At 69.0% G+C, this 55,522-nt stretch carries 56 protein-coding genes (1 of these 56 cut by a window edge); 28 read left to right on the top strand and 28 right to left on the bottom strand.

Annotated elements, in window-relative coordinates; all coding sequences use genetic code 11:
* On the bottom strand, positions 1 to 963 hold the 5' portion of the coding sequence (locus tag ABZX37_RS33310) for an acyl-CoA dehydrogenase family protein (protein WP_354746339.1). Its footprint begins 216 nt before the window's first position; only the first 963 of its 1,179 coding nucleotides appear in the window; it begins with the start codon at positions 961 to 963; the stop codon falls past the left edge of the window.
* A gap of 96 nt (positions 964 to 1,059) precedes the next feature.
* On the opposite strand from ABZX37_RS33310, the gene ABZX37_RS33305 reads away from it, so the two are divergent.
* From ABZX37_RS33305 to ABZX37_RS33275, 7 genes are read left to right on the top strand one after another with little or no spacing between them, the layout of a single operon-like run.
* Positions 1,060 to 1,938: an enoyl-CoA hydratase gene (locus ABZX37_RS33305; RefSeq protein WP_037812239.1), complete on the top strand. Its 879-nt coding sequence runs from the start codon at positions 1,060 to 1,062 to the stop codon at positions 1,936 to 1,938.
* Positions 1,935 to 3,110, top strand: a complete 1,176-nt coding sequence (locus tag ABZX37_RS33300) for an acyl-CoA dehydrogenase family protein (RefSeq protein ID WP_354746338.1) — start codon at positions 1,935 to 1,937, stop codon at positions 3,108 to 3,110. The genes ABZX37_RS33305 and ABZX37_RS33300 overlap by 4 nt, the downstream gene beginning before the upstream one ends.
* On the top strand, positions 3,107 to 4,060 hold the full coding sequence (locus ABZX37_RS33295) for an acyl-CoA dehydrogenase family protein (protein ID WP_354746336.1): 954 nt from the start codon (positions 3,107 to 3,109) through the stop codon (positions 4,058 to 4,060). Before ABZX37_RS33300 ends, ABZX37_RS33295 begins: the two co-directional genes overlap by 4 nt.
* Positions 4,060 to 5,118 (top strand): acyl-CoA dehydrogenase family protein, encoded by a 1,059-nt coding sequence (locus tag ABZX37_RS33290; RefSeq protein WP_354746334.1) that lies wholly within the window; start codon positions 4,060 to 4,062, stop codon positions 5,116 to 5,118. The genes ABZX37_RS33295 and ABZX37_RS33290 overlap by 1 nt, the downstream gene beginning before the upstream one ends.
* Positions 5,115 to 5,546, top strand: coding sequence for a VOC family protein (locus ABZX37_RS33285; protein ID WP_354746332.1), 432 nt, complete (start codon positions 5,115 to 5,117; stop codon positions 5,544 to 5,546). The genes ABZX37_RS33290 and ABZX37_RS33285 overlap by 4 nt, the downstream gene beginning before the upstream one ends.
* Before the next feature lie 23 nt (positions 5,547 to 5,569).
* The gene (locus ABZX37_RS33280) at positions 5,570 to 6,442 is read left to right on the top strand and encodes a CoA-transferase (protein WP_116202410.1); all 873 of its coding nucleotides are present in this window, start codon (positions 5,570 to 5,572) and stop codon (positions 6,440 to 6,442) included.
* Positions 6,439 to 7,209, top strand: coding sequence for a CoA-transferase (locus tag ABZX37_RS33275; protein WP_354746329.1), 771 nt, complete (start codon positions 6,439 to 6,441; stop codon positions 7,207 to 7,209). Before ABZX37_RS33280 ends, ABZX37_RS33275 begins: the two co-directional genes overlap by 4 nt.
* Before the next feature lie 5 nt (positions 7,210 to 7,214).
* Here the strand turns inward: ABZX37_RS33275 and ABZX37_RS33270 are convergent, their stop codons facing one another.
* Positions 7,215 to 7,826 carry a TetR/AcrR family transcriptional regulator gene (locus ABZX37_RS33270; protein ID WP_354746328.1) on the bottom strand — a complete coding sequence of 204 codons (612 nt, stop codon included), beginning with the start codon at positions 7,824 to 7,826 and terminating at the stop codon, positions 7,215 to 7,217.
* Positions 7,827 to 7,899: 73 nt separating this feature from the next.
* Here ABZX37_RS33270 and ABZX37_RS33265 point away from each other — a divergent pair, with 73 nt between their 5' ends.
* A complete protein-coding gene (locus ABZX37_RS33265; protein ID WP_354746326.1) occupies positions 7,900 to 9,468 on the top strand; it encodes an AMP-binding protein in 1,569 nt (522 codons plus the stop codon).
* Positions 9,469 to 9,539: 71 nt separating this feature from the next.
* Here the strand turns inward: ABZX37_RS33265 and ABZX37_RS33260 are convergent, their stop codons facing one another.
* Both ABZX37_RS33260 and ABZX37_RS33255 read right to left on the bottom strand, forming a co-directional pair.
* Positions 9,540 to 10,745 carry an acetyl-CoA C-acetyltransferase gene (locus ABZX37_RS33260; RefSeq protein ID WP_354746324.1) on the bottom strand — a complete coding sequence of 402 codons (1,206 nt, stop codon included), beginning with the start codon at positions 10,743 to 10,745 and terminating at the stop codon, positions 9,540 to 9,542.
* 13 nt (positions 10,746 to 10,758) lie between these two features.
* Complete coding sequence (locus ABZX37_RS33255) at positions 10,759 to 11,529, bottom strand: SDR family oxidoreductase (RefSeq protein ID WP_354746322.1); 771 nt, start codon at positions 11,527 to 11,529, stop codon at positions 10,759 to 10,761.
* Between the two features lie 69 nt (positions 11,530 to 11,598).
* On the opposite strand from ABZX37_RS33255, the gene ABZX37_RS33250 reads away from it, so the two are divergent.
* Positions 11,599 to 12,423, top strand: a complete 825-nt coding sequence (locus ABZX37_RS33250; protein WP_354746320.1) for an SDR family NAD(P)-dependent oxidoreductase — start codon at positions 11,599 to 11,601, stop codon at positions 12,421 to 12,423.
* Positions 12,424 to 12,441: 18 nt separating this feature from the next.
* Here ABZX37_RS33250 and ABZX37_RS33245 read toward each other — a convergent pair whose 3' ends face one another.
* Entirely contained in the window at positions 12,442 to 13,029 is a 588-nt protein-coding gene (locus tag ABZX37_RS33245) for a TetR family transcriptional regulator (protein WP_354746318.1), read from the bottom strand.
* 98 nt (positions 13,030 to 13,127) lie between these two features.
* Here ABZX37_RS33245 and ABZX37_RS33240 point away from each other — a divergent pair, with 98 nt between their 5' ends.
* On the top strand, positions 13,128 to 14,168 hold the full coding sequence (locus ABZX37_RS33240; RefSeq protein ID WP_354746316.1) for an NAD(P)-dependent alcohol dehydrogenase: 1,041 nt from the start codon (positions 13,128 to 13,130) through the stop codon (positions 14,166 to 14,168).
* 4 nt (positions 14,169 to 14,172) lie between these two features.
* Here ABZX37_RS33240 and ABZX37_RS33235 read toward each other — a convergent pair whose 3' ends face one another.
* Entirely contained in the window at positions 14,173 to 15,405 is a 1,233-nt protein-coding gene (locus ABZX37_RS33235) for an NADH:flavin oxidoreductase (protein ID WP_354746314.1), read from the bottom strand.
* Positions 15,406 to 15,562: 157 nt separating this feature from the next.
* Here ABZX37_RS33235 and ABZX37_RS33230 point away from each other — a divergent pair, with 157 nt between their 5' ends.
* Positions 15,563 to 15,838 (top strand): hypothetical protein, encoded by a 276-nt coding sequence (locus ABZX37_RS33230; protein ID WP_354746312.1) that lies wholly within the window; start codon positions 15,563 to 15,565, stop codon positions 15,836 to 15,838.
* Between the two features lie 7 nt (positions 15,839 to 15,845).
* Here ABZX37_RS33230 and ABZX37_RS33225 read toward each other — a convergent pair whose 3' ends face one another.
* From ABZX37_RS33225 to ABZX37_RS33205, 5 genes are all read right to left on the bottom strand, one after another.
* Positions 15,846 to 17,234, bottom strand: coding sequence for an amidase family protein (locus ABZX37_RS33225; RefSeq protein ID WP_354746310.1), 1,389 nt, complete (start codon positions 17,232 to 17,234; stop codon positions 15,846 to 15,848).
* Positions 17,235 to 17,255: 21 nt separating this feature from the next.
* Positions 17,256 to 18,017, bottom strand: a complete 762-nt coding sequence (locus ABZX37_RS33220; protein ID WP_354746308.1) for an SDR family oxidoreductase — start codon at positions 18,015 to 18,017, stop codon at positions 17,256 to 17,258.
* Positions 18,014 to 18,658, bottom strand: coding sequence for a PaaI family thioesterase (locus ABZX37_RS33215; RefSeq protein ID WP_354746306.1), 645 nt, complete (start codon positions 18,656 to 18,658; stop codon positions 18,014 to 18,016). Before ABZX37_RS33215 ends, ABZX37_RS33220 begins: the two co-directional genes overlap by 4 nt.
* A complete protein-coding gene (locus tag ABZX37_RS33210; RefSeq protein WP_354746304.1) occupies positions 18,658 to 19,431 on the bottom strand; it encodes an SDR family oxidoreductase in 774 nt (257 codons plus the stop codon). The genes ABZX37_RS33215 and ABZX37_RS33210 overlap by 1 nt, the downstream gene beginning before the upstream one ends.
* A 95-nt stretch (positions 19,432 to 19,526) precedes the next feature.
* Positions 19,527 to 20,129: a TetR family transcriptional regulator gene (locus ABZX37_RS33205; protein ID WP_354746302.1), complete on the bottom strand. Its 603-nt coding sequence runs from the start codon at positions 20,127 to 20,129 to the stop codon at positions 19,527 to 19,529.
* Positions 20,130 to 20,271: 142 nt separating this feature from the next.
* On the opposite strand from ABZX37_RS33205, the gene ABZX37_RS33200 reads away from it, so the two are divergent.
* Both ABZX37_RS33200 and ABZX37_RS33195 read left to right on the top strand, forming a co-directional pair.
* Entirely contained in the window at positions 20,272 to 21,777 is a 1,506-nt protein-coding gene (locus ABZX37_RS33200) for an FAD-binding protein (RefSeq protein ID WP_354746300.1), read from the top strand.
* Positions 21,778 to 21,814: 37 nt separating this feature from the next.
* A complete protein-coding gene (locus tag ABZX37_RS33195) occupies positions 21,815 to 22,543 on the top strand; it encodes a class I SAM-dependent methyltransferase (protein ID WP_354746298.1) in 729 nt (242 codons plus the stop codon).
* A 154-nt stretch (positions 22,544 to 22,697) separates the two neighbouring features.
* Here ABZX37_RS33195 and ABZX37_RS33190 read toward each other — a convergent pair whose 3' ends face one another.
* From ABZX37_RS33190 to ABZX37_RS33170, 5 genes are all read right to left on the bottom strand, one after another.
* On the bottom strand, positions 22,698 to 23,621 hold the full coding sequence (locus tag ABZX37_RS33190; protein ID WP_354746296.1) for a VOC family protein: 924 nt from the start codon (positions 23,619 to 23,621) through the stop codon (positions 22,698 to 22,700).
* Positions 23,622 to 23,649: 28 nt separating this feature from the next.
* Positions 23,650 to 24,834: an acyl-CoA dehydrogenase family protein gene (locus ABZX37_RS33185; RefSeq protein ID WP_354746294.1), complete on the bottom strand. Its 1,185-nt coding sequence runs from the start codon at positions 24,832 to 24,834 to the stop codon at positions 23,650 to 23,652.
* Between the two features lie 100 nt (positions 24,835 to 24,934).
* On the bottom strand, positions 24,935 to 26,545 hold the full coding sequence (locus tag ABZX37_RS33180; RefSeq protein ID WP_354746292.1) for an AMP-binding protein: 1,611 nt from the start codon (positions 26,543 to 26,545) through the stop codon (positions 24,935 to 24,937).
* A gap of 90 nt (positions 26,546 to 26,635) precedes the next feature.
* The gene (locus tag ABZX37_RS33175; protein WP_354746290.1) at positions 26,636 to 27,121 is read right to left on the bottom strand and encodes a nuclear transport factor 2 family protein; all 486 of its coding nucleotides are present in this window, start codon (positions 27,119 to 27,121) and stop codon (positions 26,636 to 26,638) included.
* Between the two features lies 1 nt (position 27,122).
* Complete coding sequence (locus ABZX37_RS33170) at positions 27,123 to 27,971, bottom strand: LLM class F420-dependent oxidoreductase (RefSeq protein WP_354746288.1); 849 nt, start codon at positions 27,969 to 27,971, stop codon at positions 27,123 to 27,125.
* Positions 27,972 to 28,130: 159 nt separating this feature from the next.
* Here ABZX37_RS33170 and ABZX37_RS33165 point away from each other — a divergent pair, with 159 nt between their 5' ends.
* The 4 genes from ABZX37_RS33165 (at position 28,131) to ABZX37_RS33150 (ending at position 31,248) form a co-directional block, all read left to right on the top strand.
* Entirely contained in the window at positions 28,131 to 28,955 is an 825-nt protein-coding gene (locus ABZX37_RS33165; protein WP_354746286.1) for an IclR family transcriptional regulator, read from the top strand.
* Positions 28,956 to 29,060: 105 nt separating this feature from the next.
* Positions 29,061 to 30,209 carry a Rieske 2Fe-2S domain-containing protein gene (locus tag ABZX37_RS33160; RefSeq protein WP_354746284.1) on the top strand — a complete coding sequence of 383 codons (1,149 nt, stop codon included), beginning with the start codon at positions 29,061 to 29,063 and terminating at the stop codon, positions 30,207 to 30,209.
* Entirely contained in the window at positions 30,209 to 30,460 is a 252-nt protein-coding gene (locus ABZX37_RS33155; RefSeq protein WP_354746282.1) for a ferredoxin, read from the top strand. Before ABZX37_RS33160 ends, ABZX37_RS33155 begins: the two co-directional genes overlap by 1 nt.
* A gap of 2 nt (positions 30,461 to 30,462) precedes the next feature.
* Complete coding sequence (locus tag ABZX37_RS33150) at positions 30,463 to 31,248, top strand: SDR family NAD(P)-dependent oxidoreductase (protein ID WP_354746280.1); 786 nt, start codon at positions 30,463 to 30,465, stop codon at positions 31,246 to 31,248.
* A gap of 53 nt (positions 31,249 to 31,301) precedes the next feature.
* Here the strand turns inward: ABZX37_RS33150 and ABZX37_RS33145 are convergent, their stop codons facing one another.
* The 6 genes from ABZX37_RS33145 to ABZX37_RS33120 form a co-directional block, all read right to left on the bottom strand.
* On the bottom strand, positions 31,302 to 32,114 hold the full coding sequence (locus tag ABZX37_RS33145; RefSeq protein WP_354746278.1) for an alpha/beta hydrolase: 813 nt from the start codon (positions 32,112 to 32,114) through the stop codon (positions 31,302 to 31,304).
* A 20-nt stretch (positions 32,115 to 32,134) separates the two neighbouring features.
* The gene (locus ABZX37_RS33140) at positions 32,135 to 33,619 is read right to left on the bottom strand and encodes an MFS transporter (RefSeq protein WP_354746276.1); all 1,485 of its coding nucleotides are present in this window, start codon (positions 33,617 to 33,619) and stop codon (positions 32,135 to 32,137) included.
* A 136-nt stretch (positions 33,620 to 33,755) separates the two neighbouring features.
* The gene (locus ABZX37_RS33135) at positions 33,756 to 34,475 is read right to left on the bottom strand and encodes an SDR family oxidoreductase (protein WP_354746274.1); all 720 of its coding nucleotides are present in this window, start codon (positions 34,473 to 34,475) and stop codon (positions 33,756 to 33,758) included.
* A gap of 62 nt (positions 34,476 to 34,537) precedes the next feature.
* Complete coding sequence (locus ABZX37_RS33130; RefSeq protein ID WP_354746272.1) at positions 34,538 to 35,539, bottom strand: ferredoxin--NADP reductase; 1,002 nt, start codon at positions 35,537 to 35,539, stop codon at positions 34,538 to 34,540.
* Positions 35,536 to 37,179: an FAD-binding protein gene (locus ABZX37_RS33125; RefSeq protein WP_354746380.1), complete on the bottom strand. Its 1,644-nt coding sequence runs from the start codon at positions 37,177 to 37,179 to the stop codon at positions 35,536 to 35,538. Before ABZX37_RS33125 ends, ABZX37_RS33130 begins: the two co-directional genes overlap by 4 nt.
* Entirely contained in the window at positions 37,179 to 38,039 is an 861-nt protein-coding gene (locus ABZX37_RS33120) for an alpha/beta fold hydrolase (protein ID WP_354746270.1), read from the bottom strand. The genes ABZX37_RS33125 and ABZX37_RS33120 overlap by 1 nt, the downstream gene beginning before the upstream one ends.
* A gap of 130 nt (positions 38,040 to 38,169) precedes the next feature.
* On the opposite strand from ABZX37_RS33120, the gene ABZX37_RS33115 reads away from it, so the two are divergent.
* Positions 38,170 to 38,700 carry a flavin reductase family protein gene (locus ABZX37_RS33115; RefSeq protein ID WP_354746268.1) on the top strand — a complete coding sequence of 177 codons (531 nt, stop codon included), beginning with the start codon at positions 38,170 to 38,172 and terminating at the stop codon, positions 38,698 to 38,700.
* Here ABZX37_RS33115 and ABZX37_RS33110 read toward each other — a convergent pair.
* A complete protein-coding gene (locus ABZX37_RS33110) occupies positions 38,673 to 39,584 on the bottom strand; it encodes a LysR family transcriptional regulator (protein ID WP_354746266.1) in 912 nt (303 codons plus the stop codon). The two genes, ABZX37_RS33115 and ABZX37_RS33110, sit on opposite strands and share 28 nt — an antisense overlap.
* Before the next feature lie 465 nt (positions 39,585 to 40,049).
* Between ABZX37_RS33110 and ABZX37_RS33105 the strand changes: the two genes are divergently transcribed.
* From ABZX37_RS33105 to ABZX37_RS33095, 3 genes are all read left to right on the top strand, one after another.
* Entirely contained in the window at positions 40,050 to 40,448 is a 399-nt protein-coding gene (locus ABZX37_RS33105) for a DUF1508 domain-containing protein (protein ID WP_354746264.1), read from the top strand.
* Positions 40,449 to 40,584: 136 nt separating this feature from the next.
* Positions 40,585 to 41,664 (top strand): substrate-binding domain-containing protein, encoded by a 1,080-nt coding sequence (locus ABZX37_RS33100; protein ID WP_354746262.1) that lies wholly within the window; start codon positions 40,585 to 40,587, stop codon positions 41,662 to 41,664.
* 94 nt (positions 41,665 to 41,758) lie between these two features.
* On the top strand, positions 41,759 to 42,844 hold the full coding sequence (locus tag ABZX37_RS33095) for a substrate-binding domain-containing protein (RefSeq protein WP_354746260.1): 1,086 nt from the start codon (positions 41,759 to 41,761) through the stop codon (positions 42,842 to 42,844).
* 55 nt (positions 42,845 to 42,899) lie between these two features.
* Here the strand turns inward: ABZX37_RS33095 and ABZX37_RS33090 are convergent, their stop codons facing one another.
* Complete coding sequence (locus tag ABZX37_RS33090) at positions 42,900 to 43,778, bottom strand: sortase (RefSeq protein WP_354746258.1); 879 nt, start codon at positions 43,776 to 43,778, stop codon at positions 42,900 to 42,902.
* Positions 43,775 to 46,039 carry a hypothetical protein gene (locus ABZX37_RS33085; RefSeq protein ID WP_354746256.1) on the bottom strand — a complete coding sequence of 755 codons (2,265 nt, stop codon included), beginning with the start codon at positions 46,037 to 46,039 and terminating at the stop codon, positions 43,775 to 43,777. The genes ABZX37_RS33090 and ABZX37_RS33085 overlap by 4 nt, the downstream gene beginning before the upstream one ends.
* 134 nt (positions 46,040 to 46,173) lie before the next feature.
* Here ABZX37_RS33085 and pstC point away from each other — a divergent pair, with 134 nt between their 5' ends.
* From pstC to ABZX37_RS33065, 4 genes are all read left to right on the top strand, one after another.
* Positions 46,174 to 47,154 (top strand): phosphate ABC transporter permease subunit PstC, encoded by a 981-nt coding sequence (gene pstC, locus ABZX37_RS33080; RefSeq protein ID WP_354746254.1) that lies wholly within the window; start codon positions 46,174 to 46,176, stop codon positions 47,152 to 47,154.
* The gene (pstA, locus tag ABZX37_RS33075) at positions 47,151 to 48,257 is read left to right on the top strand and encodes a phosphate ABC transporter permease PstA (RefSeq protein ID WP_354746252.1); all 1,107 of its coding nucleotides are present in this window, start codon (positions 47,151 to 47,153) and stop codon (positions 48,255 to 48,257) included. The genes pstC and pstA overlap by 4 nt, the downstream gene beginning before the upstream one ends.
* Positions 48,258 to 48,322: 65 nt before the next feature.
* The gene (locus ABZX37_RS33070; RefSeq protein ID WP_244223620.1) at positions 48,323 to 49,081 is read left to right on the top strand and encodes a phosphate ABC transporter ATP-binding protein; all 759 of its coding nucleotides are present in this window, start codon (positions 48,323 to 48,325) and stop codon (positions 49,079 to 49,081) included.
* 15 nt (positions 49,082 to 49,096) lie between these two features.
* Entirely contained in the window at positions 49,097 to 50,656 is a 1,560-nt protein-coding gene (locus ABZX37_RS33065) for a substrate-binding domain-containing protein (RefSeq protein ID WP_354746250.1), read from the top strand.
* A 7-nt stretch (positions 50,657 to 50,663) separates the two neighbouring features.
* On the opposite strand, the gene ABZX37_RS33060 is transcribed toward ABZX37_RS33065, so the two are convergent.
* Positions 50,664 to 51,428, bottom strand: a complete 765-nt coding sequence (locus ABZX37_RS33060; protein WP_354746248.1) for an antibiotic biosynthesis monooxygenase — start codon at positions 51,426 to 51,428, stop codon at positions 50,664 to 50,666.
* 80 nt (positions 51,429 to 51,508) lie between these two features.
* Here ABZX37_RS33060 and ABZX37_RS33055 point away from each other — a divergent pair, with 80 nt between their 5' ends.
* Positions 51,509 to 51,844, top strand: a complete 336-nt coding sequence (locus tag ABZX37_RS33055; protein ID WP_354746246.1) for a helix-turn-helix domain-containing protein — start codon at positions 51,509 to 51,511, stop codon at positions 51,842 to 51,844.
* On the opposite strand, the gene ABZX37_RS33050 is transcribed toward ABZX37_RS33055, so the two are convergent.
* Complete coding sequence (locus ABZX37_RS33050) at positions 51,845 to 52,204, bottom strand: DUF488 family protein (protein WP_354746244.1); 360 nt, start codon at positions 52,202 to 52,204, stop codon at positions 51,845 to 51,847. It abuts the gene before it with no gap.
* A 98-nt stretch (positions 52,205 to 52,302) separates the two neighbouring features.
* Here ABZX37_RS33050 and ABZX37_RS33045 point away from each other — a divergent pair, with 98 nt between their 5' ends.
* The gene (locus tag ABZX37_RS33045) at positions 52,303 to 53,169 is read left to right on the top strand and encodes a LysR family transcriptional regulator (RefSeq protein ID WP_354746242.1); all 867 of its coding nucleotides are present in this window, start codon (positions 52,303 to 52,305) and stop codon (positions 53,167 to 53,169) included.
* A gap of 44 nt (positions 53,170 to 53,213) precedes the next feature.
* Here the strand turns inward: ABZX37_RS33045 and ABZX37_RS33040 are convergent, their stop codons facing one another.
* Complete coding sequence (locus ABZX37_RS33040) at positions 53,214 to 54,053, bottom strand: GH25 family lysozyme (protein ID WP_354746240.1); 840 nt, start codon at positions 54,051 to 54,053, stop codon at positions 53,214 to 53,216.
* Positions 54,054 to 54,264: 211 nt separating this feature from the next.
* Between ABZX37_RS33040 and ABZX37_RS33035 the strand changes: the two genes are divergently transcribed.
* Positions 54,265 to 55,200 (top strand): DUF5829 family protein, encoded by a 936-nt coding sequence (locus tag ABZX37_RS33035; protein WP_354746238.1) that lies wholly within the window; start codon positions 54,265 to 54,267, stop codon positions 55,198 to 55,200.
* Positions 55,201 to 55,522: the final 322 nt, after the last annotated feature.

Genomic DNA, 55,522 nt, shown 5'->3' with positions numbered 1-55,522 from the left:
CTTCGACACCGAAGCCTCCGACCCCTGTGACCCAGCCTCATACGCGCTCAACGTCCGCAACGCATGCACCCGCAACACCTCAAGGCCCACAGACGCCTGCGCCAACCGATCTCGCACAACCGGATCGTCATAACGCCCGTTCGACCTGGCGGTGGCGACAATCCCCGCCAATTCCCGGGCGAACCCGACCTGCTGCCCGATAGTCGACACCCCGCGCTCGAACCCGAGCGTCGCCATCGCGACCCGCCACCCGTCCCCGGGCGCGCCCACCACCAGGGACTCCGAGGTCCGAGCCCCGTCGAAGAAGACCTCGTTGAACTCACTGGTCCCGGTCAGCTGCCGGATCGGCCGCACCTCGACCCCGGGCTGATCCATCGGCACCAGCAGATACGACAGTCCAGCGTGCCGCCGAGACCCGGCCTCAGTCCGCACCACCGCGAAGCACCACTGCGCGTGCTGAGCGAGCGACGTCCAGATCTTCTGCCCGTCGATTACCCACTCGCCGCCGTCCAGCCGCGCCCGCGTGCGCACCCCAGCCAGGTCAGACCCGGCACCAGGCTCGGAATAGCCCTGACACCACAGCTCAGTGACGCCGACGATCCCCGGCAAGAACCGTCGCCGCTGCTCGTCAGTGCCGTGCGCGATCAAGGTCGGCCCGAGCAGCTCCTCGCCAAGGTGATTGACCCGAGCAGGCGCATCCGACCGGGCGTACTCCTCGTGGAAGATCACCTGCTGCAGCAAGCTCAGCCCGCGCCCGCCGTACTCGACCGGCCAGCCAAGGCACGTCCAGCCGTGCGCCGCCAGGTGCTGGTTCCACGCCTGGCGCTCCTCCGGTGCCTCATGCTCGCGCCCGGATCCGCCGAGGCCCTTCAACGCGGCGAATTCGCCGGCGAGGTGGTCGCCGAGCCACGCGCGCACGTCGGCGCGGAACTGCTCGTCCTCGGGGGTGTAGCGAAGATCCACCCGTCCTCCTGGTCCGCCGGTGCCGGTCCCGCCACGCTACCAAACCAAGCACTTGTTTGGTAGCATCGCCGCCGAACCGAGAAGGAGTGATGCGCGTTGAGCGGAACCGAAGAAAGCACCGACGAGCAGGTCGTGACGTACGAGGTGCGCGGTCCGGTCGCGGTCGTCACGCTGAACCGGCCGCAGTACCGCAACGCCCAGAACTCGAAGATGACCTACGCCCTGGACGCCGCCTTCACGAAGGCGGTGGACGACCCGGACGTCAAGGCGATCGTGCTGGCGGGCAACGGCAAGCACTTCTGCGCCGGGCACGACATCGGCACCCCCGGGCGCGACATCGACCAGAGTTTCGAGCGCAAAGCGGTCATCTGGTGGGACCACACCGACCGGGCGGGCGTCGATTCCCGCTTCGCCCGCGAGTCCGAGGTCTACCTCGGCATGTGCCGGCGCTGGCGGGAGATCCCGAAGCCGGTGATCGCGATGGTGCAGGGCGCGTGCATCGCGGGCGGACTGATGCTCGCGTGGTCGTGCGACTTCATCGTGGCCTCCGACGACGCGTTCTTCTCCGACCCGGTCGTGCGGATGGGCATCCCGGGCGTCGAGTACTTCGCGCATCCGTGGGTGATGAACCCGCGCGCGGCGAAGGAGTTCCTCTACACCGGCGACCGGTTCGGCGCGGACCGCGCGCAGGCGCTCGGCATGGTCAACCACGTCGTGCCGCGCGCCGAGCTCGAAGAGGCGACGTTCGCGATCGCCGAGCGGATCGCGCAGATGCCGCAGCTGGGCCTGGCGCTCACGAAGAAGGCAGTCAATCAGGCAGAAGACCTGATGGGCATGCGGTCCGGAATGGACTCGGTGTTCGGCCTGCACCACGCCGCGCACGCGCACAACGCCGAGCTGGACACCGATTCGCTCGCCGGGCTCGACGCGCGGTCGATGGCGAAGGCCAACAAGAAGGCTGCGGGAGAGTCATGAGCCCGGAATTCACCGCCGCGGAGGAAGAGTTCCGCGCGGAGGCCCGTGCCTGGCTGAAGGAGAACAGCCCCGGCCCGCTGCCGTCGATGGACACCGAAGACGGCGCCCGCGCGCACCGCGAGTGGGAAGCGAAGCTCGCCGAGGGCCGGTGGTCCGTGGTCACCTGGCCCGCCGAATACGGCGGCCGCGACGCGACGCTGACCGAGTGGGTGCTGTTCGAGGAGGAGTACTACCTCAGCGGCGCGCCGACCCGGATCGCGCAGAACGGCATTTCGCTGCTGGCCCCGATCATCTTCGAGCACGGCACCGACGATCAGCGCCAGCGACACCTGCCGCTGACCGCCAACGGCACCCGGATCTGGGCGCAAGCCTGGTCCGAGCCGGAGGCGGGCAGCGACCTCGCCGGGATCCGCAGCACCGCCGTCCGCGACGACGAGCGCGGCGGCTGGGTCCTGGGCGGGCAGAAGATCTGGAGCTCCCGCGCCCCGTTCGCCGACTGGGGTTTCGGCCTGTTCCGCTCCGACCCGGAAGCCGAACGGCACCGCGGCCTCACGTACTTCCTGTTCCCGCTCGACTCCGACGGCGTCACCGTCCGGCCGATCGCGCAGCTCGACGGCGACAGCGGGTTCGCCGAGATCTTCTTCGACGACGTCTTCGTGCCTGATCAGGACGTCCTCGGCGGCGTCGGCGACGGCTGGCGCGTCGCGATGAGCACGGCGGGCAACGAACGCGGCCTGTCGCTGCGTTCGCCGGGCCGGTTCCTCGCGGCGGCGGACCGGCTGCTCGACCTCTGGGCCGAGCGCGGCGCCGAAGCCCCGCACCTGCGCGACCGCGTAGCCGACGCCTGGATCAAGGCCGAGTCCTACCGGCTCTACACCTGGGACACCGTCGACCACGTCCAGAACGGCGGCGACGTCGGCGCGGCGGGCAGCGTCAACAAGCTCTTCTGGACCGGGCTCGACCTCGGCATCCAGGAAACGGCGCTGGACCTGCTCGGCCCGGACCAGGAGCTGCTCGGCCCCGGCGCGACGGCCGGCGGGCGCTGGATGGAGGACTACCTGTTCGCCCTCGGCGGCCCGATCTACGCCGGCACCAACGAAATCCAGCGCAACATCGTCGCGGAACGCCTGCTCGGCCTCCCCCGCGGCGAACGCAGGAAGGCACAAGCATGAAGTTCCGGCTGTCCGCCGAACAGCGCGCGTTCGCCGAAGCGCTGGACGCCCTGCTGGGCGCGGCCGACGTCCCCGGCGTCAACCGGTCCTGGGCGACCAAGCGGCCGGAACCCGGGCTGAAGCTGTGGAAGCAACTGGCCGAACTGGGCGTCACCGCGCTCGGCGTGGACGAGGAATACGGCGGCGTCGGCGGGACCCCGGTCGATCTGATCGTGGCCTTCGAGCGTCTCGGGTATCACGGCGTTCCGGGTCCGGTGATCGAGTCCATCGCCGCCGCGCCCGCGCTGCTCACGGACGCTTCGTTGCTGTCCTCGCTGGCTTCCGGGGACGCGATGGTGACCTTCGCGAGCGCGCCGCACACTCCGTACGCGCTGGATGCGGATGTCGCGACGGACGTCTTCGTGGTCGGAGATTCGCTGGCACGGGCGGAAATCGGCTGCCCGCTGCAGTCGGTCGATCCTTCCCGGCATCTGTTCGAGGTCACCGCCGGTGCCGACACTCAGCCGCTCGCCCCGGAGAAGCGCGCAGAGGCGCTCGACCTCGCCAGCCTCGCTTGCGCGGCGGAACTGCTGGGCTGCGGCGAGCGGATGCTGGCCGACACCGTCGCGTACCTCGGCCAACGACGCCAGTTCGGGCGCGTGATCGGCGAGTACCAAGCGCTCAAGCACGCTGCCGCAGACGTCCGAGTGGCGCTCGATTTCGCCCGTCCCCTGCTGCTCGGCGCGGCCCGCGAGCCCAGCGCCCGGGCGATCTCGGCGGCGAAGGTCGCGACGTCGGACGCGGCCCAGCTCGCCGCGCGCACCGGACTGCAGCTGCACGGCGCGATCGGCTACACGCTCGAATGCGACCTGAGCCTGTGGCTGCTGCGCGTCCGAGCGCTCGTGGGCTGCTGGGGCACGCCGTCCGTGCACCGCGCGCGGGTGCTGGAGAGCCTGATGAGGGGCCGCTGATGCACTTCGCGCTGACCGATGAGCAGCGGGAACTCGCCGCCGCCGTCCGCGGGCTGGTCCAGCGACGAGCCGCGAAGACCGATCTGCGAGCGGCGATCGACTCGCCGACCGGATACGACACCGAATTGTGGTCCGCGCTGTGCGAGCAGATCGGCGTCGCGGCGCTGGCCATTCCCGAGGAGCACGGCGGGGCCGGGTTCAGCCTGTTCGAAACGCACGTGGTGCTGGAAGAGCTGGGCGCGAGTCTGACGCCGTCGCCGCTGCTGGGGTCTGGAGTGCTTGCCGCGCAGGCATTACTGGCCGCTGACGCACCGGCGCTGCTCCCCGAGATCGCTGCGGGCGAGGTCGTCGCGCTGGCCTGGGCGGATCGCGCCGGACGGCATCGAACCGACGGTTCGGACGTGGTCGCTACGGACGGAACCCTGAACGGCACCGCGACATTGGTGCTGGACGGTGCGCAGGCGGCACACCTGCTGGTGGTCGCGATGGCTGACGGACGCCCCGCGCTGTTCCAGACTTCCGCGACGGCTGAGGCGACACCAGCGGTCGACCAGACGCTCAGGTTCGCCCAGGTCGAATTCCGCGACACGCCAGCGACATTGCTCGCGGACGACTTCACCGAAGCGCTCCCCCGGCTGCACGCCATCGCCGCAATCGCTTGCACCGCCTTGCAAGTCGGCGGCGCACAGTCCTGTTTGGACCGAACTGTCGCGCACCTCAAGGAACGCGAGCAGTTCGGCCGTCCGCTCGGCTCGTTCCAAGCGTTGAAACACCGGGTCGCGGACATGCTGGTGCAGGTGGAAACCGCGCGCTCGATCTCGTGGGCGGCCGGGTTCGCGGCCAGCAACGGCGACGATCTCGTCCAGCACGCGGCGTACGCGAAATCCTGGTGCAGCGAGGCTTTCACCGCGGTAGCGGCCGAAACAGTCCAGCTGCACGGCGGAATCGCGATCACCTGGGAGCACGACGCGCAGCTGTACTTCAAACGAGCGCACGCGCTGGCGCACCTCTTCGGCGACGCCCGCGAACACCGGGCACGGCTTCGGAGCGACGCATGATCCACCACGTCGGAATCACCGTGCACGACCTCGCCGCGTCGACCGAGTTCTACCGCGATCTGCTCGGCGGCAGCGTCGAAGGACCGTTCGAGCGCAGCGGTCCGCGGATCGACGAGGTCACCGGATATCCGGGGGTGATCGTGCGCCAGAGCTTCGTGTCGGCCGGCGACGGCGACACGGTGGTCGAGCTGCTGCAGTACGAAAACGGGTCGCCGACGCGGATCGACCCGGACCACGGGCAAGCGGGAGCGGCGCACGTCGCGATCACCGTCGACGACCTGGACGCGACGCTGGAGCGGCTGCGCGGACGCGGGGTCGCGGCGGTGTCCGAGCCGATCGTCACCAGCCATCCGATGGCGGGCTGCCGCGCGGTGTACGTGCTCGATCCGGACCGGGTCCGCGTCGAACTGGTCCAACTGCCCGCCTGAGCAAGCAAAAGATGGAGGAACGAATGGGCGGCAAGTCCATGACCCTGGACGGCGTCACCGAGTACGTCCGGTCCGGGATGACCGTCGGGATCGGCGGATGGGGGTCGCGGCGCAAGCCGATGGCGATGGTGCGCGAACTGCTGCGCAGCGACGTCGAAGACCTCACGCTGGTCACCTTCGGCGGGCCCGAGGTCGGGCTGCTGTGCGCGGCGGGCAAGGTGCGCCGGGTGATCTACGGGTTCGTCTCGCTCGACACGATCCCGCTCGACCCGCATTTCCGCGCCGCGCGCGAGGGAGGCCGAGTCGAGACAACGGAGTATGACGAAGGCATGTTCGTCGCCGCGCTGCGGGCGGGTGCCAACCGGCTGTCGTTCCTGCCGACGCGGTCCGGGCTGGAGAGCGACGTGCTGCTGATGAACCCGGAGCTGAAGACCGTCGCGTCGCCGTATGACGACGACGTCTACATCGCGGTGCCCGCGGTGCGCCCGGACGTCTCGCTGCTGCACCTCAACCGCAGCGACACCCTCGGCAACGGCCAGTTCCTCGGCCCGGACCCGTACTTCGACGACCTGTTCGCGATGGCGTCGGACAAAACGCTGCTGAGCGTCGAGAAGATCGTGGACACCGAGGACCTCACCGCGACCGAGCGGTCGACGTCGCTGCTGATCAGCCGGATGTTCGTGAACGGCGTGATCGAGGCTCCGAACGGCGCGCACTTCACCTCGTGCGACCCGGATTACGGCCGCGACGAGGCGTTCCAGCGGCATTACGCGCAGTCCGCGCAGGACGAGGTCTCGTGGAAGCAGTTCCGCGAGACGTTCCTGACCGGCGACGAGGCCAGCTACCACGAAGCAGTGCGCGCCTTCCACCGCGCGACCGAGAAGGAGTCCGCATGACTGCCCCCGCAACCCGCGCCGAGATCTGCATCGCCGCGTGCTCCGACGCGTGGCGCGGCTCCGGCGAGGTGCTGGCCCACGCGGTCGGCACGGTCCCGGCGATCAGCGCGCGGCTGGCGCGGCTCACCCACTCCCCCGAACTGGTGCTGTCCGACGGCGAATGCCACTTCATGGCCGACCCGCCGCCGCTGGGCAAAACCGCCGCGGCGGGCGGCACCGTCGAGGCCTGGGCCCCGTTCGGCCGGATCTTCGACATCCTCAACACCGGGCGGCGGCATTCGATGATGGGCGCGAGCCAGATCGACCGGTTCGGCAACCAGAACATCTCGCTGATCGGCGACTGGCGGAAGCCGAAACGCCAGCTCATCGGCATGCGCGGCGCGCCGGGCAACACGGTCAACCACCGCACCGACTACTGGGTGAGCCGGCATTCGAGCCGGGTGTTCGTGGACCGGGTCGACATCGTGTCCGGCGTCGGCAACGACCGGGCCCGCGCGCACACCTCGACGGCGCTGCGGTTCCACGACCTCGGCGTGGTGGTGACCGACCTGGCGGTGCTCGACTACGACGAGGACGGACGGCTGAAGGTGCGGTCGCTGCACCCGGGCGTCACCGAGGACGAGGTGCGCGAGAACACCGGCTTCGAGCTGGACTTCAGCGGAGCCGGGGTGTCCCGGGAGCCGAACGAGCACGAATTGGACCTGATCCGCACCGTGCTCGATCCGAAGGCCGCCCGGGACCGGGAGGTCAAGGTGTCCCGGTCCTGAACCGCTCAGCCGGCGAGCAACCCGCCGTACAGCATCGCGAGGTACTGCTCCGCCACGACGTCGTGGCGGAGCTTTCCGCGCGGGTTGTACCAGCGGACCGACGACCAGACGGTGTCCCGGATGAACCGGTACACCAGGCTCACCTCGAGGTCGGCGCGGAGTTCGCCGGTCTCGCGGCCCGCCTGGAGCACGCTGAGCCACAGTTTTTCGATCTTCAGCGACGTCTTCCCGACGAATTCGAAATCGGCGAGACTGCCGACGACGGCCGATTCGTTCTGGTAGAGCGCCACCGCGAACGGCCGGTCGTGAATGGTCGCGAAGGCGGTGTACACCAGCGCGTCGAACTGCTCGCGCGGCGTGCCGTCCTTCCCGGCGATCTCGGTGAACGCGGCCAGCAGGTCGTCCATGAACTCCTTGAGGATTTCGCGGAGCATGTCCTCTTTGGACGCGAAATGGTGGTACAGGCTCCCCGAAAGGATGCCCGCCTCGTCGGCGATGTCGCGGACGGTGGTCTGGGAGTAGCCCCGGGTCGCGAACAGCTGCGCGGCGATGCCCAGCAGCTCTCCGCGCCGGGTGCCGCCGTTTTTCGCCGGAGCCCGGCCGGTTCGCGGAGTCATCGCATGGATCCCTTCCTGCCCGCTGCTTTCCCCTATGCTACCGAACAAGCACTTGTTCAGTGAGGAGACCCGCGTGTCGACGCCTCGCACGATTCCCGCTCTGCTCGACGAAGCCGCCCGCCGCCACGGCGACGCACCGGCTGTGGTCGACGGTACGACACAGCTGTCCTGGACCGGGTTGCGGGAGCGGGTACGCACCGTTTCCCGCGCGCTGGCCGCGGTCGGCGTCCGCTCCGGCGACCGGGTCGCGGTGTGGTCGCCGAACCGGGTCGAGTTCATTCTGACGTTCCTGGGCGCGCAGTGCCTCGGCGCGGCGCTGGTGCCGATCAACACCCGGTACCGCGGCGAGGAGGCCCGGGTGGTGCTGGAGCGGTCCGGCGCTTCGGTGCTGGTGCTGTGCAACGGGTTTCTCGGTAATGACTACCTCGGGATGCTGACTGAGGCCGCGTCCCGGTCTGGTTCCGGCGGTTCCGTTGTGCCCGGGCTTCCGCGGCTGCACACCGTGATCGACCTCGGTTCGGACGGCGTCGCGTTGCCGTGGAACGAATTCCTCGCTGGCGCGGAGTCGGTTTCGGCCGTCGATGAATCGTCGGTGACGCCTTCCACGGTGGCGGACATCCTGTACACCTCGGGCACCACCGGCGTGCCCAAGGGCGTGATGAGCACGCACGCGCAGACGATCGGCGTCGCGGACGTATGGGCGAAAGGCGCGTCGCTCACGCCCGCGGACAACTACGCGATCGTGAACCCGTTCTTTCACTCCTTCGGCTACAAGGCCGGGGTGGTCGCGGCGATCACCGCGGGCACGACGATCTACCCGGTGCTGACCTTCGACCCGGTCGCGTTGATGGAACTGGTCCAGCGAGTCGGGATCTCAGTGCTGCCCGGGGCGCCGACCATCTTCACCACGCTGATCAACCACCCTCGACGCGGCGAATTCGACCTGTCGTCGCTGCGCTTCGCGATCGCCGGCGCGGCTTCGGTGCCGGAGAACCTGTTCTCGGACATGCTGGAAATCCTCGGCTTCGAGCAGGTCGCGCAGGCGTACGGGCTCACCGAATGCGTCGTCGCGACCCAATCGCGGCCGAACGAGGACCCGCTGCACGTCGCGCACACGACCGGACCGGCGGTGCCCGGGCTGGAGATCCGGGCGGTCGACGGCGAGGGCAAGGACGTGCCGGTCGACGCCGACGGCGAAATCCTCATCCGGGGCGAGTTCGTGATGCTCGGCTACTTCGACGACCCGGACGCGACCGCGGCGGCGATCGACGCCGAGGGATGGCTGCACACCGGCGACGTCGGACAGTTGGACGAGCACGGCTGCGTCAAGATCACCGGGCGGCTGAAGGACATGTTCACCGTCGGCGGGTTCAACGTGTACCCGGCCGAGGTGGAGAACGTGCTGAGCACGCACCCGGACGTCGTCGAGGCCGCGGTGATCGGCGTGGACGACGAGCGGATGGGCTCGGTGGGCCGCGCTTACGTGACGCTGTGGGCGGGGGTCGAGCTGGATCCGGCGGCGCTGCGGGAGTACTGCCGGGAGCGGCTGGCGAATTTCAAGGTGCCGCGCGAGTTCGTGGCGATCGAGGAGCTGCCGAGGAATGCCAGCGGGAAGATCGTGAAGCGAGAGCTGGGCGGGTGAGGTGAGCCGGACGGGGTCGTGCGCGGCGTTGCCGGTTCTCACCGGCAACGCCACACACGCTCCGCCGGTGGTCAGGCGAGCCGCTCCAGCACCATCGCCATGCCCTGTCCGCCCGCCGCGCACATCGTCTCCAGGCCGAAGGTCGCGTCCCGCTCCTGGAGGCCGTGCAGCAGCGTCGTCGCCATCCGCGCGCCCGTTGAGCCGAACGGGTGGCCCAGCGCGATCGCCCCGCCGTGCACGTTGACGCGGTCGAGGTCCAGGCCCAGCTGGTCGACGCACGGCAGCACCTGCGCGGCGAAGGCTTCGTTCATCTCGACCAGGTCGATGTCCTTGACGGACAGTCCGGCCCGGCCCAGCGCCTGCCGGCTCGCTTCGACCGGCCCGAGCCCCATGATCTCCGGGCTCAACGCGGACACCCCGGTGGCGACGATCCGCGCCAGCGGCTGGATGCCCAGCTCGCGCGCCCGGACGTCGCTCATCACCACGAGCGCGGCCGCACCGTCGTTGAGCGGGCAGCAGTTTGCCGCGGTGACCGTCCCGTCCGGACGGAACACCGGCTTGAGCTGAGATACCTTCTCCAGCGTCACGCCCGCGCGCGGACCGTCGTCGGTGGACACCACCGTGCCGTCCGGCAAGGTCACCGGCGTAATGTCCTTCTGCCAGAACTCCCCCGCCGCTTCGGCGAGGTTCTGGCTGCGCACGGCGAACGCGTCCTGGTCCTTTCGGGACACTCCACAATGGTCAGCGACGTTCTCCGCAGTCTCGCCCATCGCGATGTAAACGTCCGGCAGCGCACCATCTTTCCGCGGGTCTGTCCACTGCAGACCGCCGCCTGCGCGCTTCTCGGTCACAGCCATCGCATCGGCGTACAACGGGTTCTTCGTGTCCGGCATGCCGTCGGCTTTTCCTTGGGAGAACCGCGAAACACACTCGACGCCCGCCGAGACGAACACGTCGCCTTCGCCAGCGCGGATAGCGTGCATCGCCATCCGCGTGGTTTGCAGCGAAGACGCGCAATACCGGTGCACAGTCGTGCCGGGCACCGCGTCGAGGCCGAGCCGCAGCGCGACCATCCGGCCCAGGTTGTACGCCTGTTCCCCGGCCGGTTGCGCGCAGCCGAGCATCAGGTCGTCGATCCGGCCGACCTCCGGGACCGCCGCCAGTGCGGCTTCGACCATCTGCGCGGCGAGGTCGTCGGGGCGCAGGTCTTTCAGCGAGCCCTTGTACGCCCGCCCGATCGGCGAGCGGGCGGCGGAGACGATCACGGCTTCGGGCACAGCAAGGTCCTCCTCAGGCGTTCGGGGTGTGCTGGAGGAAAGCGGGCCATTCGCCGCCTCCGTCCACATTGAGCACCGCTCCGCTGACATGGCTCGCGAGCGGTGAGGCAAGCAGCAGACAGGCTTGGCCGACCTCAGCCGGCGACGCGAACTGTCCGCGCGGGATCGTCCGGGCGACCGCGTCGCGCTGCGCCGGATCGCCGTAGTGGTCCTCGGAACCCGGCGTCTCGACCAATCCGCAACTGACCGCGTTGACCCGCACCTGCGGCGCCCACTCGACAGCCAAACTGGTCGTAAGACTCTCCAGCGCCGCCTTCGCCGCGCCGTAGACCGCGGTGCCCGGGCTGGGCCGCCGCGCCGAGATCGACGTTACGTTCACCGCCGACGCCCCGGGCGTCTCGCGCAGGATCGGATGTGCCGCGTGCAGCACGTATGCCGCGGCGAGGAAGTTGAGATCGTTGATCTTGCGGTGGAATCGCGGCGAGGCCTCGGCGAACTGCGCGAACGGTGCGCCGCCGGCGTTGTTGACGACGACGTCAAGCCGCCCGTGCCGCTCGCCGATCTCCTCAAGCCACTTCTGGACCTGCTCCGGCTCGCGCACGTCGACCTGCGTGAACCGCGGCCGGCGGCCGTCGACCTCGCGCAGCTTCGCGGGTTCGGTACGCCCGCAGATCTCGACCTCGGCGCCTGCTTCGAGGAACGTCGCCACGATGCCGTCGCCGACTCCGCGCGCTCCGCCGGTGACGAGGACGACGCGATCGGTCAGGTCGAAGCTGACAGGCATGCTGCTCCTTCTCGCCGGGAGCGCTCAGCCTACCAAACAAATGCTAGGTTGAGGACGAGGAGGTTTTCCATGCCACAGGAAGCAATCCGGCGAGTCAGCATCGTCACCGGCGGCGCGCTGGGGATCGGCGGGGCGACCAGCCGCCGCCTCGCCGCGCGCGGGGACCTGGTCGTGCTGAACGACATCGATCCCGCTGCCGCCGCCGACACGCGCGCCGCGATCGAGGCGGCTGGCGGCGCGTGCGAAACGGTCATCGGCGACATCGTCGCGGACGAGGTGGTCGAGGCGGTTACCGCTGCCGCGCTGCGCTTGGGCGACGGCCGGATCGACGTCCTGGTCAACAATGTCGGCGATTTCCGGCCCGCTTCGCGGGATTTCCTGCACAGCACGCCGGAGCAGTGGGCGCGGTTGCACGAACTGAACCTGCTGCACGTCTTCAAGGTCACGCACCGAGTGCTGCCGCACATGATCTCGCACGGCGCGGGTGTCATCGTGAACAATTCGACAGTGGAAGCGTTTCGCGGCATCCCCGGGCATGCGGTGTATTCCGCTTACAACGCCGGGGTTTCGGCTTTCACGAAGAGCCTGGCCGTCGACGTGGGACGGCATGGCGTCCGGGTGAACGCGATCGCGCCGGATCTCGCGGACAGCCAGCAGACTCCCGCTGCCGCCATGTTGCGCGACAACGATCCGTCGAAGGTCGAGACGTGGGTGCCATTGGGGCGGTTCGGGCACGTGGACGAATACGCGAAGGTGATCGAATTCCTGACCACGGACGCGGCTTCTTACGTCACCGGCCACACGATTCCGGTGGATGGCGGGACGCTCGCGGCTTCGGGGTGGTACTTGCGGAGCAATCGGAAGGGATTCACGAACTTTCCGCGGGAAACGTGAGCAAGGCGGTGGGCTCGCTCAGCCGGGTGCGATGACCCGCTCCACACTCTCGCGAAGCAAAGCCCGGCGCTGTTCGTGCAGCTCCGGCGCTTCCTGGCCACTGGCGGCGTAAACGTTGCTGACCGGCGACCATGCCATCGACATCGCGATGACCATGGCCATCAGGTCGAACGGGTCTCCTTCCCGGACGATGCCCGCGGCTTGCGCCTCGGCGATGGCGCGCAGTTTGGCGTCGTCGAGGCGGTCGCTGTCGTCGACGAGGTGTCCGGCCGGGCGGCGCTCCAGGCGCTCCCAGGTGGCCAGCCGGATGAGGTCGGGGCGGCGGAGGTACTCGTCGTAGAGGCGGACGGCCCAGCCGGCGAGGTCGGCGGCGTCGATCGGCACGACGGTCATGATCCGCTCCAGCGAGGCGGAGAAAATGGCGTCGAACAGCCCTTCCTTGCTGCCGAAGTAGCCGTAGAGCTGCGCCTTGTTGGTGCGGGCGGCGGCCACGATGCGGTCGACGCGCGCCCCGGCGATCCCGTGCTCGGCGAACTCCCCGGTCGCCACGTCCAGGATGCGCTGCCGGGTGGCGGCTCCGCGCGAGGTCAGGGGCTTGTCGGCCATGCCGGGCACGATAACAACAGACCAGTCTGTTTGCCGAATCGGCGTACGGCCGCTACCGTGACAATAGACCGAACAGTCTGTTTGTTTGAGGGGCGAGCATGCGGAGCACTCTGGGCTGGCAAGCCGACCGCGCCGGGTTACGGCGGACCTCGTTGCGGCGTCGAGAACTACGGGCCGACGACGTCGCCGTTCGCGTGGACTACTGCGGCGTCTGCCATACCGATCTGCACGCCGTCCGCACCCACACCGGCGAAGCGCCTTTGGTGCCCGGCCACGAGTTCACCGGCGTGGTCACCGAGATCGGGCACGAGGTCACCCGATTCGCCATCGGCGACCAGGTCGCGGTCGGCAACATCGTCGACTCCTGCGGCGCGTGCGCGATGTGCGAGGCAGGACAGGAAAACTTCTGTCACGAGTTCCCCACCCTGACCTACGGCGGCACGGACCGCCGCGACGGGACCGCCACGCTGGGGGCCTTCTCCCGCGAGTACATCGTCCGCGACGAATTCGCCTACCCGCTCCCCGCCGGGCTCGACCCCGCGGCCGCCGCTCCCCTGCTGTGCGCCGGGATCACCGTCTGGGAACCGCTGCGAGCCCTCGGCGTCGGACCGGGCACCCGGGTCGCCGTGGCCGGGCTCGGCGGACTCGGGCACCTCGCGGTCAAACTCGCCGTCGCGCTCGGGGCCGACACCACGGTCATCAGCCGGTCCGCCGACAAAGCCGACGACGCCTGTCGGCTGGGCAGCCACGATCTGATCGTCTCGACCGACGAGCGCCAGATGGCCGCGGCCCGGGACCGGTTCGACGTCGTCATCGACACCATCGCCGTCCCGCACGACGTCGCGCCCTACCTCAAGCTCGTCGCCCTCGACGGAACCCTGAGCCACGTCGGGCACCTCGGCTCGGTCACCGTGCAGGCCATCGATCTGTTGGTAGGACGCAAGAAACTCAGCTCCGCGGGCAGCGGCGGCCGTCCCGCGACCGCCGCCCTGCTAGAGTTCTGCGCCCGGCATGGCATCGCCGCCGACATCGAACTCCTCCCGTCGGCGCGCGTCAACGAAGCCCTCGACCGGTTGGAACGCAACGACGTCCGGTACCGGTTCGTGCTGGACCTGTCGGATCTGCCGCAGAACCGCTGAGGGCTCAGCCCACGTAACCCGCGGGCTGTCCCCAATCCGCACCCCGAGTCGTGGTCCGGTCCACCAGCACACAGCGCGTCCCGGTGAAGTTCGTCGGCATGCATTTGTTGCAGTGAATGCACAACGACGGCGTCTCCGGCTCAGCGGCGATCCGGTTGACCAAATCCGGCTCGCGCAGCAAAGCCCGGCCCATCGCGACGTACTGGAATCCCTCCCGCATCGCCAAATCCATCGACGCGCGGTCGGTGATCCCGCCGAGCAGCACCATCGGCAGCTTCACCGCGGCCCGGATCTGCCGCGCGTCCTCGAGCAGAAACGCGTCCTGGTAAGGATATTCGCGGATGAAATGCTTCCCCACCGCCTGCACACCCAGCTTCAACGGCTGCGGCATCACTGCCGCGAACTCGCGGACCGGCGCGTCGCCCTTGAAGAGATACATCGGGTTCAGCAGCGACGAACCCGCGGTCATTTCGAGAGCGTCGCAGGTGCCGTCGGCTTCGAGCCATTGCGTTACCGGGATCGCCTCGTCGAGCCAAAAGCCGCCGGGCGCACCGTCGTCCATGTTCATTTTGACGATCACCGCGATCCGGTCGCCGACCGCGTCGCGCACCGCGCGCATCGTGTCGCGCGCGAGCCGGGCGCGGTTTTCCAGCGAGCCACCGTATTCGTCGGTGCGGTGGTTGAGTTTGGGGCTCAGGAAGGAACTGATCAGATAGTTGTGTCCTAAGTGGACCTCGATGGCGTCGAACCCGCATTCGATTGCGCGCAGGGCCGCGTCGGCGTGGGCGCGTTTGACGCGTTCGATGCCGGCGTGGTCGATTTCCTGCGCGAAACTGAGCGTCGTTTTGTGGAAATACCGGCTCGGCGCGAGCGCGGGCAGCCCGTTGCCCTTCGGATTCGCGACCGGCCCGCCGTGCCCGATCTGCGCCGAAATCGCCGCGCCCTCCGCGTGCACCGCGTCGGTGAGCACGCGCAGTCCGGGCAGGGCTTCGTCGGCCCAGTAAATCTGATGCCGGTCGGTGCGGCCTTCCTTGGCGACCGCACAATAGGCGACCGTCGTCATCCCGACGCCGCCCTTCGCGTAGCCGACGTGGAAATCGACCAAATCCCGAGTGACCCGGCCGTGGTGGCTGAGTCCCTCGTAAGTAGCCGCCTTGACGACGCGATTGCGCAACTGCACCGGCCCGAGCCGCGCGGGGGCCAGCGGATCGGGCGGGGTGGGGGTCGTGGAAGTCACCTTGTCACGGTAGGAAACGGAAGGGTGGGCCCGCTCCGGCGATCTCGGTGACCGGGAGCCTCGCCGATCGGCGGGGAATTCATCGGCGCGGTAACGCGACGGCCTGGCTCGACGATTCCCGTGCGTCTATCCGTGTTTAGCCGGAGGAGAAACAACTGTGCCCGAACTCAAGCCCCGTCCTCGCTATCATGCGAACGCATTTACCAGTCCCGAAGCAGTCGCCGCGCGGCTCAAAGCAGCGTCCGAGACGGACGGGCCGACGGACTACGCGAACAGGATCAACCTGGAAATCCTCGGCCAGCTCGCGGCTATCCGGCGGCACGCGTTGATCGTGACCACCGTGGTCGTGATGTGGGCGATCCTGACCTTGATCGGGGTCCTGGTCATCATGTCCAACCTGTCGAGCAGCGGATCGGCCATCGTCCGCAACTGACGAACGGTCAGTGGGCCCAGGGCGCCGCTTCCTCCACCTGCGCCGCCAGCGACAACAGCAACCCCTCCTGCCCCAGGTCCGCGGCGAACTGCACCCCCAGCGGCAGTCCGTCGTCGTCCCGGCCCAGCGGGAGCGAGATCGCGGGCATCCCGGTCACGTTGAAAACGCTGGTCCACGCCGAATACGCGCCCGCGTGCTCGTAGATCGACGCGGGATCCGTCGTGTCCAGCAAGCCCAGCGGCGGAGTCGGGAGCGGCAGCGTCGGCGTGAGCAGCACGTCATAGGAGGTGAAGACCTGCCCGACCTCCCACCCGATCTCCTGTGCCCGGCGCAGCGCGCGGTGGAGCTGGTTAGCGGTCAAGCCGCGGTAGTGGTCGAGCAGCAGTTCGGTGAACGGCTCGACGTCGCCCGGCTGGAGTTCCCGGCCCAAAGCGGCCAGTTGGTCTTCGACGATCACCACCAGGTCCGCGCCCATCAGCACCCCGCCGGTCGTGCGAACGTCCGGGAAATCGAACGGGGCGACGGTTTCCTCGACATAGTGGCCGAGTTCCTCGCAGAGTTTCGCCGTCTGCTGCACCGCGGCCAGGCAGGCGGGATGCGGATCGACGCCGGTTCGGGCTTGGGCGGCCAGGCCGATGCGGAGACGGCCGGGAGCGCGGCGGGTCGCGTCGAGGAAGGTGCCGGGCTGGGTTGGGGCGGCGAAGGCTTCGCCCGGGAGTGGTCCGGCGATCGCGTCCAGCAGGGCCGCGCTGTCACGGACTGTCGTGGTGACCGCGTGGGCGACGGAGACCGGCGCGGCCAGCGTGCCGGAGTCGGGGGCGCCGGTGGTGCGGCCGCGGCTGGGTTTCAGGCCGACCAGGCCGCACATCGCCGACGGGATCCGGATCGAGCCGCCGCCGTCGGTGGCGTGTGCGGCGGGGACCAGGCCCGCGGCGACGGCGGCCGCGGAACCGCCGCTCGAGCCGCCTGGCGAGCGCGAGAGGTCGTGCGGGTTGTGCGTGGAGCCGTGCAATTGCGGCTCAGTGCTCGCGTTGAGGCCGAATTCGGGGGTGTTGGTGGTGCCCAGGATGACCAAACCGGCGCGTTTGTAGCGGCGGATCAGTTCGCTGTCCACTGTGGACATAGCGGAGGCGAATAGCGCGCTGCCCTGAGTGGCGGGGAGACCGGCGACTTCGGTGCCGAGATCCTTGACCAGGAACGGGACTCCGGTGAGCGGGCCGTCCGGGAGACCGGCGTCGATCTCCGCGAGAGCAGCCTCGAAGCGGCGGCCGACGACGGCGTTGAGCCGCGGATTCGCCTCCTCGATGCGGGCGATCGCCTGTTCGGCGGCCTCCCGGGCGGACAGGTCGCCGCGGCGGATGGCGGCGGCGGTGTCGAGGGCGGAAAGGGTGGACACAGCGAGGTCTCCTCAGAAGGCTCAGCCGAAGAAGGCTTGGCCGCCGTCGAGCGGCACGGTGGCTCCGGTCAGGTAGCGCAGATCAGAACCGACCAGCGCGACTACGGCGCGGCCGATGTCCTCCTCGCACTCCCCGATCCGGCCCATCGGAATGGTCGAGACGAATTCGGCGGCCTCTTCGGGATTGTGTTCGGTCCACCATTTCAAGCTCGGCGACAACGCGTGTGGCGCGATCGCGTTGACCCGGATCCCGTCGCGCGCCCACTCCACGGCGGCGGTGCGCGACAACGAGCGCAAGGCCTGTTTCGCCGCGGCGTAAGCACCGTAGGTGGTGGGATCCCAGCGCACCATCGCTGAGGTGACCAGGTTGACGATCGAACCATCACCCGTCGCCTTCAAATGCGGATGGGCGGCTTTCATAAAAGCGAACGCGGCAAACGGTCCTGTCGAGAAACCGCGCGTGAAATCCTCGTCGCTCATTTTCAGCAACGGCCCGAAAGCGCCGGAGTAGGCGTTGTTGACCAGAATGTCCAGCCGGTCGAATCGCGAAACGACCTCGTCGACGACCCCGGGAATCGACGCGGTGTCCGCGACATCGCACTCGAACGGTTCCGCGGTGGCACCCCGCTCCCGCAGGAGGCGGCAGGTCTCGTCCAGCTTGCCGCGCGTGCGCCCGAGGACCGCGATCGACGCCCCCTCCCCCGCCAGCGCCAGCGCGATTCCTTGCCCGACGCCTTGTCCGGCGCCGGTCACCAGGGCCACCCGGCCCGCGAGCGTGTTCATCGGCCTCCTTCGTCCTGGGCGACTGGCCGCGCGACGTGTTTCGCCACGAAAATCCCGTCCGCGGAAACGCAGACCTGACCGTCGGCGAGAATTTCGCCGGTCGTGTGGATCCGGCGGCCTTCGCTGGATTGCTGCCGCGCGCGAATCGTCAGCTCCTCGAACAGCGGGGTAGTCCGGTGGTAGCGGACGCTGAGCGTGCCGGTCATCCCGTCCGGTCCAGGCCCCCAACTGTTGGCGACGCCGAGCGCGTGATCCAGCAGCAGCGCGGAAATCCCACCGTGCACGCAGCCGGGCGGGCCTTGATACGGCAGGCCGAGCGTCACCGTGCCGGTCACCGATCCGTCTGGCAGGCCGTGCAGGTGCAGCGGCGGGGCGAGCGCGTTTTCCGGGCCGGTGACGGGATCGTGCCGCGGTCGCCCGGCCCACATGCCGACGAAGCGCTCCTGCCGCTCCGGCGCGTGCTCTTCGAGCTGGGCGGCGATCCGGTTGAGATCGCGGGCTATGTCCGTCATCGGTGCGGCGCTGTTCGCGCCAGCCTGCAGGAGCGCGTTGACGACCCGGCGGGCCGCCGCGACGGCAGCGTCGATGCCGTCGTCGTTCGGGACGGGCGAGAGCGGGACGCTTTCGGCGTAAGTCGTCATCAGTAGTGCGCCGCCGGGCGGAGGGTCGCCTCGGCACCGCCGTCGACGTAGACGACCTGGCCGGTGATGTGCGTCGTCGCGGCGTCGGCGAAGTACGCCAGCACTCGCGCGACGTCCTCCGCGGCCGCGTAACCGTGCAGCGGCATCGGGACTGCCTTGTCCATCACGGCTTTCATCTTCGGGTCGGCGAAAAGCTCGTCGGTCATCGGCGTCAGGACCACGCCGGGGGCGACCACGTTGACCGCGATTCCCGCGTCCGCCCAACCCGCCGAGACGGACGTCCGGCGCGCCCATTGCGCGATCGCGGACTTCGAGGACGGGTACAGCTGGACCGCCCGGTTGTCCGCGATCGCCTCGCGGGCGGCGGTCAGCGCGGCTTGCTCGTCGCCGCGCAGACAGGCCTCGACCACCGCGGGGTCGTTCGGCTGGGTGCCGGAGATCGAGCCGACCAAGACCACGCGCGGCGCTTCGGATTTCGCGAGCAACGGCTGCAGGGCCTCGATGAAACCGGTGCTGCCGAAGTAGTTGACCGTGACCATCGCTTCGCCGGGGTTCGACGTTCCGGCGCAGGTGACCACCGCGTCGACGTGCCCGGTGCGCTTGCCGACCTCCTCGGCCGCGGCGGTGCGGCCGTGCGGGGTCGAGAGGTCAGCGTCGACGTCGCTGCCCGCGAGATCGACGCCGAGGACTTGGTCGCCGCGCTCGGCGAGGAGGCTGCTGAGTGCCGCACCGATCCCCGAACTCGCTCCGGTGACGACGACGGTGCGCGGCATGACGGCCTCCTGAGGTGGGGTTCCGGGAACGGCCGCGACGCTACGGGGACTCCGCTTCGGGCGGCGGGCTCATCCCGGTCACCGGGAGAAACCGGTCAGCGGCCCAATTCGGCGAGCAGCAACCGGCACGCCAGCACCGTGTCCGCCTCCGCCTCCTCCGCCGTGATGTGCCCGTTCAGCTGCGAGGTCAGCACGCCGTACCAGGTCTGCTCGATCAGCCGGACCAAGCGGCGGTCGTGCTCTCTGGCCTCCGCCACCCCGGCGACGCGGAGGATCAGGTCGGCGAACTCGACCGTCGCGGCCATGTTCGGCGACTCCCCCGCGACCGTCGCGTTGTTCGACTGCAGCATCGCCTGCGCGAGCCGCGGCCGTTCCAGCAGGCGGCGGGCGGCGTCGACCAGCACGCGCGCGACCGCCTCGGCCGGTTCCTGGCCGGGCTCGACCGGGACGCTGTTGCGGTCCAGCTGTTCGACCTGGCTGTGCAGCAACGCGGTGAACAGGATCGTCTTCGACGGGAAGTACCGGTAGAGCGTGGCGATGGCGACGCCGGCGTCGCGGGCGACGTCGAGCATCTGGATCCGGTCGAGGCCGTGCTCGGCGCCGTGGTCCGCGGCCGCTCGCAGGATCCGCCGGTAGCGCTCCTGCTGCGCGGGCGAACTCGGCGTGGCCGGCGCCCGGTTTTCGGCGACTCTCGGCACCGCGACTCCTCCGCTCGTGATCAGGCCATTCTCGCGCACGATCCTCCCACCGGGTGCCGCCGCTACCGGTGAGTGGGATGACCGCGCCCCGGCGCGGCGGCGATGCGGTTGGCTCGGCGGGTCGCGACGACTTGGAGGACTCATGGCTTTCGACGACCAGTTCGACGTGGTGGTGGTCGGGTCCGGCGCGGGCGCGCTGACCGGCGCGTACCTCGCCGCCCGAGCGGGACTGCGCACCGCGGTGGTCGAGGGCGCCGCCCTGCTCGGCGGGACGTCGGCGTACTCCGGCGCGGCCTGCTGGCTGCCGGGCACGCAGGTCCAGGAGCGGTTCGGCGTCGCGGATTCCACCGCCGCCGCGCGCGAGTACCTGCGCGCGCTGCTCGGCGAGGACCGGACCGGGCGGCAGGAGGCGTTCCTGGCGAAGGCGCCGGAGCTGGTCGCCGCGCTGGAGGCGGACCCGGCGCTCGAGTTCGAGTGGCGGGCGTTCCCGGACTACTTCGACCGGCCCGGCCGGGTCCCCGGCGGACGCTCGTTCGTGCCGGTCGACCTGCCGTTGTCCGAGCTGGGCGAACGCGCGGAGCTGGTGCGTCCGCCGGTGGACCGCGACCGCACCGGCCGCGGGCACCGGGACGCGCCGTTGGACGGCGGCCGCGCGCTGATCGGACGGCTGCTGCTGGCCTTCGACGCGACTGGCAACGGCACCGTGTTCACCGGGACCCCCGTCGACGAACTGGTGGTCGAGGACGGCCGGGTGGTCGGCGTCAGCGTCGGCGTCGGCTCGCGGCGGATCGGGGCGACTCACGGCGTGCTCATCGGCGCGGGCGGGTTCGAGCGGAACGCCGGCCTGCGGGAACAGTCCGGCGTGCCGGGCTCGGCGGCCTGGTCGATGGCCCCCGCGGAAACGAACCGCGGCCAGGTCCTGGAGGCGGCGATCGAGCTCGGCGCGGCCGTCGACCTGATGGACGAGGGCTGGTGGTGCCCGGGAATCGCGATGCCGGACGGCGGCGCGTCGTTCACGCTCGGCTTCCGCGGCGGCATCGTCGTGGACCGCGACGGGCGGCGGTATGCGAACGAATCGCTGCCGTATGACCAGATGGGCCGGGAGATGGCAGCGGATCCGGCACGGCGGGTCCCTTCGCACCTCGTGTTCGACAGCCGGGAGGGCGGCCGGTTGCCCGCCATCGCGTTGCCGGGCGGACGGCCGGACGACCACCTGGCGGCCGGCACGTGGGTCGAGGCGGACACTCTCGCGGAGCTGGCGAAGCTGATCGACGCACCGGAGCTGCCGGAGACGGTTGCTCGGTTCAACTCGTTTGCCGAGGCCGGGCACGACGCGGATTTCGGCCGTGGCGAGGATGAATACGCGCGGCATTTCGCTAATCCGGTGCTGGTGCCGGTCGATCGGCCGCCGTTCCGCGCCGCGCGGCTGGTGTTGTCGGACCTGGGCACGAAGGGCGGGTTGGTGACCGACCCGGATGCTCGGGTGCTGCACGAAGACGGGTCGGCGGTGGAAGGTCTTTACGCGGTGGGCAATTCGGCGGCGTCCATGACCGGGGGCTACTACCCGGGGCCGGGAATTCCGTTGGGCACGGCGATGGCTTTCGCTGCCCGGGCCGTCGACGATCTGGTGGCACAAGCCGGAAAATGACCTGCGCTCCACGCCGGCGCCGGTTACCGTCGCTGGCGTGGAGGACTACTTCGGGGAAAGTGTCGCTGCCGGATACGACGAATCGTCAGCCGAAATGTTCGCTCCGGAAGCGGTGAATCCGGCGGTCGACGTCCTGGCCGAACTCGCCGGAGACGGTCGCGCACTGGAACTCGGCATCGGCACCGGCCGGATCGCGTTGCCGCTCGCCGCTCGGGGTGTGCCGGTCGCGGGGATTGACCTGTCGTCGGCGATGGCCGCGCAGCTGCGCGCCAAACCGGGTGGTGACGCGATCGAAGTGACGATCGGCGACTTCGCGACGACCCGGGTCTCGGGGGTCTTCTCGGTGGCATATCTGGTGTACAACACCATCAGCAACCTGACGTCTCAGGACGCGCAGGTGGCCTGTTTCCGCAACGCCGCGGCGCATCTCGCGCCGGGCGGGTGCTTCGTGATCGAGGTCGGGGTGCCGGACCTGCGGAAGCTGCCGCCGGGGCAGACCGTCGTTCCGTTCGATCTGAGCGCGACGCATTGGGGATTCGATCTCTACGACGTCTCCACGCAGTCGATGAGTTCGTACCACGCGCGGGTGGCCGACGGCCGCGGCGAGTTCCGGGCGATTCCGTTCCGGTACACGTGGCCCGCCGAGCTGGATCTGATGGCGCGGCTGGCGGGGTTGCGGCTGCGGTCGCGGTGGGAGAACTGGGCGGGCGAGCCGTTCACACACGAGAGCGAGCAGCACATCTCGGTCTGGGAAAAGGCCTCGTGAGCGGTCGCCCCGGTCATGCCGAGGACCTAAGGCACCGCTAGGGGTGCGTCGGCTTGGGTCGACGGGCTCGGCTCTTGCCAGTGCCGGGCTTGTGGTCCGTGAGGGGAACCCTGACGGACTCTGATTCCCTCAGGGTTCCCCTCACGGACGCGAGCTACCCCTTCGGCGGGGTGAACGCGGCCAACTGCTCCGACCCGGACCAGTCATGCCCCCAGTAACTGTCCCGCGTGATCTCCTCCGCGGTGTAGAACCGTTCGTCCACCAGCATTCCCTCGGTCCCGTACTCCAGGTCCCACCCACCAGGCGCCCGGACGTAGAACGACACCATCTTGTCGTTCGTGTGCCGACCCAGCGTCGAGGAAACCGAGAACCCGCGCTTGCCGACCTCGTCCAGGGCGCGGCCGACGGCGTCGAGGGAATCGACCTCGACCATCAGGTGCACCAGGCCCGGCGGTTCGCCGTGCGGGGCCGGGCAGATCGCCAGGCTGTGGTGGCGCTCGTTGACGCCCATGAACCGCACCCGGCGGGGTTTCTGGTCGGGGGCCGCGCCGCTCATCGAGACCGCGCCGCGCGGGAGGAAGCCCAGCACCTCGGTGTAGAACGTCTCGACCTCGGCGAAGTTCGTCGTCGGCAGCACCACGTGGCCCATGCCCTGCGCGCCGGTCACGAACTGCTGCGTCCACTTCGTCCGCACCGGGTCGTGGTCGAGGACCGGGCCGAAGAAGACCTCGACCGGGGTGCCGGACGGGTCGTCGAAGGTGATCGCCGAATCGACGCGGCGTTCGCGGCATTGCTGTTCCGACAACACTTTCACCGCGGTTCCGGACGCTTCCACCGCACGCCCGACCGCGGCCAGCGCGAACTGGTCGCGCACCTCCCAGCCGACCGCGAGCACCCGGTCGTCCTCGCCGGGCAGCACGATCAGCCGTGCCTCGCGTTCGTCCATCCGGAGGTACAGACCGTCGGGAACCGGGCCGGACGTTTCGGCGAAGCCGAGCGCCTCCACGGTCAGCTCGCGCCAGCGCGGCAGGTCCCGGCTCTGGACCCGGAGGTATCCGAGTCCTCGGATGTCGGTCATAGCGAAACTCCTTGCGGGGTAAGAGAGTTCAGATCATGGAGAGCATCGGGCCGGGTGGCGGCTCGACGTCGAGGTCGGTCAGCGCGGACGCGTGGAACACCGAGCCTGGCACGTGGATCGCGTGCGCCAGGCCCATGTGGCCGTCGCGCCAGAATCGCTGGATCGGGTTGTCCATCCGCAGGCCGTTGCCGCCGCTGCGGGCGACCACCTCGTCCATCGCGCGCACCGCTCGCCACGCCGCGGCGACCTGGGTGCGGCGCGACGCGGCGCGGTCGGCGAGCGTAACCGGCGAACCGGCGGCTGCCTTGTCGTAGAAGCGGGAAACGTTGTCCAGCATGGCAATCCTCGAGGCTTTGATCTCCTCGGCGGCGGCGCTGATCGCGAACAGCACGTACGGGTCGTCTTTCACCCGAGTACCGGTGATTTGCACGCGCGTGCGCTGATAGGCCAGATGCGCGGCCAACGCGCCCTCGGCGATGCCGATCACCGCGGACGTGATGCCGAGCGGGAAAATCGTCGTGAACGGGACGCCGTACGTCGGGTTGGTACGACCGGATTCGCGCAGCGCACTGCCGTCGGTCATCCGGCTGAACGGGACCGCGCGGTACTCCGGAACGAACGCGTCCTTGACGACGATGTCCTTGCTGCCGGTGCCGCGCAGGCCGACGACGTCCCAGGTGTCCTCGACGATTTCGTAGTCCGCGCGGGGCAGGATCACGTGGTAGTTCCGGGGCGGCTGCACGACAGTGCCGTCCGCGTCGCCGAGGAAGCCGCCGAGGAAAATCCAGTCGCAGTGGTCGGTTCCGGACGAGAACTGCCACCGTCCGTTGAAGACATATCCGCCGTCGACCGGTTTCAGCACGCCCATCGGCGCGTACGGCGAAGCGATCCAGGTGTCGTTGTCAGCGCCCCAGATCTCTTCCTGCACACGACGGTCGCAGAGCGCCATTTCCCACGGGTGCACGCCGACGATCCCGGCGACCCAGCCCGTCGACCCGTCGAGCGACGCCAGCCGCATGACCGTTTCCGCGAATTCGCGCGGATGGGCTTCCGCGCCGCCGTAATCGGCGGGCTGGAGCATTTTGATCGCGCCGGTTTCCCGGAGCACCTTGGCCGCTTCGTCGGCGAGCCGGCCGAGCCGCTCGTTTTCCGGCCCGAGCGCCGAGATCTCCTCGGAGCGCTCGTCGATTGCGGCAAGAGCGGGATGGGTCATGGCGCTTCCCTTTCTCCGGTCCGGATACGATGCGGTCCCGGCTGCCCCGAGCCTCCCAGCGGAGCACCCGGGCGCGCGGACGCGCTCCCGGTCAACGGGATCAGGGCCGCGGCACCCGGTTGCGCACCACCTTGCCGGTCACGTTGCGCGGCAACGGTTCCGTCCCGATCCGCCACCGCGACGGGACCTTGAAATACGCCAGCCGCTCCGCCGCGAACGCCCGCAGCTCGTCCTCGCCGACCGACACGGAAACCACTACCACCGCGGCCACTTCCTGGCCCAGGTCGACATGCGGCACGCCCAGCACGATGCATTCCCGCACCGCCGGGTGTTCGGCCAGCACGTTCTCCACCTCGGCCGGATAAACGTTCTCCCCGCCGTGCAGGATCAAATCCGACCGGCGCGCGGTGAGCCGCAGCTGGCCGCCGGAAAGAACGCCGATATCCCCGGTGTGCAACCACCGCTGGTCGTCGATAACGGCGGACGTGGCTTCGGGATCTTCCCAATAGCCCAGCATCGTAAACGGGCTGCGCACGCAGATCTCCCCCGCGCCGCCCTCGGGCACTAACTCGCCGAAAGCGTCCCGGATCTCCAGCTCCACCGTCGCGATCGGATGTCCGACAGTGCCTGGCGATGCGGCGAGATCAGCCGACGTGGCAACAGAAATCGCTGTGGACGATTCCGTCAGACCGTAGCTGTCAACTAATCCCTGTTCCGCCACCGGAAGCTCCGCGCGCAACCGTTGCTGAAATGCCGGAGAGGAAGGCGCAGCGCCGAGAGTGAAAGCAGTCAGCGAGGTAAGGTCGTACCGGTCAAGATTGCCGTGCTCCAGGAGACGGTGCGCCATCGTCGGCACAACGCCCCAGTTCGTCACCCGCTCAGCCTCGACCAGCCGCAACACGCGCTCCGCGTCGAAACCGCCCTGGTGCAACACCACCGCGCTGCCATCAGCCAGCCGCGGCACGACCAGATTGTGCAGTCCGGCGATGTGGAACAGCGGCACCCCGAGCAAGTACCGCCGCGCGGACGGATCCGTGGGGTCGCCGAGCACACGGGCGACTTCGCTGTTCAGGCGGTGGAACTCGATCACCGACGTCAGGTTCCGGTGCGTGTGCACCGCGCCTTTCGGCCGCCCGGTGGTGCCGCTGGTGTAGAGGATGATCGCCGGATCGTCCTCATCGACCGCGCAGGAAGGCAGCGGTCCATCCGAACCGCGCGCTAGCCGGGGTATGTCCTCCTCGACGGTCAGCACCGGTACCCCGTCCAGCAGCGCGGCCCGCTTCGCGTCGGCGACCACCAGAGACGGTCGCGTGTGGCCGAGCGCGTACTCCAGTTCCGGCCGCGACCACCACGCGTTGTAGCCGACCGCGATCGCGCCCAGTGACACCGTCGCCCAGAACGCGACCACCCACTCCGGACTGTTCGCCGCCGCGATCGCGACCCGGTCGCCCTTGCCGATCCCGTACTCCTCGCGGAGCGCGCAAGCCACCGACGCCACCTGGCGGGCATGCGCGGCGAAGGTGATCCGGCGGTCGGCAGTCACCAGGTACTCGCGATCGCCGTGCCGCGCCGAAGCCGCCAGCACCTCCCCCAGCGACCGCGCACGATGCGCGAACACCGTCATCGGCACGCCCAGCACAGTCTCCGTGCGCAGCTCACAAGGCCCGCCGGGCGCGGTCAGCGCCTGCCGAGGATCAGCGGAGAGGCTCATCAAAGGTCTCCCTCCTCGCGCACCGGTGCGGCGTGATTGTGCCTGCTCACCGCCGTCAGCGCCGGGCCGATTCCAGTGACCGGGACCGGCTCAGAGGAACGCCGGCTCGCCGTACGCGCCCTGCCGCAGCAGCCCGGGCGACTCGGCCCGGCCGTCGAGAACCCGGTTGGTGCGCCGGGTGACCTTCCATCCCTCCTCGGTGCGGGCGAGCGCCCAATGGTTCGCCGTGGCGCGCCGGACGACGAAGCGGTCGTCCTGATGCACCACCATCAGCGAGTGGCAGACCGCGATCGCCGTGTCGCCGTCGACGGTCACGTGCGGCGGGCCGACGAAATGCGCGCAACCGGCGGAAATCCAGCCTTGATGGGCGCTCGACCGGACCATCCGGGCCAGCTGTTCGCGGCCTTCGAGGTAGATCTCGTCGACGTCGTACACCCCGTCCTCGGTCCACAGCGCGGCGACGTCCTCGGCCGCGCCGGCATCCGCCAGCGGACCGTACGCGGCGATCAGCCTGCTGATCTCGCGTTCGTCCTCCAGCCGCGCGAGCCGCGCCTCCAACTGGGCGATCCGGTCCACTTCAGACCTCGCTTCCTAGCTCGGCGAGCGCTTCGAGCTGCTCGCAGTAGTGGTCGGCGGAGTTCGCCGCGATCCGTGCGCTGACCGTCGTCGCCCCGGCCTCGACCACCCTGGCCAGCCGATCCCGGCAGGAGGCCGTGCCCGGGTCCAGCGGCCTTCCGGGCGACAACACGACCTGAAAGCCGCTCGGCAGCTCAACGGCGCCGAGCATCCGGCGCAGTTCCTCCAGCGACAGCCCGAACGGGACCCAGCCGTCGGCCAGTTCCACCGCCCGCCGGAGCGAGCGCTTGGTTCGGCCGCCGACCCACAGCGGGACTTTCGCCTGCACGGCATGCGGTTCGACGATCATCCCGCCGAAGTCGTAGTGCGGGCCGTGATACTCCGGCAGCCGCTGCGACAACGCGGCTCGCAGCGCCCGCAGCGCGTCGTCGGCCCGCTCGCCGCGCTGCTCGAACGGCGCGCCCAGCAGGTCGAACTCCTCCCGCAGCGACCCGACGCCCAGACCGAGCACGAGCCGCCCGCCGCTGACCGTGTCGAGCGTCCCGTAGCGCTTCGCGATCTCCAGCGGATGGTGATATCCCAGCACGAGCACCTGCGTGACCAACCGGATCCGGCTGGTGCGAGCGGCGAGGAAACCGAAGGTCGCGAGCGGATCCCAGTAGGTCGAGCCGCGCTGCTCCGCGACCGCGACCGGCACCGCGACGTGCTCGCTGCAGGTCAGGTGATCGAAGCCGAGCCGGTCCGCGGTCGCCGCGATCCGCGCCAGGTCTTCGATCCCGGCGGTGTCCTCCCAGGCGTTCGGGTCCCCCGGCAGCCGGGTCACCACGGGGCTCACGAGGCCGATGTCCATGCCGCCATGCCTACCGGCCGCCGGGCCGGCGCGAGCGGCTTCTCCCGCTGATCGGGAGCCGTGCCGCAGTCGTGACCCGCCGCGTGTTGACGCCCCGGGAGGCCGCCGTGTTACCTTCAAAACTAGAAATGATTTCAATTCGTCCGCGAGGAGCACAGCATGACGGTTGTCGCGATCGAAACGGACTCCCTCGGCACGGATGTCGCGCAGAACCGCACCTTGCCGCCGTCGATGGTCGAGCGGATGACGCTGATCCTCGACGCCTTCGACGCGCCGAGCACCCGGCTCACCCTCGAACAGGTCGCGCGCACGACCCATCTCCCCCGTTCGACCGCGCACCGCATCCTCGACCAGCTCGTGCGGCTGCAGTGGCTGTCGCATTCGTCGTTCGGGTACGCGCTGGGCGCTCGCGCGCTGAACCTCGGCGGCACCGGCGGCAACCATCTCGAACTGCGCGAGGCGACCGCGGCCGTGCTGCACGAACTGCAGTTGCGCACCGGGATGGTCGCGCATCTGGCGATCCTCGACGGCGCTGACGTCCGGTATCTCGACAAGGTCGGCGGCCGGTTCGCCGCGGTCGTCCCGTCGCGCGTCGGCGGCCGCGCGCCCGCGCAGTGCACCGCGCTCGGCAAGGCGATGCTCGCATGGCTCCCCGCCGAACAGGTCGAGGACCGCGTCATGCCGACGCTCGGCCGTCAGACCAGCCGGACGATCTGCGACATGGTGACGCTGCACCGCGAGCTCGGCCGGATCCGCGATCGCAACGGTCTCGCTTTCGAACGCGGCGAATGCTTCTCTGACATCTCCTGTGTCGCCGCTGCCATCCGCGGACCGGAAGGGCCGGAAGCCGCGATCTCTCTGGTCGGCGACGCGCAGACCGCGCTGGAGCGTGTCGCGCCGCTGGTCGTGGTCGCGGCGCGGCAGGTCACCCAGGAGCTGTACCCGATGGTTCGGCTGCGCACGGCCGAACTCGCCTGGAACTAATCGTCCACAAAGGACTCTCAGTCACCGAGATAGCACCAGCTCGCGCACCGCCCGCCGTTCTACGTTCAGACTCGCAGAAGCGGGGCACTGGAAGGAGATCCGACAATGACCACAGTGGAGCCGGCACCGGACGAGGTCCGCGTGATCGAGGCCGGCGCGGCGCCCACGCGGTTCGCCCGCGGGTGGCACTGTCTCGGGCTGGCCGAGAGTTTCGCCGACGGCAAGCCGCATCCGATCACCGCGTTCGGGCAGAAGCTCGTGGTGTTCGCCGGCGAGGACGGCAAGCTCAACGTGCTCGACGCGTATTGCCGGCACATGGGCGGCGATCTGTCGCAGGGCACAGTCAAGGGGAACGAGGTCGCCTGCCCGTTCCACGACTGGCGCTGGGGCGGCGACGGCCGGTGCAAGCAGATTCCCTACAGCCGCCGGGTTCCGCTGCGGGCGCGCACCGCGGCGTGGACGACGCTGGTGCAGGACAAGATGTTGTTCGTCTGGAACGACCCGGAGGGCAATCCGCCGCCGCCGGACGTGGTCATCCCGCGCATCGAGGGCGCGACGCGCGACGACTGGACCGATTGGACCTGGTACGAAACGCACGTCGACACGAACTGCCGCGAGGTCGTCGACAACGTCGTGGACATGGCGCACTTCTTCTACGTGCACTTCGCTTTCCCCACGTACTTCAAGAACATCTTCGAGGGGCACGTCGCCACCCAGCTGCAGCGCGGGTCTTCGCGGGAGGACGTGCGCCCGCCCGCCAAGGAGGGCCAGCTGAAGTCGCTCGGCAACACCTCCGTCGCCGCGTACTACGGGCCGTCTTTCATGATCGACGAGCTGACGTATCACTACGAGGGCATGGACATCGACGCCGTGCTCATCAACTGCCATTACCCCGTCACCGCGAACTCGTTCAAGCTGCAGTACGGGATCATCGTCAAGCGCACGGACAAGCTTTCCGGCGCGGAGGCCGAGGCGACCGCGCGCAAGATGGGCGATTTCATCCGGATCGGCTTCGAACAGGACGTGCGGATCTGGAAGAACAAGACCCGGATCGAGAACCCTTTGCTGTGCGAAGAGGACGGACCAGTCTACCAGCTGCGGCGCTGGTACGAACAGTTCTATGTGGACGTCGCGGACGTCACGCCGGAGATGACCGAGCGGTTCGAGTTCGAACTGGACACGGCGAAGCCGAATGCCGCGTGGCGCAAGGAGGTCGAGGAGAACCTCAGCCGCCGGACGAGCGAGCCCGTCTGATGGCGATCCGGGCCGACAACCGGCTGCTGGACGAGCCGATGCGGCCGGTCCAATGCGGAACGTGCGAGGCGTGGCTGAAGGCGCGCAAGAGCAGTTGGCATCAGACCAGCATCCAGTGGGACACCAACGCTTCCGCGCGATGCGTCGAACGGTCGGCCTGCGCGGAGGACCTGTTCCGCGGCTGTGGTGCGCTGCGGGAGTCGATTGACCGGGCGGTCGCGGACGGGGGAATTCCGGTGGCTGGAGAATGAACATGGTCGAGAAGTACGGGCCGTGGGCCGTGATCGCGGGTGGTTCGGAAGGCGTTGGTGCGTCGTTCGCGCATCAGCTCGCCGAGGCCGGGATCAATCTGGTGTTGATCGCACGCAAGCCTGAACCATTGGCGGAAACCGCGGCGGCGGTGCGGGCGCGCGGTGTGGAAGTGCTTACCGTGCAGGTGGATCTGCTCGATCCAGACGCGCTCTCGACGATCCGGAAAGTGACTGACGAGCTCGAGATCGGGTTGCTGATCTTTAACGCGGGTGCGAACAGTTACGGCCACGAGTTCGTGACCGGTGATTTGTCGCGGGTGCGCGGGGTTATTGATCTCAATATCACCGCGCAGCTCGCGTTGACACATCACTTCGGCGCGCTGATGGCAGCACGCGGTCGCGGCGGGATCATGCTGGTGGGTTCGCTGGCCGGGTACCTCGGGCAGGCGGAGATCAGCGTGTATTCCGCGGTGAAGGCGTTCAGCCGGGTGTTCGCCGAGGGGCTGTGGCTGGAGATGCGGGAGCGCGGCGTGGACGTGCTGGAGCTGGTGCTGGGCGTGACCCGGACACCGGCGATGGAGCGGGCCGGGCTGGCGTTCGACCTGCCGGGACTGAACGTGGCCGAGCCGGACGACGTCGCGCGCGAAGGGCTGGCGCATCTCGCGGACGGGCCGGTGTGGGTGGCTGGCGGGAATCTTGCCGCGGCGGAGAAGCGGAGCGGGTTCCCGCGCGCTGAACTGGCGCTGTCCGCACACGAGGCGACGCGGAAGCTTCTCCCGACGCGATAGCCGACGTTCCGTGAAGGGCTCCTTGAAGGAATCAGATTCCTTCAAGGAGCCCTTCACATACCTGCCAGGAACCCGCTGACCGCAGCGTGGAAGCCGGTCGGATCTTCTACCCACGGCAGATGACCAGCCATCAGTTGCACGCGCGAGACGACCGGCAACGCCCGTTCCAGCGAGTCCACCGCCCACCTCGGGCGGATGTCCGCTGTTCCGTCCACGATCAATGTCGGCACCTTCAGCGTTTCGCACTGGTCACGCAGGCCTGGCGAACGCTCACGGTTCAGGGCCGCATTGCACTCGAAGTTCACGTCGAACCACGGGTCAGCCATGGCTTCGGCGTGCTGCAGCGCGCGCTCCCGGTCGGCGAAGTCGGCCGACCACTGCAGGACGCAGTACTCCCGGTCCTCCTCCGCGGTGCGGTCCCGATCCCGCAGCGCCTCCCAGCCCGCCCGGTGCTCGCCGAGCGCGTCGCGGAGGTTGCGCTGGTAAGCCGCGTGCCAGGTCGAGTCGTCGTCAATCCCGGTGCCGGAGACGTAGACCAGCTTCGTCACGCGCTCCGGATGCGCCAGTGTGTAGCGCAAGGCCAGCTGCGCGCCCCAAGAATGCCCCAGCAGCGCGACGCGGTCCCAGCCGAAGTGGGCCAGGACCGCGTCGAGATCGGCCATTGTCCGGGCAACCGAATACGGTCCCCGCCGCTGCGACCGGCCGCATCCGCGCTGGTCCCAACGACAGACTGTCGCGGCTCCCGAAAGGGAAGCCGCGACGTCCGCCATCATGTCCCACAGCCCCGGGCCGCCGTGGCAGAAGACGACCGGTTCGCCGTCGCCCGTCCGCGCCGTCCAAAGGCGGATACCATCGTCCGTCTCCACGCGACGCAGTATGGCGGTGGTCAGGCCTGCGCGACGCTCACCCGAGCGGTCGTGTCGTTCTCCTCGACCATCCCGCCCTGCGCGGGTTTGCGGCCGTGCTTCATCAGCAGGATGATCGCCACCCCGAAGACGCCGACGACGCCCGCCCACAGGTAGGACTGGGTGAACGCGGCGTCGCCGTAGATCACCGCGTGCGATTGGGGCAGCGTCATCCGCACGTGCCCGGCCATGATCGCGCCGGTCACCGTCACCGCGGCCGACGACGCCAGCATCGCGATCACGCCGGCGATGCAGTTGCCCGCGCCGCCGAGCCGCTCGGGCAGCGCGTCCTGCAGCAGGTTCGCGTTGGAGGAATGCAGGAATCCGACCGCGAACCCGGCGACGAAGCTGGTGATCGCGACCTGCCACTGCACGGTGAACATCCGCGAGCCGAGGAACATCACGACCAGGAAGCACAGGCTGGACGCGAGCAGCACCTGCCGCGCGCCGATCCGCTTCGACAGGTAGCCGCCGAGCGGGCCGACGACCATGCCCACCACGCCGAGCGGGAACGTCCACAGTGCCAGTTGCAACGCGGAAAGCCCAGCACCGTAAGTGTTTCCGGGGATGTGCGGGGTTTCGAACATGGTCGGGCTGAGGATGCCGTGCGCGTTCATCATGTACGACACCAGCCCGACGGCGACCACCGTCGGCAGGAACTTGCGGCCGACCAGCACCCGCAGGTCGATCAGCGGTTCCCGGGCCTTCAGCTCGCGCAGCACGAACGCGGCCAGCAACAGCACGCCGATGCTGAAAGCGCCGACCGTGGTCGTCGAACCCCAGCCCCACGTGCCGCCCTTGCCGACCGCGACGAGCAGAATGCCGAGGCTGGCGCCGAGCAGAATGGCGCCGAGAATGTCGAACGACGATTTGACCCGCACCTTGCTTTCCGGCACCAGCCACGCGTGCAGCGGCAGCAGGACGCCGACGTAGATCGCCATGAACCAGAACACGCTGCGGAAGCCGAAATTGTCGATCAGCCACCCGGCGAGAAACGGTCCCGCGACCGCGCCCATGCCGATTCCGGTGACCACCGAACCGAGCGCGACCGGCACGTAGGAGCGCGGGATGACGTCGCGGACGAGCGCGTAGGAAATGTTCACGATGCCGACGAGGCTGCCCTGCAGCAGGCGGCCGATCAGGAGCAGCGCGAACACGTCGGTGGTCGCGCACACGACGCTGCCGAGCAGGAAGATCGCGCCCATCACCAGGATGATCCGCTTCTTGCCGTAGCGGTCGGCGGCCTTGCCCGCGAGCGGCAGCACGACCGCGCCGGCGAGCGTCACCACCGAGGCCGCCTGCGCCACGTCGAGGGTCCGGAAATGCGCGGCCATCCCGGGCAGCGCCGGATACACCATGAGGATTTCGAACGTGGCTATTTCGGAGAGCAGAATGATCAGCGCGCAGACCGCGATGATCCGCCCGCGGGATACAGGTCCGTTCGCCGGATTCAGGTCGAGTGCCATGCCGGTCCCTTTCCAGAAGTGATCAGGGGAATCCCCGCCGGAATACGAGGTCCCGCGCTGATGAGGCCGGAATCGACGTGAGCGTAATCACGGCCTCCCTGCGGCCCCGGCGCGATCCCGCTCACCGGGAGTCCGCTCAGATGTGCGAACCGCCGTCGACGCGGATTTCCGTGCCGGTCAGGTAGCCGGCGTCGGCGGACGCGGCGAAGGCGATCGTCGCGGCGATCTGGTCCGGTTCCGCCGCGCCCAGCGGCGAGCGGATCCGGCTGTAGTAAGAGACGTCGAGACCGGCCAGGACGTCCGGCCCGACCAGCGGCGTCGCGACCGTACCCGGCGACACGACGACCACCCGGACGCCGCGGCCGATCACCTCCGCCGCGAGGCTCAGCGAGAATCCCAGCACCGCAGCTTTACTGGCGGAATACGTCGTCATGTAAGGATTTCCGTGCGTGGCGGAACTGGAGGACACGTTCACGATGACGCCACCGTCGGGCAGGTGCGGCAACGCTTCCCGGCAGCACAGCGCGGTGCCGATCAGGTTCACGTCGTAGAGCCGTCGCAGGTCCGCGACGGTCAGCTCCGCGATCGGGGTGGTGCGGTGGATGCCGGCGACATTGACGACCACGTCAATACCGTCGAGTTCGGCCGCCGCGGCCCGGACCGCGGCGGAAACCGCTGTCTCGTCGGAAACATCCGCCTGATGCGGGAGGATCCGTTCGGTTTCCGGCAGCCCGGAATGGTCGACGTCGACGGAGAAAACAGTCGCGCCTTCCGCCGCGAGACGGAGCGCGGTGGCTCGGCCGATCCCCGAGCCGCCACCGGTGAGCAGGACTTTCGCGTTCTCGAATCGGTGCACCCGTCGCACGCTGCCACCGGTGCCGCTCCCGACGCGGCGGCGATCCCGCTCACCGGACTCGATCAGGCCTCGTAAGTCACCTTGACCTCGTCCGTCCGCGGCCGGGCCTGGCAGGCCAGAATCAGCCCGTCCGCGAGGTCCCGCGCGTCGAGGACTTCGTTGTGCACCAGGTCCACCTCACCGCTCACCAGCACACAAGCGCAGGCACTGCAGGCACCCTCCCGGCACGAGAACGGCGCGTCCAAACCTGCCGCCAGGAGGACGTCGAGCAACGCGTTCTCCCGGGGCCAGCGCAACGTCCGCGTCTCGCCGTCGAGTTCGACTTCCACCGTGCTCGCCGGGCCGGACTCGTCCACCTCCACCGAGGCGAACGGGTCGCCGGTGAGCGACGTGAACCGTTCCACAGCAACGCTTTCCACACTTAGTCCACTAAGGACTTCCGAGGCCAGCTCCATGAACGGACCAGGCCCGCACAGGAACGCCGCTCGCTCCCGATACGGCGCGGTCAACGCCCGTAGCCCGGCCTCGGTCGGCAACCCCTGCACCGATTCCAGCCAGTGCAGCACGGTCAGCCGGTCCGGGTATTCCTTCGTCAGCCGCAGCAGCTCGTCCCGGAAGATCACCGACTGCTCGTCGCGGTTCGCGTAGACCAGCGTCACCCGGCCGGAACCGGCCCGCAGACAGGACTTCAGGATCGACATCACCGGCGTGATCCCGCTGCCAGCGGCGAGCAGCAGCACGTCAGCGTCGAGCGATCGCGGGGTGAACGTGCCCGACGGCCGCAGGACGTCCAGCACAGTCCCCTCGACCGCGTTGTCCACCAACCAATTCGACCCGTACCCACCCGCCGTGCGCTTCACCGTGATTCTCGGCGACTCCTCGGAGTGCGGTGAACTGCACAGCGAATAGCAGCGCGCGACACTGTCCTCAGTGGACGGAATACGCACAGTGAGGAATTGCCCGGGCAGATAGTCGAAACTGCCGTCGATCGGTTCCAGTACCAGCGAATGCGCGTCAGCGGTCTCGCGGACCACCTCGGTCACCCGCACGCGCATCGTGCTCATGCCGAGCGCGCGGCGTGCTGCGCCGCGAGATAGCCGAAGACGATCGACGGCCCGATTGTCGCACCCGGGCCAGCGTATTCGTTGCCCATCACCGCTGCTGTCGTGTTTCCGGTGGCGTACAGGCCGTCGATCGCCGAGCCGTCGTCGCGCAGGACACGGCTGTTCTCGTCGCACACCAGGCCGCCCTTGGTGCCGAGGTCGCCGACCTCGATCCGGAACGCGTAATACGGCCCCTTCTCGATCACGTCGAGACACGGATTCGGCAAGGTCGGGTCGCCGTAATACCGGTCGTAGGCGGATTCGCCGCGACTGAAATCGCCGTCCGCTCCAGCTCGGGCGAAACCGTTGAACCGCTTCACGGTTTCCGCCAGCGCGTCAGCCGGAACACCGATCTTCTCGGCAAGGCCAGCCAAGGTCTCGGACCGGTGCGCGATTCCCGCCGCGTAATACGGCTCCGGAATCGGCGCGCCCGGCAGGATCTGCGCGAACGGATACCGCGCGCGAGCCTTGGCGTCCATGACGAACCAGGCGGGTACGTGTCCGCCCTCGAGCTGGGCGTGCACGAAGGTGACATACGGCGCGGACTCGTTGGTGAACCGCCTGCCCTCGGCCGACACGATGACCGAGCGCGGGATCGACCGTTCGGACACCAGCGGCACGACCGCGCCGGACGGGTGCCGCACCGACGGCATCCACCACGCGTCGTCCATCAGGTCCGTAGCCGCGCCGACGCCCAGCCCGACCTCGATGCCGTCGCCGACGTTCTCCCGCGCGCCGCCGCTGTAGTCGTCCCAGGCAGCTTCCGGAAGATAGCGTTTCCGCAGGTCAGAGCCGTGCTCGAAACCGCCGGTCGCCAGCAGCACGCCACGGCGGGCGCGGATCCGCTTGTGTGCCCCGTCGTGCTCGGCGACGATCCCGGTCACCCGGCCGTCCTCGACCACCAGCTCGGTCATCGGCGACCGCAGCCACAGCGGGACCCCGGCGTCCTTCAACGCCATCCGCAACCGCGCGACCAGCGCACGGCCGCCGGTCGCCATGTGCCGGCGCCGCACCACATTGGACGACACCCGCCACGCCGCGATCACCGACGCCCACCGACCGCGCCAGGTGCGCTTGACCATCGCCAGATCGTGGTAATCCTTCGCGGTGACCCACAGGCCGAGCGGACCCTTCATGGTGTTCGGCCGCTGGTGCCGCTCGTCCTCGCCGAGGTTCCGGGTGTCGAACGGCTTCGCCTCGACGGACCGGCCCAGCGGGCGGCCGCCTTCCAGCTCCGGGTGGTAGTCGGCGTAGCCCTTCACCCAGAAGAACCGCAGCCATTCGCTCCGCTCCAGCAATTCCATCGCTGCCGGACCGTGGTCGACATACGCGTCGAGCCTCTTCGCCGGAACGCGTCCTTCGGTGAGCAGGTCGAGGTAACGGCGGATCGACGCCCGGCTGTCGTCGTGCCCGGCCGCGCGCAGCGTCGGGTTGTTCGGGATCCAGATGCCGCCGCCGGAAATCCCGGTGGAGCCGCCGTACATCGCGCCTTTCTCGACGACCAGCACGTCCAGCCCGGCCGCCGCGGCGGTCAGTGCCGCGGTCATCCCGCCGCCGCCGGACCCCACGACGACGAAGTCGTGCTCCGCGTCCCAGGCCATCATTCGCCGTCCTTCCGGAGCAGGAACGCGAGAACGGCGCTTTCCCACGCTTCTTTCTGCTCGATCATCGTCCAGTGGCCGCAATTCGGAAGAATGTGCAGTTCCGCGTGGGGAATCGTGCGCATCGGGATCAACGCCATGTCGAGCGGGCTGACCCGGTCGTCCCGGCCCCAGGTGATGAGCGTGCGGGCACGGATCTTGCGCAGCGTCGCCCACAGCGGGGTGACGTCGAAGGCCGCGGCCGCCTGCGCCCGCAGCACGCCTTTGCCGTACATTTTCTTGGCGCTGGCCAAGGAATCCGCCGCGGTCGCGAGTCGCCACCGCTCCTCGATCAGTTCCTCGGTGATCAGGTTGCGGTCGAAAACCATCGAATTCAGCCACTGCACGAGCCGTTCGCGCGTCGGGTCCTCGACGAATTCGGTCAGCAGGTTGATGCCCTCGCCCGGAGCCGGGCTGAAGATGTTCGTGCCCATCCCGCCGACGGTCACCAGCCTGCGGACGCGATCCGGATGCGCGATCGCGGTGCGGGTGGCGACGAACCCGCCCATCGAGTTGCCGACGAGGTCGGCGGCGGCGATGCCGAGCCCGTCGAGCAGGTCGAGCACCGCGCGTTCGGCGGCGGGCATCGGCGGTTCCGCGACCGGGTCGCTCACCCCGAATCCGGGGAATTCCAGGATCAGGCACCGGAAATGCGCGGCGAACGACGGCAGGTTCGCCCGGAAGTTCTGCCATCCGGTGACGCCGGGGCCGGATCCGTGCAGCAGCACGACCGGCGGGCCGTCGCCTGCTTCGTGGTAGCGCAGCACGCCCCGGTCGGTGCGGAGTTCGCGCAGCGTCGCGTCGTGGCTCAGTTCCGGCATGGCTGACCTCTTGCTCGTGGGTGCGGGATGCCGCCGAAGCTAGCCAGCCGGCGCACGCGCGCGGGTCGCCAGTCCCGGTCACCGAGAGAGCTCCTCCCGGGCGATGTCGGCGGCTTTTACCGTCGAGCCCATGCAAGCCACCGAAGCACCGACCCCGTTGGAAATGCGCCGCGCGCTGAGCCGGTTCGCCAGCGGGGTCACTGTGGTGACCGGCGTCGACGGCGGCGAGGCGGTGGGATTCACCTGCCAGTCCTTCACGTCGGTGTCGCTGGAACCGCCGCTGGTGCTGTTCTGCGCCGACCGCGGCGGCCGGGCCTGGCCGCGCATCCGCGCCGCCGGGCGGTTCTGCGTCAACGTGCTGGCCGAACCGCAAGCCGATCTCTGCGCTCGCTTCGGATCCCGTCGCGGCCTTCGCTTTGAAGGGCTGAATTGGGAGCTTTCCCGCTGGGACACACCGGAATTACCCGATGTGCTGCTCCGCGTGCACGCCGAGATCGAGACTGTGCACCACGCGGGCGACCACGACGTCGTCCTCGGCCGGGTACTCGCACTCGACCCGGGCGCCGATGAGCGGCCGATGATTTTCTACCGCGGCGATTTCGGCGTCGAAGGCCGTCCGGACGAGGTTCCCGGCTACCTCTGGGGCTGGAGCGACCGCTGAGCCTCTTCCTCCAGCGCACGCACCATCGCCACCGCAGCCGGGCCAGGCTGCTCCCCCGTCACCGCCCACAAGCTGCGCCGCAGGCCGCCGCATTCGTCGCGCACGGGGATCCACCGGACGTCGGCGGGCAGCGAGTCCGCCGCGAAACCGGGCACCAGCGAAATTCCCAGTCCCGCCGCGACCAGGCCTAACCGCGTCGGCCACGCGCGCACCGCGAACGCGATCATCGGCCCGGCGATGCCCGGCCACGTCCCGAATTCCGGCGAACCGCCCGCGCCGACGATCCAGTGCTGCTCGGCCAGTTCGTCCGGTTCGACCCAGCTGCGCCCGGCGAACGGATGCGCTTCCGCGACCGCCACCCCGTATCCGATTCCGCCGCGCAATTCGGTGCGGCGCAAGCTGTCGAAGTCGTATTCCGGCACATCGTCGCCGGTCACGACCACCGCGACCTCGAGCCGTCCGCGCCGCAGCGACTGCAGCTGCGCCGGGGTCGCGGACTCGGCGAGCTGCACCTCCACGCCCGGATGCGCGCGCATCAGCCGGGAAACCGCCCTCGGCAGCAAAACCGCCGACGCGGCGGGAAACGCGCCGACCGAGATCCGCCCGCCCAGCCGGTCCCGGAGCCCGGCCAGTTCTTTTCCGGCCGCGCTCACGCTTTCCAGAACCCGCCCGGCATGCCGGATCAGCACCTCTCCCGCTGTCGTAGGACGGATTCCGCGGGCATGCCGTTCGAACAACGCGGTTCCAGTAGCGCGTTCGCTCGCCGCGATCTGCCGCGACACCGCCGATTGCGTGTAGCCGAGCCGGTGCGCGGCAGCACTGAACGACCCGGTGCGGGCCACCTCCACCACGACCCGGAGGCCCGTGAGCGTCAGATCAGCCATTCCGCCAACCATATCCGAAACGCGCGCTTCCCCGGACGTCCACAGTAGACGCCACCGCGGTCCCCTCCCCTTGGCCACGACGCAAAATACCGACCCGATCCGCGCGGGCCGCGATTTTCGCGCCCCGAAGGACACTGAGAGTGCCCCAATTACCCAGCCGCAGGTGCCGCCGAACGCCCGAATCGCGGTTGCGGCGAACAGTCGAACTCGCGGCGAACCGCTCCGCGCGCGAAACACCGGCGCGGCGACGGGCGATGTCATTGCGAGGAGTGGCGAAAAGAATCTCGAGCGTGACCGTCGGCCGACGGTCTACTGTGGAATGCCCGCACGCACCCGCTGTTCACCGGGTGGCCGTCGCCGCTTAACCGCTGACGGTAACTTTCCGGCCGCGCGCCCGCGATGTCCATTCTGACTGCGACGGCTTGTCACCGGACGGCCGTCCGAGCCGGACTGAGGTTGCGACACATGAAAAGCGCTCGAAGTCCACGTCGGACTCCCCGGTTTCAGCTGATCGGCGGCCCGGGAAACGCGACGAGGTGGCGGCTCCTCGGCACGAACAACGCCTCGCTGGGGCTGGGCACCGTCGACTACCGCAACGGAGAGGAATGCGTCGCGGCGATCCAGTGGCTGTGCGCGAACATCCCGCGCACCCGCATGGAACTGACCCACGACCACGGAATCGATTGGCGGTGGCTGCTGCGCGCGGGCAACGGCACGATCGCGTCGGCGAGCCACGCCTACGGCCGCCGGATCGAAGCGCAGCACGGATACGAACGCTTTGTCACCGCGATCGGGGAAGCGGCGGAATTCGCGGCGGAGGGCCGGATCACCGACTGGCGAACGAAGTACCGGCTGCCGGGCTGACCGCGTTCGTCGGGCATTAACTCCCGCGCCGTCGGGTGGGAACGCGACCAACCGGGCACTGTTTGCCGAACCCCGCGAGGTTTGATCTCGGCCACGGAATCCCGTGGTCGAGACCAGACAGAAAGAGTACAAACTGATGCGTGCTCGTACTGCCCGGTTCGTGGGCGTCTCCGCCGCGGTCGCCGCGGGTGCGGCCTTGATTTTCCCGGGTACCGCCAGCGCAATCCCCGGTCCCAACCAGCTCCAGGAGGTTGTGGCGGCGGTGGGCTCCGACACGATCGCGGACGTCACCACCGCGGTCTTCGCCGCCGCCAACAGTTCCGCGGCGAACACCGACCCCGACAACTACGTGAACGTCCCGCCGGTTCTCGCGGGCAACCAGTCGTTCGCCGTGCCCGGCGACATCTACGACGGCGGCACCACCTACAACGTCTCCAACCCACCGCCCAACGGCTCCTCCGCGGGCAAGACCGCCCTGGCCAACGCCGCCGCGGCGGGCAGCGGATCGGTCGACCTCGCCCGCTCTTCGTCTCCGCGGTCGGCTTCCGACCCGTCGACCTTCCAGTACTATGCCTTCGCCAAGGACGGTGTCTCCTGGGCCGCCTCGTCGACCGGCGCCGGTGCGGGCGTCACCCTGACCCTGGACCAGCTGCGCGGCATCTACAGCGGCGCCATCACCAACTGGAACCAGGTCGGCGGCACCGACGCCGCCATCGCCGTCTACCTGCCCCAGGCCGGTTCCGGCACGCTTTCGTTCTTCACGAACACGGTGCTCGGCTTCGACCCGACCACGAAGCCGGTGACCATCAAGCGGTTCCAGGAGAATGAAGGCAACACCATCCAGGCCGGCGACCAGTCGACCGCGATCGCGCCCTACTCCGTGGCCCAGTGGGTCGCGCAGGGCAACGGCGTCGTGAGCGACAAGCGCGCCGGCTTCTTCGAGGGCACCCTGACCGGTGCCGGTTCGGACGGCGCCCCGGTTTCGGGCTCCGCGCCGAACTACGCCCCGGCCTTCGCCGACGGCTTCCTCGGCGCCCGTTTCGTGTACTACGTGCTGGACACCCGCTCGCCGTCGCATGACGCGGCACTCAACGCGGTCGGCTTCGACTCGGCCGGCCCGAGCCCGCTGTGCAACGGCAGCCTCGCCGCCACGCTGAGCCAGTACGGCTTCAAGCCGCTCGCCCCGGTGAACGGCGTCACCTGCACGCTTTCCTGACCAGCTGAACGACAGGACCGGCCCGGCCGGGGAACTTCCTCCCCGGCCGGGCCGGTTTCGTCGTCCGCCGAACACGACCGCCGAAGGAGCGCACGTGAGACGACGCACTCGCACTGCCCCAATCTCCGCGACGGCCGCCATGGTCGCGGCCACCATCCTTTTCTTCCCCGGTCTCGCCGACGCAGTGGTCGGCCCGGACGGCGTCCAGGAGATCGTCGCCGCCGTCGGAGCCGACACCACCTACGAGGTCACCGGCGCGATCTTCGCCGCAGCCAACTCTTCCGCGGCGAACACCGATCCAGACGCTTATGTCAACGTCCCGTCGGTCCTGACGGCCGGTCAGGTCTTCACCGTGCCCGGCGACGTCTACGATCCCGGCACCATCTACCGATCGGCAAACCCTCCGCCCAACGGCGCGATCGCGGGCGGCTATGCGCTGGCCGACGCCGCCGCGGCCCACAGCGGGTTGATCGACCTCGTCCGCTCCGACTCGCCGCGATCTTCTTCGGACCCGCCCACCTTCCAGTACTACGCCTTCGCCAAGGACGCAGTCTCGTGGGCTGCCTCGTCGACCGGCGCGGGCGCTGGCGTCACCCTGACCCTGGACCAGCTGCGCGGCATCTACAGCGGCGCCATCACCAACTGGAACCAGGTCGGCGGCGGCAATGCCCCCATCGCCGTCTACCTGCCCCAGATCGGCTCCGGCACGCTGACCTTCTTCACCGGCACAGTGCTCGGCTTCGACCCGACGACGAAACCCCTTGTGGTCAAGAGGTTCCAGGAAAACTACGCCGCTACCATTTCCGCCAGCGACCGGGCAACAGCGATCATGCCCCACTCCGTGGCACAGTGGGCCGCTCAAGGCAATGGCGTTGCCGACGACCAGCGCGCTGGCTTCTTCGAAGGCACTCTCCTCGGCGGCGGTTCAGACGCTTCCCCGGTCTCGGGCACCCCGCACAACTACGTGCCGACCTACTCCGACGGCTTCATCGGCGCTCACTCTGTCTCCTACGTGCTGGACACCCGCTCGCGGTCCTACGACGCCGCGCTGAACGCGGTCGGCTTCGACTCGGCCGGCCCGAGCCCGCTCTGCAACGGCAGCTACGCAGGCGTCCTGGCCCAGCACAGCTTCAAGCCGCTACCGGCCAGATCCGACGGAGTCACGTGCACTCTCTCTTGACCGCATTGAGCCGGGGGCTGGCACCAACTCCGTGCCAGCCCCCGGTTGCGTCAACTCAAGCCCAGGCAGGCAGCAACCGCCAGACCGCCGAAGCCGCCAGCACCGCCAACGCCAGCAGCGCCGGTGTCGTCAGCACATACGTCGACACCGAGCGCCAGCGCCGGTACAGCACGGTCGCCCCCACCGCCACCACCGCGAAACCGCCGAAGGCGAGCACCAACCGGGCCCAGCCGCTCGGGTCTCCAGTGCGACCGTCCTGGGCGTCCGCCCGGCCGTTCTGCGGCGTCGGCCGGAACGGCTTGCCGTCGAGAACCGCGGTCACCACTGTCGCGCTCGAAGCTGAACCTGGCCACCACGAACCGGACGTGACAAGCGTCAGCCGGTCGTTCTCCGTACGGCCGTAGTCGCGATCTTCGTCCAGGTCACGAGCCGCCGTGTCGGTCACGGTGTAGACCGATTTCCCTTGCGTCGTAGCGACCACCAGCTTGTCTCCCCGAGACAGCTCGCTGAGCCGCGAGAAGGGAGCACCGTATCCGGAATACCGGCCGACCACAGCGGAGTTCCCCGGCTGGCCGGGGCCCGAAGTGCCCGGCACATGGCCCGGCCCCGACATCGTGTCGCCCGGTTCCACACCCTCGAGCACCACCTGCTGTACCTCCAGCTTCGGGATCTCCAGCACCGCCACCGGCGCACCGAACTCCGGCGGTTTCGTCACCGGCGCGGCGCCGAGCAACGTGCGGGCCGCGCCCTGCGCCTGAGCCATCCGTTCCTGCAGCACCGACAGCGCCGCCCGCTGGTCGTTGTTCGCCAGCATCGGCCCGAGTGCGTAGGCGACGATGCCGAAGCACAGCACCGTGGTGACCAGCCAGCCGACCACCCCGATAACCGTCCATTTAGGGTTCAGGTGCACCGGGGCACGGAGCGTCGCGGTCATGCGCGGCGTCGCAATGCGACGAGCCGCTCAGCGAGCCGATTCACCCACGAGGGCAACGGCTTCCCCGCGGTCAGGTAACCAGTCGTCGGCGGCAACAGCACCAACGCGACCAAAGCGAGCAACGGAATCAGCGCTCCCAGAACGCCTGCTCCCGGGAACAGCGGGATCTTCACCGCCGCGGCCAGGCTGCGAGCCTCTTGGACACTCGCCTGCGTCGGCGCCTTCATCGCCAGCGCAGCGGCTTCCGCCGCACCGGTGCCATTCGAACCGGAACGGGGAAGCGGACCGCTCAAGGCACCGCTCGGGGGTGTCGAGCCCGCGGCGGCACCCGGGCCGCCAGTCGCTGCCGAGCCGGGATGCTGCGCTTCCTTCTGTTCATGGCAGGACGCCGCGGCTGTGCCAGTGCCGACCTTCGACGCGGCGGCCTGGGCCGCGGAAAGCAGGTCCGGCGTCAGCGGAACGAGACCCGGTCCGAGGCTGCTCTGACCGCCGTTGGTCGCGGCTTTCAGGAAGGTCGTGAGCTGGGCTTGCTTGGCGGCTTCCGGCGCACACGAAGCGTCCACCAGCGGGTTCAGCGGTGCGGTAAGAGACTCGAGGTACGTCAGCGGGTACGCCTCCGGATCGTCGCTGGGGACGATCCGCACCGAGCCGTCCTTGGCCTCCTGAGTGTGCGCGGCCGCGGCCTGCAACGACTTCGGCGTCGGGGCGACGTAACCACCCTTGCCGTTGGGCAAGGCGACCGGGGCCCAGCCGTTCTCGGTCGCGGTGGCCAAGTCGGTGACGACCCAGTTCAGGCATCCCTTCCGGCATTCGTTGCCCGTCCCCAGCGTCGCGTTGCCGACCTGCTTGCGGACGTTGACCTGGCCGGTTTTCGCGTCGACGTTGTGCACCCCGCCGTCACCGAGGTTGAGCGCGTTCAGATCGGTCACGACGCCGACCGGCCCCTCGCTTCCCTTCAGCTTCTGCTTGTCGCGGTCCACGAAAGTCCCGTATCTCCACGCGGGCATCCCGTTCAGCCTGCCGCTGAGCACCAGTGGGACAGTGCTCGTCCCGATTTCGCCGGTGACCCCGAAGAAATCGGTGTTGAACTGCCCGGCACGCGTGTTGGGCGAGACGAGAGGACTGTCGGCCCCGCTGATCGCAGCCATCGCCGGATTGCGCCGCACCAGCGCTGATCCGTCGACGAAGATGCCGCCCCGGCCGGTTCTGTCGGGCGACAAACCACCCTTGCTCAGCAGGTTGGCGAGGTCGTCCCAGCCGAAGTTCAGATTGGCGGCCAGCCGAGAGTTCAGTGCGCCGCCGTCGTCTCCGCGATCCGTCGGCGCCCAGCCGACGGCGGCGAGCACCGTGGCGTTGAGCGCCGTCGGAACGTAGCTGCGAGCACGGACTTGCTGCGCGGCCAGCGTTCCGCCAGAACCGGTGACCTGCACATCCGACTCGCCTTTGTCGAACGACGTCAGCCCGACGTCCTCGCTCTCGTTCACGATGTTGACCGGCTGCACCGCCTTCGTCGGCGCGCAGAGCATCTGGTTCCAGCCGACCGCGGTGCGTCCGAACCGCTCAGGCATGCTGCCGGTCAGAGTGCTGGCTCCGACGCCTCCGCACCCTTTGATCTTGAGGCCGGGAGCAGACGCGCGGAACGTGATCGAACTGTCGAACACAGTCTGTGCGGGAGCGGTCGCCGTCGCCGGGACGACGATCCGCAGCGTCATGGTGCACGGATGATTCTCGTCGCAGGAGAACGAATACTGTTTGTGGTCCGGGTTGTTCGGCCACTTCAGCGTGCCCGTCTTCTTGAGAGTCGTGAAATCCGGATCCAAGACAATGGTTCCGGGCGTGCGCGCCCCCCGCGGCACGTAAGTGTCGAACACGATGTCGTGCGTGGTCGCGCTCCGGCCGACGTCCTGGGGCGGCGGCTTGAACTCCGCGCCCGACAGCTCGTCGTTGAAGTTCTTGCAGTAGGCCGTGACGCGGGCCGGAACGGACGGATCGTGCACCCAGGACCCGGCCTTCACGAGCGAGTCGCGCAACGGCAGCGGGCACACCGAGTAGTTCGCTGTAGCCCCGGCGGGCAGCCCCGAGATCGTGATGCGCAGCGGGTCCCCGTCCTGCGCGTTCATCGGGTCGGCACCCGTCACCTGCACCTGGTAGTTCAACGGACTCGGCTGCGTCTGCGCGGACGCGGCCGGCACGACGGCGACGCCCAGCACCGCGAGCACCCCGGCGGCGAGCACGTGCGCCACGCGTCTGAAGCGGTTCATGGGTTCAACTTCTCCAGCGTCGCGCGCGGCGTCAACAAACGGGAACGGAACGCGGGCACCGGTTCACGAACGCGCCGTCGGGCCTTCTCTGTTCCGCCAACTTTCTCCGCTTCCGGCTCGTAATACTCGCTGCCGTGACCGTCTCGTCCTCCTCGTCCGGCCCCGCGCCGCCGGAGCGTCTCGTCCTCGCCGATCTGCCGTCTCGGGCCGATCGGCTCTTCCGCCGCGTCACGAGCGGGGCCGGGCTTTCGGTGCTCGCGCTCTTGATCGTGATCGGGTTCTTCCTCGTCTACCGGTCCGCGCCCACGTTCGAGGCCAGCGGTTTCGGCTTCTTCACCACGATCCAGTTCGACCCGGCTTCCGGGCATTTCGGCGTTCTCGGCCTGCTGTACGGCACGGTGGTGGTCGCGCTGATCGCGGTCGCCGTCGCGGTGCCGTTTTCGGTGCTGGCCGCGCTGTTCATCAGCGACTACGCCAGTCCGCGGATGCGCGGGTTCCTCACCGGGCTGGTCGACCTGCTCGCCGCGATTCCCAGTTTGCTCTACGGTCTCTGGGGATTCAGCTTCCTGCGTCCGTACATCACTCCATTGTCGCAATGGATGACCGACAATCTCGGCTGGTTCCCGCTGTTCGACACGAAACCGGGCGCGGTGCTGTTCAATTCGATGTTCGTCGCGGGGCTCGTGGTTTCGCTGATGGTCATTCCGATCACGACGTCGGTCATCCGCGAGGTTTTCACCCAGACTCCGCCCGGGGAAAAGGAAGCCGCGCTCGCGCTGGGCAGCACGCGCTGGGGCATGGTGCGCACCGTCGTGCTGCCGTTCGGCCGCGGCGGGATCGTCGGCGGCTCGATGCTCGGGCTCGGCCGCGCGCTCGGCGAGACCATCGCGGTTTCCCTTCTGCTGCCTCAGGTTCCGGAATTGACGACGCATCTGCTCGAGTTCGGCGGCGCGACTATTTCGGGCTTCATCGCTAACAACGCGGGACAATCCGGGCCCGCGTTGAGCGGGTTGATGGCGGCCGGGCTGGTGTTGTTCGCCTTTACGCTGGCGACGAACTTCAGCGCGTCGGTGATCATTTCCCGCAGCCGTTCCGGAGTGGGGGTGGACGCGTGACCGCCACCGAAGTCCGTCCCGAACAAGTGCGTCCGATTCCAGTGCGCCGCCGGACCTCCGCCACCACGCCGCAGGACCGGCTCGTAGCGCTCGGCTGCGCCGTGTCGGCGACGTTGCTGACCTGGTTCGTGATGCATCAGCTGCTGGTGTCGCCGGGCTGGCTCGCCGACCTGGTCGTGGCCTATCTGCTGCACCTCGGCATGCTCTACCTCGTCACCCGCGACCGGCTCGGGCGGCTCGCGGCGGTCGACAAGCTGGTGTCGGCGGTCGTGGTGAGCGGCGCGGTCGGGCTGCTGATCCCGTTGCTGTTCCTGCTCGGCTACATCGTCCTCAAGGGCGTGCCGAGCCTGCGGCTGGCGTTCTTCGGGCACGACATGTCCGCCGTCGCGCCGACCGATCCGGCGACGGCGACCGGTGGTCTGCACGCGATCGTCGGGACCCTGGAACAGACGGCGCTCGCGCTCGTGTTCGTCGTTCCGCTCGGCGTGCTCACCGCGGTGTTCCTCAACGAGACCCGGTCCCGTTTCCGCCGTCCGGTGCGGATTTTCGTGGACGCCATGAGCGGTTTGCCATCAGTGGTCGCCGGTCTTTTCGTATACGCCGCACTGATTCTGCCGCCCGCTCAGCTCGGCTTCTCCGGATTCATGGCGACGCTCGCGCTGACCATGATCATGCTGCCGACCGTCACTCGCACCGTGGACGTCGTGCTTCGCCTGGTGCCGGACGGTCTGCGCGAGGCATCACTCGCCCTCGGTGCGAGCCGCGCGCGCACGGTCTGGTCAGTCGTGCTGCCGACCGCGCGCACCGGCGTGAGCACCGCGATCATTCTCGGCATCGCGCGAGTGGTCGGCGAAACCGCACCATTGCTGTTCACCTCCTTCGGCACGCTTTCGATGAATTTCAACCCGTTCAGCGACCCGCAGGAAAGCTTGCCCCGCTTCGTTTACCGCTACATCAAAGAACCGCTCGCCTCGGCGCAGGAACGCGGGTACATCGGCGCGCTGGTGCTGATCCTGCTGATCTTCGCGCTGTTCGCCCTGACCCGGCTGATCGGCCGCAAACGCTGGTCGGCGCGCCGCACGAAACCCAGGAGTGCCCGGTGACCGAAACCCTCGAAGTCCGCGAACCCGTCCGGGTGCTGGGCGGGCCGCCGCCGGGCGCGGCGACGCTGGAGGCGCGCGGCGTGCACGCCTGGTTCGGCGACCGGCTCGTGCTGGAAGACGTCACGCTCGCGATGCCCGCCAACGAGGTGACCGCGCTGATCGGCCCGTCCGGCTGCGGGAAATCGACCTTCCTGCGCATTCTCAACCGGATGCACGAGCTCGTCGGCACCGCGAGCCTGGCCGGCGAAGTCCTGCTGGACGGCGACGACATCTACGCCGAGGGCACCCGCGCGCAGCACGCCCGGCTGCGGATCGGCATGGTGTTCCAGAAGCCCAACCCGTTCCCGGCGATGTCCATCCGGGACAACGTCCTCGCCGGGCTCAAGCTCGCGGGCGTCAAATGCGCGGACAAGGACGGGCTGGTCGAGCAGAGTCTCGAGCGGGCCGGGCTGTGGCGCGAGGTCCGCGACCGGCTGAACTCCCCCGGCGGCGCGCTCTCCGGCGGGCAGCAGCAGCGGCTGTGCATCGCGCGATCGCTCGCGGTGCAGCCGAATGTGCTGCTGATGGACGAGCCCTGCTCGGCGCTCGACCCGACGTCCACGCGCCGGATCGAGCAGACGATCGTGGAGATCTCCGACGAGGTCACCGTCGTGATCGTGACGCACAATATGCAGCAGGCGCAACGGGTTTCGCATCATTGTGCGTTCTTTCTCGCCGGGGAGAACGAGCCTGGGCGGGTGGTCGAGCACGGGTCTACTGAGCAGATTTTCGAGAGTCCGGAAGACAGCCGTACGCACGATTATGTCCATGGCCGTTTCGGCTGAACTGGGGAGTTTGTGATGCGTCGCACGAGATGGGCCGGGCTTGGCTGCGCGGGGGCGTTGCTGGCCTGTCAGGTTTTGCTCGCTCCGGCCGCGGAGGCGTTCAGCCAGGTCAATGGGTCCGGGTCCACATACGTCGGACTCGCGATGAGCGACTGGCAGAATGGCGCTAATTCACGCGGTATTCCGGTCAATTACAGCGCGCTCGGCTCTCCGGCTGGGGTTAATCAATACGGCGATCACACCGTCGACTTCGCGGGCACTGAAGCCGAGGTCAGTTCGCTGGAGGCGGCGGGCGGCGGCGGGGCTACCGCCAAGCAGCGTGGTTATCAGTACGTCCCAGACGTCGCCGGCGCGGTCGCGGTGATGTACAACGTCACCGATGCCGGCGGACGCCGCGTCGACACCCTGCACTTGACCCGCGATGTGGTGGCACGGATCTTCGCGCGGCAGATCACCCGCTGGAGCGACCCGGCGATCAGCGCCACCAACGGCGGGTTTGCCCTGCCGGATCAGCCGATCACGCTGGTCGGCCGCAGTGGACAGTCCGGCACGACGGCGCTGTTCTACGACTTCGTCGCGCACATCGCGCCCGGCCCGTACGGGGACTTCATCGGCCGCAATGTCGACAAAGGGATCGGGCCGCTGCCGTCCGGGGTGCGGCCGATCCAGCTGCCGACCCGGGGACCGGACGCGGACTTCTACCGGCTGTTCGCCGACTCCGACCAGATCGCGCAAACCCTCGCCAACGGCAGCGTCCCGTTCTCTATCGGATACGACGAATTCGGTTACGCGAAGAAGTACAACGCGCCGACCGCGTGGGTCGAGAACCAGGCCGGAAAATACACCCTGCCGTATGCGGCCAATATCGCGGCGGCACTGACCAAGGCGAATCTGCGGCCGGATCTCAGCCAGGAACTGTCGGGGGTCTACGCCAATCCAGATCCTTCGACCTACCCCGTTTCGGCGTATTCCTATTTGATGACGCCGTGCGGATCAGGGCGGGACACCTGCAAGGGCGGATATCCGGACGGGGCCAAGGCGGACACGATGACCGCGTTCATCGAGCATGTCGCCTGCGACGGGCAGATCAACATGGCGCGGATCGGGTATTCGCCGCTGCCGCCGAACCTGTCGCAGGAGATGATGAACGCCAACGCCCGGCTTACCGGGCGTCCGCCCAAGCAGCTCAATGCGGACAATTGCGCCAACCCGACATTCCACGGAGGGCTTGGCGCGGGGGCCACCGCACCGCAGGATCCCTTCGTCGGGATGGGCGGAGTGGACGCGCTGACCCACCCCGGCAATGGCGGCGACCCCAAGGCCAAGGCGAAGGCAGGATCGAAGCCGTCGGCCGGCGCGCAAGCGTCGGCCGGACCGGGAGCGTCGTCCTCGGCGGGACCGGATGCTTCGGAGGCCAACGGCGGGTCGAAGGACTGGCGCAACGCCGAGCCCGCCGCTTATCAGGGCGGCGGATTCGGCGGATTCGGCGCATGGGCGGCGCTGGTGTTGTTCGCCGCGATTTGCGTGCCGTTAGTGGTGCGCGGAATCATTCGGCGCTTGCGGCGGACGGGCTAGCGCGGATTCAGTTTCCGGTCCAGGGAGGAGCCGAGCCCCAGCCCCAGCGGGGCACCGGCTGCTCGCCCGCGGGCCCGGCGTCCGGCGCGGAAAACACCACCGCGAGCCTGCTGCCCCATTCCAGGTAACCAGCGAGCGCGGCGCGGAACTCCGGGTCGGCAGGCAGCCCGACCTCGTCCGCGGTGGCGAGCAGCAGCGAAACCCACCGCCGCCGCTGCGGCTCGGTGATCGCCCGGCCGGAATGCCTGGAGATCATGTGCGCGTGCCCGCCGTGGCCAGCGGTGTACGCGGCCGGGCCGCCGAACACCTCGCCGAGCCAGACCGCCACGTGCGCGGGATGCTCCGGGCTCATCCCGGCGAACACCTCGGCGAGCAGGTCGTCCTCGGGCACCTTCGCGTAGAACGCCTCGGTCAGCCGGGCCAGCGCGGCCGCTCCGCCCGCCCATTCGTACAGCGTCGGCACCGCGCCGCCCGGACCGGCCACCTCGGTGCGTTCGTAATGCCGCATCTCCTCGATGTTCTCGACATACGGCCGGATCTCGGCGAAGAACGCGGCGAAATCGGGCCCGCCCCGGAAACCCTGGAGGTGCGCGTCGGCCGAAGTCCAGACGATGCGCAGGACATAACTGCCCGGCTCGTCGACGGCGTGCGCGAGTTCGTAGTCGTGGCACTGTTCCGCGGCCGCGAGCGACTTGGCTGCCCGTCGGTAGGCAGCTTCGAACTCCGCGTGCCCGCCGTCGGGAATGCGGTACCGGATGTACTCGATGATCACCGTGCCAGCCAAGCACGCGCCGGGGCGGTCGCCTAGTACGCACTTGCCGGTGCGTACCTGCGGCAGGCGATGATGGAGGGATGAAAGCGCGCTACTCGTGTGCGGTCGAGCTGGCCGTCGACGTCATGGGCGGGAAATGGAAGCCGGTGATCCTGGCGCGGCTCAAGGAAGGCCCGCACCGGTACGGCCAGCTGCGCCGGGCCATTCCGTCGATCACCGAGAAGGTGCTGACCGCACAACTGCGCGAGCTGGCCGGGGCCGGGCTGGTGGACCGGACCGAAGTGGCCGGCCGAGTGCCGACCGTCGAATACCGGCTGACCCCGGAAGGCGACGAACTGCGCCCCGCTCTGACCGCGCTGTACGAATGGGGCAGCCGGTACGCCGAGCGCAACGGCATCCCGGTCGGCACTTCCTGACTAGGAGCTAAGCAGGTCCGCCAGTACCGCAGCTTCGCTGATGTCGCTGCGCTTGGTCGCGGTCAACAGCGTCAGCGAGCCCTTTTCGGACAGTGCTCGCAAGTGGTCCAGCGCCTCCGCGCGTTCCGGTTCTTCCAATTCCGCGCGGTAGCGTTTCGCGAATTCGCCGTACCGGTCCGGATCGTGCGCGTACCACTTGCGCAATTCCGTCGACGGGGAGATCTGCTTGAGCCAGTCGTCCAGGTGCGCGCGGTCCTTGCTCAGCCCGCGCGGCCACAGCCGGTCGACCAGCACCCGCGAGCCGTCGGCGGGTTCGGGAGCGTCGTAGACCCGGCGCACCTGGACTTGGCGTTCGCTCATCGGGGCAGCGGCTCCTTCCGGCGTCTGGGGCTCCCGTCGCCGCCCAGCGTCCGCCGGTGGCCGCCGCGGTGCAACCGAAGGGGGTATAACCCCAGGGTATGGAACTGCGTCAGCTGCGGTACTTCGTCGCCGTCTTCACCGAGGGGTCGATCAGCCGGGCGGCCGGGTCGCTGCTGATCTCGCAGCCCGCGCTGACCCGGCAGATCCGCGTGCTCGAACGCGAGCTCGGGACACCGTTGTTCGACCGGGTCCCGACGGGCGTCCAGGCGACCGTGGCCGGGCGCGCGCTGCACGAGCACGCCCGGCAGCTGCTGCGGCTCGCCGACGCGACGCGAGAGGTCACGCGGTCCGCGGCTCCGGTCAAGGAGCAGGTCGAGATCGCGTTGCCGCCGGGGATTCCGCAGGACTGGGTGCTCGTCGCGCTGGCGGAGATCCGCCGCCAGGTGCCGGACGCGGCGTTGTCGTTTCTGGACGCCAGCAGCACCGAGCAGCTCCGGATGCTCAGCGAGGGCCGGATCGACATCGGGCTGATCCACCAGAACCCGCCGTCCACCTTGCACGGGCGGTTGTTGTTCGAGCATCCGTTCGGCGTCGCGATCCGGCCCGGCCACGCGCTTTTCGGCCGCGCGCAGTGCCGGTTGCGGGACCTCGACGACGTCCGGGTGCTCGCGCATTCGCGGGCGCAGGTTCCCGCCGGGCACGACCAGATGCGCGCGGCCGCGCACGGGCTCGGGGTGTCGCCGAACTGGCGGCTCGCGCGGTTCAACGAGAACGCGCTGGCCTGCGCGGAAGCCGTCGAGGCGGACGCGGTGCTGCTGAGCAGGCCCAGCGCGAACCGCATGCTGCCCGGCTGGGCCTGGAGCGAACTGGTCGAACCGAGCGTCCCGCTGACAACCTGGGCAGCGTGCCAGCCGCAGACCCGGCGGATCGTCGGCGCGGTCATGGAGGTGCTGGCGGGGTCCTGAAAAGCCCGCCCGGGAGCGCTTGCGGCTCCCGGACGGGACGCGGATCAGCCGGTCGCCAGCACCTTCAACCGGTCAAGGCCGGCGCTGAAGTAGTCCTGGTCGAGCGGCGTCGAGGTGTACTGCCAGAAGGTGTAGAACCCCCAGGCGTAAGGCAGCGTGCCCGGCGACGACGAGTACGCCGCCACCCACAGCGGGTTGGTCGAGCTGAAGTCGCCCTTGTTGCCGGTGCACTGGGTCCACCAACTGTTGGCCGTGTAGATGACCGGCCAGCGCGACGTCTTCGCGTGGTACTCGTCGCTGAACGCCTTGATCCACGACACCATCGCGGACTGGCTCAGCCCGTAGCAGGCCGAACTGGGCCCCCACTCGATGTCGAGCGTGCCGGGCAGGGTCTTGCCGTCCTTCGACCAGCCGCCGCCGTGCGAGACGAAGTAGTCGGCCTGCGCCGCGCCGCCCGAGAGATCAGGACGCCCGTAGTGGTATGCCCCGCGGATCATGCCGACGTTGTACGAGCCGTTGTACTGCTGGCTGAAGTCCGGATTCTGGTACCCCGTGCCCTCGGTCGCCTTGACGTAGGCGAACCGCTTGCCCTGGTTCCAATAGGACTGCCAGTCGACCGCACCCTGGTAACTGCTCACGTCGATGCCGGACGTAGTGGTCTCGACCGACGCCGGCGCGACCGCCCCGCCGCCCGGTTCGTGCGCCCGGATCGAAGCGCCCATCTGGTGGTTGTCCGGAGTCTCCGTCGAGGTGCTCGCGGCTGCGGCAGGTGCAGCCGAAGCGTTCGACGCGGTCGCCACGAGCAGGGCGGCAGCCGCGGCGAACACCGCCCCGGTCAGGCGTCGGCGCGCCCTCCCGGCGGGTCCCCAGTGGTGAGTGGTCATGACAGGTCCTTTCGGATGCCCTCGCGACGCGCCACCCGATCAGGTGGCACGAGGACCTGATTCTGTTACTCAATGCGAGACACTGTCACTGCTCCAAGTGAACTAATTTCCACTTGACCGGACAACGAGAAAGACATTCTCAGTAGGCCGTTGCGGTCAAGTTGGCCGAAAACCCCACCAACCGGCCGCGCCCGCCTTACTCTCCTCCGCCATGTCGACACAGCGAAGAACCCGGACGATCCTGCAGCTCCTGGCCGTGCTCCTGGCCCTGGCCGCGACCGGCACCGGCACTGCTACCGCTGCCGCTACCGCGCAAGCAGCCGAACAGCCGCTTCTGCACGTCAACCACTCCTACGGCGTCCTGGACCGCGAAACAGCCGACGCCATCGAGCATTCGGCCTATCTGAAGGATTTCGCGAACTTCCAGGTCCGCACCACAACCGGCGCGGGCGGCGAAAAATGGACCGGCCGCTACCTGATGGGCCGCGAAACCTACCTGGAACTGTTCGGTGTCGGCGACGTCCCGGGCAAGGACGGCGACCTGGGTTCGGCGGGCCTGGGAGTCTCGGTCGAACACACCGGCCAGCTGTCCACAGTGGTCCAGCGTCTCCACGACGCAGGCATCACGAACCCGTTGGAATTCCTGCAAACCCGCGACTTCGGCGACGGCAAGCCAGTCCCGTGGTTCAACGGAGTTTTCACCACCGACCAGTACGACACCTTCGGCGCCTGGGGCATGGAATACCGCCCGGAGTACTTCGCCGACCCGCGCAGCAACACCGGCCCGGCGCAATACCCCGGCGACATCAGCCGCAACCGCTACCTGCCTGACGACTACCGCAACCACCAGATGCGCGACGTCACCGGCATCCGCCTCGGCATCACGGCCCGCGACCTCAGCAACACTCTGCCCTTGCTGCGCGCCGGAGGAATGACGGTACGAGAGCTGCCCACCGGCGCGACCGCGACCGACGGCATGACCACCATCCGCTTCGAAACGGTAGCCGCGGACCAGGTCGGCCTGCGCCAAATCGACCTGGCCCTGAACTGCCCCACCGGAACCAAACACGTCGAGCAACTAGGCCACTCCACGCTCGTGGTCGGCCCCGGCGCACACGCCCGCTGGACCTTCAACATCCGCAGCTAACCCCAGTCGTTCCGTGAAGGGCTCCTTGAGGGAATCTAATCCCTTCAAGGAGCCCTTCACGACCCGCCTGCCTCCCTGAGGGCCGCCTTCACGGCAGTTCCGTCCGTGAGGGGAACCCTCACGGACTCTGATTCCCTCAGGGTTCCCCTCACGACCTTCCTTCCGCACGCCGCGCCGCGCCGTGAGGGGCTCCTTCACGGACTTAGATTCCCTCAAGGGCCCCTTCACGGCGGCAACGGATTCGAGGTCGACCACGCCCCGCAGGCTATCCAAGCGGAAACGGGCCTCCCGCTGGGGACTCTCCCGGGGGCGGCCCCACCTG

Origin of the sequence: Amycolatopsis sp. NPDC004079, from assembly GCF_040610415.1 — a bacterium.
Classification (GTDB): domain Bacteria; phylum Actinomycetota; class Actinomycetes; order Mycobacteriales; family Pseudonocardiaceae; genus Amycolatopsis; species Amycolatopsis halotolerans.
The sequence above is the reverse complement of the archived record's forward strand: the minus strand, read 5'-3'. Positions and strand labels throughout refer to the sequence as shown.

Bases quoted from the DNA above. Each gene is read 5' to 3' on its own strand.
- ABZX37_RS33185 (WP_354746294.1), bottom strand. From the start codon at position 24,834: ATGACCCATCCCGCTCTTGCCGCAATCGACGAGCGCTCCGAGGAGATC.
- ABZX37_RS33255 (WP_354746322.1), bottom strand. From the start codon at position 11,529: ATGCCTGTCAGCTTCGACCTGACCGATCGCGTCGTCCTCGTCACCGGC.
- ABZX37_RS33110 (WP_354746266.1), bottom strand. From the start codon at position 39,584: ATGGCTGATCTGACGCTCACGGGCCTCCGGGTCGTGGTGGAGGTGGCC.
- ABZX37_RS33245 (WP_354746318.1), bottom strand. From the start codon at position 13,029: ATGGCCGACAAGCCCCTGACCTCGCGCGGAGCCGCCACCCGGCAGCGC.
- ABZX37_RS33055 (WP_354746246.1), top strand. From the start codon at position 51,509: ATGAAAGCGCGCTACTCGTGTGCGGTCGAGCTGGCCGTCGACGTCATG.
- ABZX37_RS33160 (WP_354746284.1), top strand. From the start codon at position 29,061: ATGACCACAGTGGAGCCGGCACCGGACGAGGTCCGCGTGATCGAGGCC.
- ABZX37_RS33220 (WP_354746308.1), bottom strand. From the start codon at position 18,017: ATGAACACGCTCGCGGGCCGGGTGGCCCTGGTGACCGGCGCCGGACAA.
- ABZX37_RS33250 (WP_354746320.1), top strand. From the start codon at position 11,599: ATGCCACAGGAAGCAATCCGGCGAGTCAGCATCGTCACCGGCGGCGCG.
- ABZX37_RS33170 (WP_354746288.1), bottom strand. From the start codon at position 27,971: ATGGACATCGGCCTCGTGAGCCCCGTGGTGACCCGGCTGCCGGGGGAC.
- ABZX37_RS33280 (WP_116202410.1), top strand. From the start codon at position 5,570: ATGGGCGGCAAGTCCATGACCCTGGACGGCGTCACCGAGTACGTCCGG.
- ABZX37_RS33120 (WP_354746270.1), bottom strand. From the start codon at position 38,039: ATGCCGGAACTGAGCCACGACGCGACGCTGCGCGAACTCCGCACCGAC.
- ABZX37_RS33210 (WP_354746304.1), bottom strand. From the start codon at position 19,431: ATGCCGCGCACCGTCGTCGTCACCGGAGCGAGTTCGGGGATCGGTGCG.
- ABZX37_RS33040 (WP_354746240.1), bottom strand. From the start codon at position 54,053: ATGACCACTCACCACTGGGGACCCGCCGGGAGGGCGCGCCGACGCCTG.
- ABZX37_RS33290 (WP_354746334.1), top strand. From the start codon at position 4,060: ATGCACTTCGCGCTGACCGATGAGCAGCGGGAACTCGCCGCCGCCGTC.
- ABZX37_RS33130 (WP_354746272.1), bottom strand. From the start codon at position 35,539: ATGAGCACGATGCGCGTGCGGGTGACCGAGGTGGTCCGCGAGACCGCT.
- ABZX37_RS33065 (WP_354746250.1), top strand. From the start codon at position 49,097: ATGCGTCGCACGAGATGGGCCGGGCTTGGCTGCGCGGGGGCGTTGCTG.
- ABZX37_RS33140 (WP_354746276.1), bottom strand. From the start codon at position 33,619: ATGGCACTCGACCTGAATCCGGCGAACGGACCTGTATCCCGCGGGCGG.
- ABZX37_RS33115 (WP_354746268.1), top strand. From the start codon at position 38,170: ATGCAAGCCACCGAAGCACCGACCCCGTTGGAAATGCGCCGCGCGCTG.
- ABZX37_RS33295 (WP_354746336.1), top strand. From the start codon at position 3,107: ATGAAGTTCCGGCTGTCCGCCGAACAGCGCGCGTTCGCCGAAGCGCTG.
- ABZX37_RS33300 (WP_354746338.1), top strand. From the start codon at position 1,935: ATGAGCCCGGAATTCACCGCCGCGGAGGAAGAGTTCCGCGCGGAGGCC.
- ABZX37_RS33180 (WP_354746292.1), bottom strand. From the start codon at position 26,545: ATGAGCCTCTCCGCTGATCCTCGGCAGGCGCTGACCGCGCCCGGCGGG.
- ABZX37_RS33085 (WP_354746256.1), bottom strand. From the start codon at position 46,039: ATGAACCGCTTCAGACGCGTGGCGCACGTGCTCGCCGCCGGGGTGCTC.
- ABZX37_RS33090 (WP_354746258.1), bottom strand. From the start codon at position 43,778: ATGACCGCGACGCTCCGTGCCCCGGTGCACCTGAACCCTAAATGGACG.
- ABZX37_RS33270 (WP_354746328.1), bottom strand. From the start codon at position 7,826: ATGACTCCGCGAACCGGCCGGGCTCCGGCGAAAAACGGCGGCACCCGG.
- ABZX37_RS33050 (WP_354746244.1), bottom strand. From the start codon at position 52,204: ATGAGCGAACGCCAAGTCCAGGTGCGCCGGGTCTACGACGCTCCCGAA.
- ABZX37_RS33285 (WP_354746332.1), top strand. From the start codon at position 5,115: ATGATCCACCACGTCGGAATCACCGTGCACGACCTCGCCGCGTCGACC.
- ABZX37_RS33240 (WP_354746316.1), top strand. From the start codon at position 13,128: ATGCGGAGCACTCTGGGCTGGCAAGCCGACCGCGCCGGGTTACGGCGG.
- ABZX37_RS33155 (WP_354746282.1), top strand. From the start codon at position 30,209: ATGGCGATCCGGGCCGACAACCGGCTGCTGGACGAGCCGATGCGGCCG.
- ABZX37_RS33105 (WP_354746264.1), top strand. From the start codon at position 40,050: ATGAAAAGCGCTCGAAGTCCACGTCGGACTCCCCGGTTTCAGCTGATC.
- ABZX37_RS33100 (WP_354746262.1), top strand. From the start codon at position 40,585: ATGCGTGCTCGTACTGCCCGGTTCGTGGGCGTCTCCGCCGCGGTCGCC.
- ABZX37_RS33150 (WP_354746280.1), top strand. From the start codon at position 30,463: ATGGTCGAGAAGTACGGGCCGTGGGCCGTGATCGCGGGTGGTTCGGAA.
- ABZX37_RS33275 (WP_354746329.1), top strand. From the start codon at position 6,439: ATGACTGCCCCCGCAACCCGCGCCGAGATCTGCATCGCCGCGTGCTCC.
- ABZX37_RS33215 (WP_354746306.1), bottom strand. From the start codon at position 18,658: ATGACGACTTACGCCGAAAGCGTCCCGCTCTCGCCCGTCCCGAACGAC.
- ABZX37_RS33045 (WP_354746242.1), top strand. From the start codon at position 52,303: ATGGAACTGCGTCAGCTGCGGTACTTCGTCGCCGTCTTCACCGAGGGG.
- ABZX37_RS33165 (WP_354746286.1), top strand. From the start codon at position 28,131: ATGACGGTTGTCGCGATCGAAACGGACTCCCTCGGCACGGATGTCGCG.
- ABZX37_RS33200 (WP_354746300.1), top strand. From the start codon at position 20,272: ATGGCTTTCGACGACCAGTTCGACGTGGTGGTGGTCGGGTCCGGCGCG.
- ABZX37_RS33035 (WP_354746238.1), top strand. From the start codon at position 54,265: ATGTCGACACAGCGAAGAACCCGGACGATCCTGCAGCTCCTGGCCGTG.
- ABZX37_RS33125 (WP_354746380.1), bottom strand. From the start codon at position 37,179: ATGGCCTGGGACGCGGAGCACGACTTCGTCGTCGTGGGGTCCGGCGGC.
- ABZX37_RS33190 (WP_354746296.1), bottom strand. From the start codon at position 23,621: ATGACCGACATCCGAGGACTCGGATACCTCCGGGTCCAGAGCCGGGAC.